The organism is Mycobacterium sp. 852014-52450_SCH5900713 (genome assembly GCF_001667075.1).
GTDB lineage: Bacteria > Actinomycetota > Actinomycetes > Mycobacteriales > Mycobacteriaceae > Mycobacterium.
On record NZ_LZIL01000078.1, the window covers coordinates 344,102 to 391,361 of the forward strand.

General features: G+C 67.8%; 48 protein-coding genes, 1 tRNA gene and 1 pseudogene (1 of these 50 only partly in view). 17 read left to right on the top strand and 33 right to left on the bottom strand.

What is annotated here, in order from left to right:
* The 3 genes in view from glpX to A5773_RS24670 are tightly spaced (at most 25 nt apart) and all read left to right on the top strand, a layout consistent with a single transcriptional unit that may run on beyond the window.
* Positions 1 to 155 carry the 3' portion of a class II fructose-bisphosphatase gene (gene glpX, locus A5773_RS24660; RefSeq protein ID WP_082948385.1) on the top strand. It extends 898 nt beyond the left edge of the window, so only the last 155 of its 1,053 coding nucleotides appear in the window; its start codon lies off the left edge, out of view; its stop codon occupies positions 153 to 155.
* Positions 156 to 180: 25 nt separating this feature from the next.
* On the top strand, positions 181 to 1,593 hold the full coding sequence (locus tag A5773_RS24665) for a class II fumarate hydratase (RefSeq protein WP_066948133.1): 1,413 nt from the start codon (positions 181 to 183) through the stop codon (positions 1,591 to 1,593).
* Positions 1,594 to 1,608: 15 nt separating this feature from the next.
* On the top strand, positions 1,609 to 2,520 hold the full coding sequence (locus A5773_RS24670; RefSeq protein ID WP_066948136.1) for a hypothetical protein: 912 nt from the start codon (positions 1,609 to 1,611) through the stop codon (positions 2,518 to 2,520).
* 10 nt (positions 2,521 to 2,530) lie between these two features.
* Here the strand turns inward: A5773_RS24670 and A5773_RS24675 are convergent, their stop codons facing one another.
* The 5 genes from A5773_RS24675 to glyA form a co-directional block, all read right to left on the bottom strand.
* On the bottom strand, positions 2,531 to 4,012 hold the full coding sequence (locus tag A5773_RS24675; protein ID WP_066948139.1) for an adenylate/guanylate cyclase domain-containing protein: 1,482 nt from the start codon (positions 4,010 to 4,012) through the stop codon (positions 2,531 to 2,533).
* Between the two features lie 58 nt (positions 4,013 to 4,070).
* Positions 4,071 to 4,946, bottom strand: a complete 876-nt coding sequence (locus A5773_RS24680) for a polysaccharide deacetylase family protein (protein ID WP_067793049.1) — start codon at positions 4,944 to 4,946, stop codon at positions 4,071 to 4,073.
* A gap of 41 nt (positions 4,947 to 4,987) precedes the next feature.
* Complete coding sequence (locus A5773_RS24685) at positions 4,988 to 6,289, bottom strand: PhoH family protein (RefSeq protein ID WP_066948145.1); 1,302 nt, start codon at positions 6,287 to 6,289, stop codon at positions 4,988 to 4,990.
* Between the two features lie 215 nt (positions 6,290 to 6,504).
* A complete protein-coding gene (locus A5773_RS24690) occupies positions 6,505 to 7,332 on the bottom strand; it encodes an acyl-ACP desaturase (protein ID WP_066948272.1) in 828 nt (275 codons plus the stop codon).
* Positions 7,333 to 7,430: 98 nt separating this feature from the next.
* Entirely contained in the window at positions 7,431 to 8,711 is a 1,281-nt protein-coding gene (gene glyA, locus A5773_RS24695) for a serine hydroxymethyltransferase (RefSeq protein WP_066948148.1), read from the bottom strand.
* Between the two features lie 113 nt (positions 8,712 to 8,824).
* On the opposite strand from glyA, the gene coaA reads away from it, so the two are divergent.
* Positions 8,825 to 9,763, top strand: a complete 939-nt coding sequence (gene coaA, locus A5773_RS24700; protein ID WP_067793053.1) for a type I pantothenate kinase — start codon at positions 8,825 to 8,827, stop codon at positions 9,761 to 9,763.
* A 26-nt stretch (positions 9,764 to 9,789) separates the two neighbouring features.
* Here coaA and A5773_RS24705 read toward each other — a convergent pair whose 3' ends face one another.
* From A5773_RS24705 to A5773_RS24715, 3 genes are all read right to left on the bottom strand, one after another.
* Positions 9,790 to 10,215 (bottom strand): hypothetical protein, encoded by a 426-nt coding sequence (locus A5773_RS24705; RefSeq protein ID WP_066948153.1) that lies wholly within the window; start codon positions 10,213 to 10,215, stop codon positions 9,790 to 9,792.
* Positions 10,216 to 10,423: 208 nt separating this feature from the next.
* On the bottom strand, positions 10,424 to 11,794 hold the full coding sequence (locus A5773_RS24710; protein ID WP_066948156.1) for a hypothetical protein: 1,371 nt from the start codon (positions 11,792 to 11,794) through the stop codon (positions 10,424 to 10,426).
* A 150-nt stretch (positions 11,795 to 11,944) separates the two neighbouring features.
* A complete protein-coding gene (locus A5773_RS24715; protein WP_066948159.1) occupies positions 11,945 to 12,733 on the bottom strand; it encodes a (2Z,6E)-farnesyl diphosphate synthase in 789 nt (262 codons plus the stop codon).
* A 153-nt stretch (positions 12,734 to 12,886) separates the two neighbouring features.
* Here A5773_RS24715 and A5773_RS24720 point away from each other — a divergent pair, with 153 nt between their 5' ends.
* On the top strand, positions 12,887 to 13,666 hold the full coding sequence (locus A5773_RS24720; protein WP_066948162.1) for a hemolysin III family protein: 780 nt from the start codon (positions 12,887 to 12,889) through the stop codon (positions 13,664 to 13,666).
* Positions 13,667 to 13,670: 4 nt separating this feature from the next.
* Here the strand turns inward: A5773_RS24720 and A5773_RS24725 are convergent, their stop codons facing one another.
* From A5773_RS24725 to mca, 4 genes are read right to left on the bottom strand one after another with little or no spacing between them, the layout of a single operon-like run.
* On the bottom strand, positions 13,671 to 14,042 hold the full coding sequence (locus A5773_RS24725) for a nuclear transport factor 2 family protein (RefSeq protein WP_067793055.1): 372 nt from the start codon (positions 14,040 to 14,042) through the stop codon (positions 13,671 to 13,673).
* Positions 14,043 to 14,053: 11 nt separating this feature from the next.
* Complete coding sequence (locus tag A5773_RS24730) at positions 14,054 to 16,066, bottom strand: thioredoxin domain-containing protein (RefSeq protein ID WP_067793058.1); 2,013 nt, start codon at positions 16,064 to 16,066, stop codon at positions 14,054 to 14,056.
* Positions 16,053 to 16,361, bottom strand: coding sequence for a hypothetical protein (locus tag A5773_RS24735; protein WP_066948171.1), 309 nt, complete (start codon positions 16,359 to 16,361; stop codon positions 16,053 to 16,055). The genes A5773_RS24730 and A5773_RS24735 overlap by 14 nt, the downstream gene beginning before the upstream one ends.
* Positions 16,358 to 17,230 (bottom strand): mycothiol conjugate amidase Mca, encoded by an 873-nt coding sequence (mca, locus tag A5773_RS24740; protein ID WP_066948174.1) that lies wholly within the window; start codon positions 17,228 to 17,230, stop codon positions 16,358 to 16,360. The genes A5773_RS24735 and mca overlap by 4 nt, the downstream gene beginning before the upstream one ends.
* Positions 17,231 to 17,345: 115 nt before the next feature.
* Between mca and A5773_RS24745 the strand changes: the two genes are divergently transcribed.
* Both A5773_RS24745 and greA read left to right on the top strand, forming a co-directional pair.
* Positions 17,346 to 17,780: a DUF4307 domain-containing protein gene (locus A5773_RS24745; RefSeq protein WP_066948275.1), complete on the top strand. Its 435-nt coding sequence runs from the start codon at positions 17,346 to 17,348 to the stop codon at positions 17,778 to 17,780.
* A 221-nt stretch (positions 17,781 to 18,001) separates the two neighbouring features.
* Positions 18,002 to 18,496 (top strand): transcription elongation factor GreA, encoded by a 495-nt coding sequence (greA, locus tag A5773_RS24750; protein WP_007168983.1) that lies wholly within the window; start codon positions 18,002 to 18,004, stop codon positions 18,494 to 18,496.
* Between the two features lie 64 nt (positions 18,497 to 18,560).
* On the opposite strand, the gene A5773_RS24755 is transcribed toward greA, so the two are convergent.
* The 4 genes from A5773_RS24755 to A5773_RS24770 form a co-directional block, all read right to left on the bottom strand.
* Positions 18,561 to 19,721, bottom strand: a complete 1,161-nt coding sequence (locus A5773_RS24755) for a cystathionine gamma-synthase (protein ID WP_066948177.1) — start codon at positions 19,719 to 19,721, stop codon at positions 18,561 to 18,563.
* Between the two features lie 48 nt (positions 19,722 to 19,769).
* Positions 19,770 to 20,480, bottom strand: a complete 711-nt coding sequence (locus A5773_RS24760) for an RDD family protein (protein WP_066948180.1) — start codon at positions 20,478 to 20,480, stop codon at positions 19,770 to 19,772.
* A gap of 102 nt (positions 20,481 to 20,582) precedes the next feature.
* Positions 20,583 to 21,989, bottom strand: coding sequence for a cystathionine beta-synthase (locus A5773_RS24765; protein ID WP_066948183.1), 1,407 nt, complete (start codon positions 21,987 to 21,989; stop codon positions 20,583 to 20,585).
* Between the two features lie 70 nt (positions 21,990 to 22,059).
* A complete protein-coding gene (locus A5773_RS24770) occupies positions 22,060 to 23,130 on the bottom strand; it encodes an alpha/beta hydrolase fold domain-containing protein (RefSeq protein ID WP_066948185.1) in 1,071 nt (356 codons plus the stop codon).
* Between the two features lie 231 nt (positions 23,131 to 23,361).
* On the opposite strand from A5773_RS24770, the gene A5773_RS24775 reads away from it, so the two are divergent.
* Both A5773_RS24775 and A5773_RS24780 read left to right on the top strand, forming a co-directional pair.
* Positions 23,362 to 24,336 (top strand): SGNH/GDSL hydrolase family protein, encoded by a 975-nt coding sequence (locus tag A5773_RS24775; RefSeq protein ID WP_066948188.1) that lies wholly within the window; start codon positions 23,362 to 23,364, stop codon positions 24,334 to 24,336.
* An 83-nt stretch (positions 24,337 to 24,419) separates the two neighbouring features.
* Positions 24,420 to 25,637 (top strand): acetyl-CoA C-acetyltransferase, encoded by a 1,218-nt coding sequence (locus A5773_RS24780; RefSeq protein WP_066948191.1) that lies wholly within the window; start codon positions 24,420 to 24,422, stop codon positions 25,635 to 25,637.
* 140 nt (positions 25,638 to 25,777) lie between these two features.
* Here the strand turns inward: A5773_RS24780 and A5773_RS24785 are convergent, their stop codons facing one another.
* Positions 25,778 to 26,629, bottom strand: coding sequence for a Bax inhibitor-1/YccA family protein (locus A5773_RS24785; RefSeq protein WP_066948279.1), 852 nt, complete (start codon positions 26,627 to 26,629; stop codon positions 25,778 to 25,780).
* Positions 26,630 to 26,853: 224 nt separating this feature from the next.
* Here A5773_RS24785 and A5773_RS24790 point away from each other — a divergent pair, with 224 nt between their 5' ends.
* From A5773_RS24790 to A5773_RS24800, 3 genes are read left to right on the top strand one after another with little or no spacing between them, the layout of a single operon-like run.
* Positions 26,854 to 27,903, top strand: coding sequence for an enoyl-CoA hydratase/isomerase family protein (locus tag A5773_RS24790; protein WP_067793084.1), 1,050 nt, complete (start codon positions 26,854 to 26,856; stop codon positions 27,901 to 27,903).
* Between the two features lie 14 nt (positions 27,904 to 27,917).
* Positions 27,918 to 28,700, top strand: coding sequence for an enoyl-CoA hydratase (locus A5773_RS24795; RefSeq protein WP_066948197.1), 783 nt, complete (start codon positions 27,918 to 27,920; stop codon positions 28,698 to 28,700).
* A gap of 7 nt (positions 28,701 to 28,707) precedes the next feature.
* A complete protein-coding gene (locus A5773_RS24800; protein ID WP_066948201.1) occupies positions 28,708 to 30,468 on the top strand; it encodes an alpha/beta-hydrolase family protein in 1,761 nt (586 codons plus the stop codon).
* On the opposite strand, the gene A5773_RS24805 is transcribed toward A5773_RS24800, so the two are convergent.
* Together A5773_RS24805 and A5773_RS24810 are read right to left on the bottom strand one after the other, a co-directional pair.
* The gene (locus tag A5773_RS24805; RefSeq protein ID WP_066948205.1) at positions 30,469 to 30,918 is read right to left on the bottom strand and encodes a rhodanese-like domain-containing protein; all 450 of its coding nucleotides are present in this window, start codon (positions 30,916 to 30,918) and stop codon (positions 30,469 to 30,471) included. It lies immediately after the preceding gene.
* A complete protein-coding gene (locus A5773_RS24810) occupies positions 30,918 to 31,514 on the bottom strand; it encodes a cysteine dioxygenase (protein WP_066948209.1) in 597 nt (198 codons plus the stop codon). The genes A5773_RS24805 and A5773_RS24810 overlap by 1 nt, the downstream gene beginning before the upstream one ends.
* A gap of 111 nt (positions 31,515 to 31,625) precedes the next feature.
* Here A5773_RS24810 and A5773_RS24815 point away from each other — a divergent pair, with 111 nt between their 5' ends.
* Together A5773_RS24815 and A5773_RS24820 are read left to right on the top strand one after the other, a co-directional pair.
* The gene (locus A5773_RS24815) at positions 31,626 to 32,069 is read left to right on the top strand and encodes a lipoprotein LpqV (RefSeq protein ID WP_066948212.1); all 444 of its coding nucleotides are present in this window, start codon (positions 31,626 to 31,628) and stop codon (positions 32,067 to 32,069) included.
* Positions 32,070 to 32,159: 90 nt separating this feature from the next.
* The gene (locus A5773_RS24820) at positions 32,160 to 33,239 is read left to right on the top strand and encodes a patatin-like phospholipase family protein (RefSeq protein ID WP_066948283.1); all 1,080 of its coding nucleotides are present in this window, start codon (positions 32,160 to 32,162) and stop codon (positions 33,237 to 33,239) included.
* A gap of 32 nt (positions 33,240 to 33,271) precedes the next feature.
* Here the strand turns inward: A5773_RS24820 and A5773_RS24825 are convergent, their stop codons facing one another.
* From A5773_RS24825 to A5773_RS24890, 14 genes are all read right to left on the bottom strand, one after another.
* Entirely contained in the window at positions 33,272 to 34,141 is an 870-nt protein-coding gene (locus A5773_RS24825) for a patatin-like phospholipase family protein (RefSeq protein ID WP_067261279.1), read from the bottom strand.
* A 30-nt stretch (positions 34,142 to 34,171) separates the two neighbouring features.
* Positions 34,172 to 35,056 (bottom strand): class II glutamine amidotransferase, encoded by an 885-nt coding sequence (locus A5773_RS24830; protein ID WP_066948215.1) that lies wholly within the window; start codon positions 35,054 to 35,056, stop codon positions 34,172 to 34,174.
* A gap of 20 nt (positions 35,057 to 35,076) precedes the next feature.
* Positions 35,077 to 35,550, bottom strand: coding sequence for an SRPBCC family protein (locus A5773_RS24835; protein ID WP_067261260.1), 474 nt, complete (start codon positions 35,548 to 35,550; stop codon positions 35,077 to 35,079).
* Positions 35,551 to 35,591: 41 nt separating this feature from the next.
* Positions 35,592 to 37,223, bottom strand: a complete 1,632-nt coding sequence (locus tag A5773_RS24840) for a long-chain fatty acid--CoA ligase (protein WP_067261262.1) — start codon at positions 37,221 to 37,223, stop codon at positions 35,592 to 35,594.
* Between the two features lie 145 nt (positions 37,224 to 37,368).
* Complete coding sequence (locus A5773_RS24845; RefSeq protein WP_067261264.1) at positions 37,369 to 38,457, bottom strand: YncE family protein; 1,089 nt, start codon at positions 38,455 to 38,457, stop codon at positions 37,369 to 37,371.
* Between the two features lie 376 nt (positions 38,458 to 38,833).
* Positions 38,834 to 39,589: a DUF427 domain-containing protein gene (locus tag A5773_RS24850; RefSeq protein ID WP_082948392.1), complete on the bottom strand. Its 756-nt coding sequence runs from the start codon at positions 39,587 to 39,589 to the stop codon at positions 38,834 to 38,836.
* Positions 39,590 to 39,612: 23 nt separating this feature from the next.
* A complete protein-coding gene (locus tag A5773_RS24855; RefSeq protein ID WP_066948231.1) occupies positions 39,613 to 39,888 on the bottom strand; it encodes a DUF6295 family protein in 276 nt (91 codons plus the stop codon).
* Positions 39,889 to 39,900: 12 nt separating this feature from the next.
* Positions 39,901 to 40,656: a dienelactone hydrolase family protein gene (locus A5773_RS24860; RefSeq protein ID WP_067261271.1), complete on the bottom strand. Its 756-nt coding sequence runs from the start codon at positions 40,654 to 40,656 to the stop codon at positions 39,901 to 39,903.
* A gap of 97 nt (positions 40,657 to 40,753) precedes the next feature.
* Positions 40,754 to 41,536: a hypothetical protein gene (locus A5773_RS24865; RefSeq protein ID WP_066948237.1), complete on the bottom strand. Its 783-nt coding sequence runs from the start codon at positions 41,534 to 41,536 to the stop codon at positions 40,754 to 40,756.
* A gap of 116 nt (positions 41,537 to 41,652) precedes the next feature.
* On the bottom strand, positions 41,653 to 42,879 hold the full coding sequence (locus tag A5773_RS24870) for a methyltransferase (RefSeq protein ID WP_066948240.1): 1,227 nt from the start codon (positions 42,877 to 42,879) through the stop codon (positions 41,653 to 41,655).
* An 85-nt stretch (positions 42,880 to 42,964) separates the two neighbouring features.
* Entirely contained in the window at positions 42,965 to 43,330 is a 366-nt protein-coding gene (locus A5773_RS24875; RefSeq protein WP_066948289.1) for a DUF732 domain-containing protein, read from the bottom strand.
* A 44-nt stretch (positions 43,331 to 43,374) separates the two neighbouring features.
* A complete protein-coding gene (locus A5773_RS24880) occupies positions 43,375 to 43,677 on the bottom strand; it encodes a hypothetical protein (RefSeq protein WP_066948243.1) in 303 nt (100 codons plus the stop codon).
* A 142-nt stretch (positions 43,678 to 43,819) separates the two neighbouring features.
* Positions 43,820 to 44,290 (bottom strand): hypothetical protein, encoded by a 471-nt coding sequence (locus A5773_RS24885; RefSeq protein WP_066948246.1) that lies wholly within the window; start codon positions 44,288 to 44,290, stop codon positions 43,820 to 43,822.
* Positions 44,291 to 44,475: 185 nt separating this feature from the next.
* Positions 44,476 to 44,552: transfer RNA gene (locus A5773_RS24890), tRNA-Leu, on the bottom strand.
* A 356-nt stretch (positions 44,553 to 44,908) separates the two neighbouring features.
* Between A5773_RS24890 and A5773_RS24895 the strand changes: the two genes are divergently transcribed.
* The 3 genes and pseudogenes from A5773_RS24895 to A5773_RS25820 all read left to right on the top strand — a co-directional run.
* Positions 44,909 to 45,802, top strand: coding sequence for a PE domain-containing protein (locus A5773_RS24895; RefSeq protein ID WP_066948249.1), 894 nt, complete (start codon positions 44,909 to 44,911; stop codon positions 45,800 to 45,802).
* A 63-nt stretch (positions 45,803 to 45,865) separates the two neighbouring features.
* On the top strand, positions 45,866 to 47,023 hold the full coding sequence (locus A5773_RS24900; RefSeq protein ID WP_066948252.1) for a PPE family protein: 1,158 nt from the start codon (positions 45,866 to 45,868) through the stop codon (positions 47,021 to 47,023).
* Between the two features lie 162 nt (positions 47,024 to 47,185).
* Positions 47,186 to 47,260, top strand: a pseudogene (locus tag A5773_RS25820) (WXG100 family type VII secretion target); the annotation flags it as partial.

Here is a 47,260-nt window from a genome sequence, read left to right on the forward strand (position 1 = left end):
ACTACCCCGGCGGCTGCACCACGCAGTCGATCGTGATGCGGTCGAAGTCGGGCACTGTCCGAATGATCGAGGCCTATCACCGGCTCTCGAAGCTCAACGAGTACTCCGCGATCGACTTCACCGGCGACAGCACCGCCGCCTATCCCCTGCCCTGACCGACACCAGCGAGGACTGCTACCTATGGCCGATAGCGCCACCGATACCGAATACCGCATCGAACACGACACCATGGGCGAGGTCCGGGTACCCGCAAAGGCGTTGTGGCGCGCACAAACCCAGCGCGCCGTGGAGAACTTTCCCATCTCGGGCCGGGGCCTGGAGCGCACCCAGATCCGCGCCCTGGGCCTGCTGAAGGGCGCGTGCGCGCAGGTCAACAAGGACCTCGGGTTGCTGGCACCGGAGAAGGCGGACGCCATCATCGCCGCGGCCGCCGAAATCGCCGACGGCCAACACGACGACCAGTTCCCCATCGACGTCTTCCAGACCGGGTCGGGCACCAGCTCCAACATGAACACCAACGAGGTGATCGCGAGCATCGCCGCGGCCAACGGTGTCACGGTGCACCCCAACGACGACGTGAACATGTCGCAGTCGTCCAACGACACCTTCCCGACCGCCACCCACATCGCGGCGACCGAGGCCGCGGTGCGTCACCTGATCCCGGCGCTCGAGGTGTTGCACGAAGCGCTGGAGAGCAAGGCCCGCGAATGGCACACCGTGGTCAAGTCGGGCCGCACCCATCTGATGGACGCCGTTCCGGTGACCCTCGGCCAGGAATTCAGCGGCTACGCCCGCCAGATCGAGGCGGGGATCGAGCGGGTGCGCGCCACGCTGCCACGGCTGGGCGAGCTGGCGATCGGCGGGACCGCGGTCGGCACCGGCCTCAACGCCCCCGACGGCTTCGGAGCCCGGGTGGTAGAGACGCTGATCGCGTCCACCGGGCTGAACGAATTGCGCACGGCCGCCAACTCTTTCGAAGCTCAGGCGGCGCGCGACGGTTTGGTCGAGGCCTCCGGCGCCCTGCGCACCATCGCGGTGTCGCTGACCAAGATCGCCAACGACATCCGCTGGATGGGGTCGGGCCCACTGACCGGCCTGGCGGAGATCCAGCTGCCGGACCTGCAGCCGGGTAGCTCGATCATGCCGGGCAAGGTGAATCCCGTTCTGCCGGAAGCAGTTACGCAGGTAGCCGCCCAGGTGATCGGCAATGACGCCGCGGTGGCCGTCGGCGGCTTGTCCGGCGCGTTCGAACTGAACGTCTACATCCCGATGATGGCCCGCAACATCCTCGAGTCGTTCAAGCTGCTGACCAACGTGTCGAGGCTGTTCGCGGACCGGTGCATCACCGGCCTGGTCGCCAACGTCGACCACCTTCGGGAGCTGGCCGAATCGTCGCCGTCGATCGTGACGCCGCTCAACTCGGCGATCGGCTACGAGGAGGCCGCCGCGGTGGCCAAGCAGGCCCTCAAGGAACGCAAGACGATTCGCCAGACCGTGATCGACCGCGGCCTGATCGGCGAGAAGCTCTCGGAAGAAGAACTGGACCGCCGCCTGGATGTCTTGGCGATGGCCAAGGTCAAGCCGGCGAAGTAGGCGGGTGGTGCAGCGATGACGACTCCTCCCGGCGGCCCCTACGGCCAGGGGCCTTACGGAAATCCGTATGGGCAGCAACCCTATTGGGGCGGCCAGCCCCAGGGCGGCCCGCAACCGTACCCGCCGACCGGCCCTTACCAGTATCCGCCCCAGGCGTATCCGCAAGCGGGACAGCCGTTCCCGCCCGGAGCGTACCCACCCGGGCCCCCACCCGGGGGCCCGGGCTCGAAGCTGCCCTGGCTGATCGTCGGGGGCCTCGTCATCCTGGCCGTCATCGCGCTGGTGGCCACCCTGGTCGTGATGCGCGGCGGCAGCCACGGCAAGTCCCCGGCCGCCGGGCCGTCGTCGACCAGCAGCACGACCAGCCAACCGAAGGGTCAGCAGACCGCCACCGACTGCACCCCGAACGTGTCCGGCGGTGAGATACCGCGGACGGACTCGATCGCCGCCGGCAAGCTCTCGTTCCCGGCCAGCGCGGTGCCGCCCAACTGGACGGTGTTCTCCGACGACCAGAACCCGAACCTGATCGGCGCCGTGGGTGTCGCCCAGGAAGTGCCCGGGGCCAGTCAGTGGATGATGACGGCGGAGGTCGGCGTCAGCAACCTCGTCTCCAGCATGGACGTCACCGCCCAGGCGTCGAAGTTGTTGCAGTGCATCGCCAACGGGCCCGGATACGCGAACGCGTCGCCCACCTTGGGACCGACCAAGACGTCGTCGATCACCGTTGACGGGACCAAGGCCGCCCGCGCCGACGGCGACGTCACGATCGCCGACCGCACCCGCAACGTCAAAGGCGACTCCGTCAGCGTCATCGCCGTCGACACCAAACCGGTCACCGTGTTCGTGGGCAGCACACCCATCGGTGATAGCGCTTCCGCGGACATCATCGGGCGGATCATCGCCGCGCTGAAGGTCGCGAAGTCCTGACGCGGCCCGACTAGGCCGGCGCGGAGACGTGGGTGGCTTCGGATCGCCCCCGCAGAACGGTGGAATAGCACTCGGCCCAATGCGTTGCCTCGGTCTGGTCCGCCCGCTCGATGGCCGCCGCCGCGCACAGGATCCGCCGGTCGGCGGTCTTGGCGAGGTCCGCCAGCCGCGCGGCCTCGTTGACCGCGTCGCCGATCACCGTGTACTCGTACCGGTTTTCGGCGCCGATGTTGCCGGCGAAGACGCGGCCCGCCGAGACGCCGATGCCGAAATCGACCGGTAGCCGACGCAGTTGGGTGCCCAGGGCGCGGGCGGTCGCGAGCGCGGCCGACGCCGGCTCGCTGGTCGCCAACGGTGCCCCGAAGACGGCAAGCGCGGCATCCCCGGCGAATTTGTTGATCAGCCCGTGGTGTTCGTCGACGGCATCGACGACGATGCAGAAGAAATCGTTGAGGACTTCGGCGACCTCTTGCGGGGGACGGCTTTCCGCCAGCTGCGTCGAGCCCACCAGGTCGATGTAGAGCACCGCCGCCTCGACCACGTCCCCCGACAGCGATGCACCCTCGTCGATGGCGCGCTGGGCGACGTCCGCCCCGACGTGGCGCCCGAATAGGTCGCGCAACCGGTCGCGCTCGGCCAACCCGGCCACCATGCGATTGAAACCCGTTTGCAGACGGCCGATTTGCGAGCGCTCATACGCCCCGACGTAGGTCCCGATGCGGCCGTGTTCGACCTCCGCCATGGCGTCGACCACCTCGCCGAGCGGGTCGGAAATGGACCGTGACGTCAAGATCATGGTCGGCAGCCCGAGCACCAATGCGGCCAGGGACACCACGAGGATCGGAACATCCAGCGACGCGGACTTCTCGATCAGCCACCCGTACGAACGAAGGACAACCAGAGTTGCGATCACCCCGATGGGGAAGGCGCTGCACAAAAACCACAGCAGGACCAGTCGCGCGTACACGCCGGGCACTGCCAGCCGCGGCTCGCAGCCGAGCGTGGCGGCGCGCATGATGGGGCGCAGGACGCGCTGCGCGAGCAGCATCGCCGTGCCGGCGGCGGCCGGCCCGCCGAGCAGCACACCGAGCGCGATGGGCAGCAGCAGCTGCGCCCCGCCGTCCAGGTTCAGCAACATGAAGATGCCGCCGCTGACAGCCCACGCCCCGAACAGGATCGCGGACTGGCGGCCGGGCAGCTTCATCGCGGCCTCGCGCTGCTCCTGGTTGGGTTCGGCCCCGGCCGCGTACCAGCGCAGCGTCGGGGCCGCGCTCAGCATCGCGGCCGCCGCGACGCCGACGATGCCCAACAACACGAGCACCAACACCGCCGCGGTGTTGGCCTTCGCGAAGTCGGCGTTGGCTCCGACCGACGTGTGGCCCCGCAGTGGAACCAAGATGGCGGCCGCTTCGATGACGGCCAGAAAGTAGGACAGGGCGAGGTCGACCCCGTATTGAATCGCCAACCGGCGGGCGGACTTTCGTTGCCCCACCGACGCTCGCGGCCGGCAATTCCGAAGCCGCGCGGCCGTGTGGGCCCACAAGCTGATGCTAGGCACCGTTGTTGGGGCCCCCCGAGTTCTGGCCCGGGATGTCGGTGATCGGGAAGTTGGGCATCGGCTTGGGCGAGGACGTGCTCGGCAGCGGCGGGATATCACCGGGCGGGATGTCGTGGAGTTCGTTCACCGGCGGCCCGTTCTCGCGGCTGCCATAGCTGCTCCCCGGCGCCCGCGGGCCCAGCAGTTCACTGACCGTCACCATCCGGTAGCCATTGGCCTTGAGCACCGGGATGAACTGGTAGACCAAGTCGACGGTGCTCGAGTAGGTGTCATGGAACAACACCACCGAACCCGGCTTGATGTACGTCATCAGCATGTACCGCGTCGCCGCCGTGTTCGAGTCGTTCGCCCAGTCGAAAGGAATGACATCCCAAAGGATTTCGGCGAGCCCGAACCGGCCCGCCGTCTGGCGCACGGCATCGTTGGACAGCCCCCCGGCGGGGCGATACAGGTTGGGGGTCCGGCCGGTGGCGGCGGCGATCGCGTCGTTGGCCTTGGAAAACTGAGGGGCGATGTCTTCGGGAGGGATCGTCACCATGTTGGGGTGTTCCCAGGTGTGGTTGCCGATCTCCATCCCAGCGTCGGCGACCTGCTTGGCCCCCGCGGGGTTCGCGGCCACCTTGTTGCCGATCTCGAAGAACGTGGCCTTCGCGTCGTTGTCCTTCAGGATCTGCAGCAGCCGGCCGTCGAATGGGCTGGGTCCGTCGTCGAACGTCAGCGCGACACACTTGACCACCGAGCAACTGAGATTGTCGGCGCGCGTCACGTGGCCGGTCAGACCCCCGATCACCAGCACCGCAACCGCCGCGACGACACCGACAACCGTGCGCCAATAGCGCCAGGCTTGGCTGTCGGGTCTTTTCGGCACCGTCGCAGTTTAACGAACGGCTGGCCAGGCGAAATGCGCCGTCACTGCGGTCCGGCGATCTCCTCGAGCATCTCGGTGACCAGCGCGGCAATCGGCGATCGCTCGCTGCGCAACAGCGTGATGTGGGCGAACAGCGGGTGGCCTTTGAGCTTCTCGATCACCGCGGCGACCCCGTCGTGCCGGCCTACCCGCAGGTTGTCCCGCTGGGCGATGTCGTGCGTCAGCACCACCCGCGACCCGGCTCCCAGCCTGGACAGCACCGTTAGCAAGACGTTGCGTTCCAGCGACTGGGCCTCGTCGACGATGACGAACGAGTCGTGCAATGACCGGCCGCGGATGTGGGTCAGCGGCAGCACCTCGAGCATGCCCCGGGAGAGCACCTCTTCGAGCACGGCCGGGCTGGCCAGTCCCTCGAGCGTGTCGAAGACGGCCTGCGCCCAGGGGCCCATCTTCTCGCTCTCGCTGCCGGGCAGGTAGCCCAGCTCCTGTCCGCCCACGGCGTAGAGCGGCCGGAAGACCACCACCTTGCGCTGGGTCCGCCGTTCCAGGACAGCCTCCAGGCCCGCGCACAACGCCAGCGCCGACTTGCCGGTGCCGGCTTTTCCGCCCAGCGATACGATGCCCACCGACTCGTCGAGCAGCAGGTCGAGGGCCACCCTCTGTTCGGCGGACCGGCCGCGCAGGCCGAATGCCTCGCGATCGCCGCGAACCAGCTGCACGCGTTTGTCCGCATTGACCCGGCCCAGCGCGTGCGAGCTGCCGCCAAGCAGTCGAATGCCGGTGTGGCAGGGCAGGTCTCGCGCTTCGGTCAGATCGATCTCACCCTCGGCGAACAGCGCGTCGATGTCCTCGGCGGCGGTCTCGACCTCGCGCATCCCCGACCATCCGGAGGCCACCACGTCTTGAGCGTGATACTCGTCGGCGGCCAGCCCGACCGCGGCGGCCTTGACGCGAAGCGGAATATCCTTGCTGACCAACGTAACTCGCTTGCCTTCGGCGGCGAGGTTGGCGGCGCAGCTCAAAATACGGCAGTCGTTGTTGTCGCTGCGGAAACCGGCGGGTAGCACAGCGGGGTCGGTGTGGTTGAGCTCGACGTGAAGCGTACCGCCTTGTGCCCCAACGGGAATGGGCTGATCAAGCCGGCCATGCAGAAGCCGGAGATCGTCGAACAGGCGCAACGCCTGACGGGCGAACCAACCCAGCTCGTGATGATGCCGTTTGGCCTCGAGTTCGCTGATCACCACCAGCGGAACCACCACCTCGTGCTCGGCGAACCGGCTGCACGCCCAGGGGTCGGACAGCAGCACGGAGGTGTCGATCACGTAGGTCCGGATTTCGGTCACGTAGCGCTCCTCGAGCGGGATGAGCCCGCGCGGACCCGCACAGGCATGTCGGCGGGAACTGCGACACCAGGACCGGGGCCGGTCCTTCCGTTGTGTTGACGGGAGGTGCCGCCCTGGCAGCTGAGCATGACGCTGACCATCGAGATCGACGCTACTCTCGTCGCCGCTTTGCAGCAGCGCAGGCGCGCCGACGACGGGCGCCGCGCGAAGATCGCCTAGGCGATGACGAACTGCTTGAGGGCGGGCTCGTCGGCCACACCCCATGCGGTGATGCGATCCGAGATCGCCTGCCGCAGCTGCTGTTGGTCGAAGATGCCCGCGTCGGCGACGTTGCGCAGCTTGTCCCGATAGGAGTCGATGTCGGCGCCGGGCACCTGCAGATCGGCCGCCCGGGCCGCGATGGCCGCGATCGTCTCGTCGCGGGCGTAGGACAGGCAGTGCTCGACCAGGTTGGAGAAGAACAGTTCGTGGCGGCGCTCGTCGCGCGCGATCCGGTCGATGAGCCCGGCCAGGATGGGCTCCTCGAGCTTGGCCGCCAGGTTCTCGCAGAACACGGCGTGCGTGCGCTCGGTGAACGCCATGTACACCAGGGTCTCCACTTGCGAGTAGGTGTCGGCGCGGTAGCCCTTCATGACGTACTGGACCCGCGCCTCCTCGTTGGCGGTCGGGTCGACCTCGCGGGTCACCACCAGATACTCGCGCAGCGCGATGGCGTGCAGGTGCTCCTCGGCGGTCCATCGGCCCAACCAGCGGCCCCACCAATCTTCGAGGATGAAGTGCTCGACGAGCTCGCGGTGATGCCCGGCGAGGTTGTCCTTGAGCAGCAGCAGGATCTCGCAGGCGTCCGTGTACTCCCGGGGCAGCGTCGCATCGGACGGGTCCCAGTCACGTCCGCCGAGGAACGCGAAGTTCTCGCCCCGGTCGAACGGCACGTAGTCGTGAGCGAACCAGAGTTCCTCGGTGTTCAGGTGCCGGTCCATGTTGGCTTCGCACACCGGCTCGAGTTCCAGGGTCAGCGCGTTAGCGACAGGTTTCTGTGCCATGCGGTTACTGTAACTCGCGTACACAGGTTCGTGAAATCACCTAACCCGTGTCGCGCCAACTGGTGACTTTGGTCCTTTCGCCGGTCCTTTCGCCGCGCCTAGCGGTCGACCAGCGTCCACTCCTCGAGACCCTCGTACAGCGGAAAGTCCCTGGCCAGGCGCGTCACCCGCTGCCGCAGAGCGGACAGGTCCGCCCCGCTGCCCGCCGCCAACGCGGTGGCGATGACGTCGGCAACCTCGGTGAACTCCGCGTCCCCGAATCCGCGGGTCGCCAGCGCGGGCGTGCCCACCCGCAGGCCGGATGTCACCATCGGCGGGCGCGGGTCGTTGGGGACCGCGTTGCGGTTGACGGTGATGCCGATCTCGTGGAGCAGGTCCTCGGCGGCCTGGCCGTCCAGCGGCGAGTTGCGCAGGTCCACCAGCACCAGGTGGACGTCGGTGCCGCCGCTGACCACCGACACACCGGCCTTGGTGACGTCGGGGGCCGTCAGCCGGTCGGCGATGATGCGGGCACCGGACAGGGTGCGCTGCTGACGGTCGGCGAACTCGGGAGTGCCCGCGATCTTGAGCGCGACGGCCTTGCCGGCGATGACGTGCATCAGCGGTCCGCCCTGCTGGCCGGGGAACACCGCGGAGTTCACGGACTTGGCGTACTCCTGCTTGCCCAGGATCAGGCCGGAACGCGGGCCGCCGAGCGTCTTGTGCACGGTCGTGGACACCACGTCCGCGTGCGGTACCGGCGACGGGTGCAGTCCCACGGCGACCAGGCCCGCGAAGTGCGCCATGTCCACCCACAGCTTGGCGTCGACCTCGTCGGCGATCGAGCGGAACGCCGCGAAGTCCAGAATCCGCGGGTAGGCCGACCAGCCGGCGATGATGACCTTGGGCCGGAACTCGAGGGCCTTGGCCCGCACCGCGTCCATGTCCACCAGGTGCGTCGTCGGATCCACACCGTAGAAGCCGGTTTCGTAGAGCTTGCCGGAGAAGTTGAGCTTCATCCCGTGCGTCAGGTGCCCGCCGTTGGCGAGGTCGAGGCCCAGCAGCCGCTCCCCCGGCGTCATCAGCGCCTGCAGCACGGCGGCGTTGGCCTGCGCTCCCGAATGCGGCTGCACATTGGCGAAGTCGGCGCCGAAGAGCGCCTTCGCCCGATCGCGGGCGATGTTCTCCACGACGTCGACGTACTCGCAGCCGCCGTAGTAGCGCCTGCCCGGCAGGCCCTCGGCGTATTTGTTCGTCAGCACGCTGCCCTGGGCCTGCAGTACCGACCGCGGCACGAAGTTCTCCGAGGCGATCATCTCCAGGGTGTCGCGCTGACGGCCCAGCTCTTTACCGAGCAGCTCGGCGATCTCGGGGTCGACCTCGCCCAGCGCGGCGGACATGACGGACGTGGAGGCGCGGGCGTCGGGTGCAGCAGTCACGGCGCCAGTCTATCCAGCGACGGTTTAGCCAGCCCAGCCGTCGGGGGCGCGTCCGCCCCTGCAACACTTGCACTATGCCGCGGCTTAGCGAGCCGAGCCCCTATGTGGAGTTCGACCGAAAGCAATGGCGCGCGCTTCGCATGTCGACGCCGCTGGCCCTCACTGAAGAGGAATTGGTTGGCCTGCGCGGTCTTGGTGAGCAGCTCGACCTACTCGAAGTGGAAGAGGTTTACCTGCCGCTGGCTCGGCTGATCCACCTTCAGGTCGCCGCGCGCCAGCGGTTGTTTGCCGCCACGGCCGAGTTCCTCGGTGAGCCGCAACAGAACCCCGACCGGCCGGTGCCGTTCGTGATCGGCGTGGCCGGCAGCGTCGCGGTCGGCAAATCGACCACCGCGCGCGTGCTGCAGGCCCTGCTGGCCCGCTGGGACCACCACCCCAGGGTGGACCTGGTGACCACCGACGGCTTCCTATACCCGAACGCCGAACTCGATCGGCGAAACCTGATGCACCGCAAGGGTTTTCCGGAGAGCTACAACCGCCGGGCGCTGATGCGGTTCGTGACGTCGGTCAAATCCGGCAGCGACTACGCGTGCGCGCCGGTTTACTCGCACCTGAAATACGACATCATCCCCGGCGCCAAGCACGTCGTGCGCCATCCCGACATCTTGATCCTGGAGGGCCTCAACGTCCTGCAGACAGGTCCGACCCTGATGGTGTCGGACCTGTTCGACTTTTCGCTGTATGTGGACGCCCGCATCGAAGACATCGAGCAGTGGTACGTGTCGCGGTTCCTGTCGCTGCGCGGCACCGCCTTCGCCGACCCGGAGTCACACTTCCACCACTACTCGGCCCTCAACGACACCAAGGCCATCGTCGCGGCGCGCGAGATCTGGCGGTCCATCAACCGGCCCAATCTGGTCGAGAACATCCTGCCGACCCGGCCCCGGGCCACCCTGGTGCTGCGCAAGGACGCCGACCACTCGATCAACCGGCTCCGGTTGCGCAAGCTTTAGCGGCGTCCAAGCAGCCGTTGTGGCGGTTACGCCGTCTCGAGACGACGCACGCCCCAGTACTGCAGTCCGGCGAACGCCGCGGTGTACACGCCACCCGCCAGGGTGGCGGCAATGCCTGTCGCGGGCAACGGCAGCGCTTCGGCGGCCACGATCGCGCCCAGTGTGAACACGACGTTGGCCACGACGACGCCCATTCCGACGCGACGCAGGTTCGGCGCCGCCGCGAGGCTGAAGACAACCAAGCCGCCGAGCACGAAGAACGCGCCGAGGCTGTACTCCTGCAGCGACGTCAGGCCCGTCAGCGACGAAAGCGGGTCGGCCAGAAAAGCGATCGCCAAACCGCACAGGCCCGTCAGCGTGGCGTCGGCGCGCATGGCGAAACGCAGCAGTGAGTCGGTCGAGTCGTAGAGGGGGCGGGTTGCCAGACCTGGCGCGCCAGATGCATACATCATGTGATTACTCCTCGCGATGGCGGATTGGGTCGAACTTCAGCGTGCCGCCGGCGCACTGCCATATCGACTCGTGGCACTGCCAACTACTGCCACGGATAAAAAGACCAGTGGGCTCGCCGGGCTATTCCCATATGCGAGCAACAATCGAAATCGTTATTCGACAACTGCCAGTCTGGCATTCAACAGCCCCAGCAGTCACAGGATCGCGCTAGTCGCTGGCCACCGGGACCCGCCCGCGCAGGTCGGCCGCGATCAGCCGGGCGGCAGCGTTCTGCCAGTTGTGCAGCGAGCGCTGGGGGACCTCGGTGACCAACCACTGCCAGGCCTGCCGGGCGATGGGATCAAGTCCCGTGGCGGTGGCGTTCTGCGCGTACGCACGCACGCCGACGACGTAGGGGAAATAGAGCGAGTTGTAGTGGCGCCACTGCTCGGTGGTCCCGAAATCGCCGGCGTCACGCGGCTTGAGCCGCCCGATCGCGTCCGCGAGAACCGCCTTGAGTTCGTTGGCCCGCTCCAGCGGATGGTCGGGCGCGCCCCGGGCGGCGAGGCGCTCGTCGATGACGGGCAGCGCGGTCAACGGGCTGGCGACCAGCTTGCTCAGGTCGCCGTAATGTCCCAGGGCGCGGCGGGTGAGCCTGGCGAACGTGACGTCGTCGACGTGGCGGAGCGGATCCACCGACCGCAGCGGCAGCGCCGCGCCGGTATTGCGCAACGCCGCCCGATCCTCCCGCAGCGCGGGCGATTTCGAAAATGCCAGCCGATCGAGAACCCCGGCCAGCGGATCCGCCAGCACCTGCACGGCGATCGCGACCGCCAAACTGGTGAACAGCAGCACGGTGAGCGCGGTCTGCGCGGCGCGGTCGTGGCGGGTCAGCGCCAGGCCGATCAACGCCTGGCCGCCGAATAACACCGCCACCGCCACCGAGCCGGCAAACGAGCGGAGCATGTCGGCGCGCAACGCCTGGCCTTCGTCGAACGCGTCCCACAGCGCGACGGCGAGCCCGAGCGAGAGGACGTCGAGACTCGTCGACGCCAGCGCCACCCAGCTGGGCACCAGGCCGAGCGGAATGATGAGGATGGCGTTGCCGAGCGCGAAGAACAGCGTCGCGACGACGGCCAGCCCGACTGCCGACCGCGGCCGGCGCGCCTGCCGCAACGCGACGGCCATCGCGGCGAAGGTGGATACCGAGATCACCGCGAACATCACCCAGTGGCCGGTCCGGAGTGGTCCCTCGACACTGCCGGCCAGCATCGCCCCGAACAGGCTCAGCACGGCGACAGCGGCCACCAGCAGAAACTCGCGCGTGCGCGGTCTCGAGCCGTCGCTAGGCCGGGCCAGCTCGACGAGCACCGCGAACCACGCCACGCCAGGGATGGTCACCAGGTAGATCTCAACGCGACTGAGCAGGTGCGCGTAGGCAGGGCTGGCGGTCCGCACGGCATCCAGCGCGACCACCAGCGCGAAACCGCACAGGCCGATCGCCGCCAACACGAGCACCGGCTTCCGCGGATCGCGAGCGAGCAGGTATAGCCCGAGCCACCCGCTCAGCGTGAAAACCACCGCCGACAGCGCAGCCATGCACCCAGTTTGGCACGGGTAATGCGTGCCGACCCGCCGCGCCCGGCTCGCGCCGGGCTTGCGATCGGAAGGAGTCTGATGCGTTCCGACCCGCCGCGCCCGGCTCGCGCCGCGCTTGCGATCGGAAGGGGTCTGATGCGTGCCGACCCGTTACTTGCCGTACCTGCGGTGCCGCTGACTGTAGTCACGCAACGCACGCAGAAAATCCACCCGGCGAAACGCCGGCCAGTGCGCCTCCGTGAACCACATCTCCGAATACGCGCTCTGCCACAGCAGGAACCCGGAGAGGCGTTGCTCCCCCGACGTGCGGATCACCAGGTCGGGATCGGGTTGCCCAGAGGTGTAGAGGTTTTCGGAAATGCCGTCGACGCTGACCGCGTCGATGAGCTCCTCGGCGGACGCACCGTTGGCGAGTTCCTTGCTCAGCAAGGCCCGCACCGCGTCGACGATCTCGCGGCGGCCGCCGTAGCCGACCGCGACGTTGACGTGGAACGTCGCCACGACGGGTGTGGATTCCACCGCGTCGCGCACCCGCCGGGCCGGTTCCTCGCCGAGCAACTCCAGATCGCCGACGGTGCGCACGCTCCACCGGTTGGCGGGCGCGCAGATCTCCTCGACGACGTCGGTGATGATCTCGATGAGCCCCGCCAGCTCGTCGGGGTCGCGTTGGAGGTTTTCCGTGGACAGCAAGTAGACGGTGGTCATCTCGATGCCGGCTTCCTGGCACCAGCGCAGCATCTCGGCGATCTTCGCCGCACCCATGCGGTAGCCGTAGCTGACGTCGGTATAGCCGGCGTCGCGGGCCCATCGCCGGTTGCCGTCGCACAGGACCGCGATGTGACGGGGCAGGTGCGGTTGGGCGGAGGCCAGGCCCTGCCGCAGCCGCAACTCGTAGACGCGATACAGCGGGTCTTTGAGACGCGGCGGGATAATTTCCACGGAGATTCAGCCTACTGTGAGCTGCGCCAAATTCCGCCCTGCTATTCGGCGATGTCACCAGCGCGGAGAGACCATGCCGTTACCGACGCCGACTATGTTGGTGATGAGCAGCCACTGGCAATCCCCGACCTGCAAGACGAGGGCACAGGAGACATGAGCAGCCAGACGAGCACGTCTGCCAATTCGGACCGCTCGGATCGCGAATCCGAGACCGTCACCCCCGGCAACACCGTCGAACAGCTTGTCGAGGGTGCGGCCCAGGCGCTGAGCAAGCCCCGCATGCGCGGCTGGATCCACTTCTTCTCCGCGTGGCTGGCGATCATCACCGGCGCGACGCTGGTCTCTGTGTCGTGGGCCGCCTCCTCGCCGCGCGCCGGTCATTCGACGCTGATCTACGCGGCGGCGACCGTGGCGATGTTCGCCGTCAGCGCCACCTATCACCGGGTGCAGTGGACGTCCGATGCGGCCCGGAACCTTATGAAGCGGCTGGACCATTCGATGATCTTCGTGTTCATCGCCGGCAGCTACACGCCATTCGCGCGCCTGGCCATGCCGCAGCAGACAGGCGTGGAGGTGCTGTGGATCGTGTGGGGCGGCGCGGTGGCGGGCATCCTGCTGAAGGTGTGCTGGCCGACGGCGCCGCGGTGGCTGGGTGTGCCGCTGTACCTACTGCTGGGCTGGGTGGCCGTGTGGTACTGCCCGACGATCCTGCACAAGGCCGGCGTGGCGGCGATGGTGCTGCTGGCCGTCGGCGGGGTCTTCTACAGCGTCGGCGGCATCTTCTACGGGCTACGGTGGCCCGACCCGTGGCCCAGTACGTTCGGGTATCACGAGTTCTTCCACGCCTTCACCGTGATCGCGGCCGTCCTGCACTACATCGCCATGTGGTTCGCGGTGTTCTACGTCGGCGACCACGCGTGGCTGATGCACTGAACGACTACAGCTGCGTGACGTCGGCGGGCGACCAGTACGCCTTCATGTGAGCGACCTTGCCGTCCTCATCGAATGCCATCACGTCGATCGGCTCGATCACCATCCGGTGCTCCCCGACGGTGATCGTGAGCCGGAAATGGAAAGCCGCCTCGTTGCCGGCGACCCGCAGCGTCACCAGCTCGCATTCGCGCTGCACATCGTTGACCGCCGAATAGAAGCCGTGGATCGCCTGGCGGCCGATGTGCACCTCACCGCCGACGGGATCCTCGACGGTGGCGTCATCGGCGTACAGCTCGACCAACTCATCGGCGCCGCCCTTGGCGACCAGTTCGATGTAGCGGTGGACCGTGTCGGTGATGTGTTGGGCGCTCGGCATGAAACTTCACGCTACCGTGGCGCGCCGAGCGCCCGTGCGAGGTCTTCCGCGGTGGTGACCGGCAAGTCGCACACCCGACCGCGGCACACGTACGCGGCGTCGGCGCCGGCCACCCGGTCGCGACCGCTCAGCAGCGCCGACGAGTCCTTTTCGCCGCCCACGACGATCGCCCCGCCCGGTGCCAGCCGCCGCGCGTCGGCCAGCAGCGCCGACCGCGACGGTTCGCAAGCGACCGCGATCTGCAGCGGTCCGCGCACCGCGGCCTCAGCCACGGCCAGCCAGTGGCCCGCGGAGCGTGGCGCGCGCTCCAGCAGCACCGAATGCGTGTTGAGCCCGTCGCCCGCCGCCCGCAGATACCGTTCCGCCCGATCGCCGTCGACCAGGTGCGCGGCGGTGAGCAGCGCCTCGGTGATCGACGATGCGCCCGACGGCGTCGCCCCGTCCAGCGGGTCGGCGGGCCGAAGCATCAACCGCTCGGCGTCGTCGGCGGTGTCGAACCACCGGCCGGGCCGCTGCGGGTCGGCGAAGTGCCGCAGCGCGGTGTCGAGCAGATCCGTTGCCGCCGTCAACCAGCCGGCGCCGGCGTCCAGCTGGTAGAGGGCGAGCAGGCCGGTGGCGAGCATCGCATGGTCCTCGAGGATGGCGGCGCTGTCGCCGACCACCCCGCCCAGGCTGGCGCGCCGCAACCGCCCGTCGACCAGATGCGAGTCCAGCAGTGCGCGTGCGCAATCGCTTGCGGCCCCGGCCAATTCAGGCGCGTCCAGGGCCACGCTGGCCTCGGCCAGCGCGGTGATCGCCAGACCGTTCCAGGACGTGACGACTTTGTCGTCGCGGCCGGGCTGGGTGCGGCTGAGCCGGGCGGCCAGCAGCGCAGCCCGGACGCGTTCGAGGCGTTGCGGGTCGTCGGGATCGGCGGGCAATTGCAGCACCGAGGTTCCGTGTTCGAACGTGCCGGACGCGGTGACCGCGAAAGCGTTTGCGGCCCAGGGGCCGTCGTCGGGGCCGAGCACGTCGGTGAGCTGCCCGGGCGTCCAGACATAGGTCGAGCCCTCGCGGCCGTCGGTGTCGGCGTCCAGCGAAGACGTGAACACCGCGCCGTCGGCCAGGTCGTCGAGCAGGAAGCGCGCGGTCTGGGCGGCGACCCGGCGCGCCAACGGATCCCCGGTCCGCCGGGCCCAGTGCGCGTAGGCGCGCAGCAGCAACGCGTTGTCGTACAGCATCTTCTCGAAATGCGGTACCACCCAAGCGTTGTCGACGCTATAACGGGCGAACCCGCCGGCGAGCTGGTCGTAGATGCCGCCGCGGGCCATCGCGCTGCCGGTGTGCGCGACGGCCTCCAGCGCCGCCGTCGAGCCGGTGCGTTCGTGGTTGCGCAGCAAGGCCTCGAGAATCGCCGACGGCGGGAACTTGGGCGCGCCGCCGAAGCCGCCATGCACAGCGTCCCGATCGTCGAGCACCGCGGCGACCGCGTGGTCACACAGCGCCGGCGCGATGTCAGGGCCGCCGGAGGGCAGCCCGGAAGCCATCGCACGCAATTCGCCCGCGATGGCCTCGGACGCCTCCTCCACCTCGCCGCGGCGCTGGTGCCAGGTGGCGGAAACCGCCGAAAGCAGCTGCAGAAAGCTGTCTTTCGGGTAGTAGGTGCCGCAGAAAAAGGGCCGGCCGTCGGGCGTCAGGAAACACGTCATGGGCCAGCCGCCGTGTCCGGTCAGCGCCACGGTGGCGTTCATATAGACGGCGTCGAGGTCCGGGCGCTCCTCCCGGTCGACCTTGATGCAGACGAATCCCGAGTTCATCGCGGCGGCCACCTCGTCGTCCTCGAACGATTCATGGGCCATCACGTGACACCAGTGGCAGGCGGCATAGCCGATGGAGAGCAGGATGGGCACGTCGCGCTCGGCCGCGGCCGCGAGCGCCTGCGGGGTCCATTGCTGCCAGTGCACCGGGTTATCGGCGTGCTGCCGCAGATACGGGCTGGTGGCCAGCCCGAGGGTGTTCGTCGCTGCAGCGTCAGCCGGGCTCATCGCCGGGTCCCGGTGCCCGCTCCGATCCGTTGGCCTGGCCCGGGGCGCGGTTGTCTGCCTGGTCGACCGCGTCGGTGCCTTCGTCGGCGGCCTGGTCGGGCTCGGGGTGCTTGGGCTCGAACGAGTCGGGCACCTTCTTGAGTTGCTTGTTCATCGAGCGCAGCAGCAACAGCGTGGCGATCAGCAGCACCACGATGATCAGCAGCCCGATCGGGCTGGCCTTGCCGAAGTCCGGCCCGGTGTGCTGCGGCGCGCCGTCGGCCAACGCACTCGCTGTCAAAATGAGGTGGTTCACAAGTGCCTCTCGATCCCGGCGAACAGGTCGTCCTCGGGCAGACGGACCGGCACCCGCGAGCGTGCGAGCTCGAACTCCTCCGTCGGCCAGAGCCGCTGCTGCCATTCGATGGGCGCGGCGAAGAAGTCGTGGTCCGGATCGATTTGCGTGGTGTGCGCCCGCAGCGCGTCGTCGCGTTGGCTGAAATACGCCGAGCACTCGACACGCGTCGTGACCCGGGACTCGAACGGGTCGTGCGCGGCGTCCCAGTGCTCAAGCCATTTCGCGAACGGCGGTTCATGCCCGTGTTTGATCGCCTCGTCGTGCAACAGCTGCATCCGGGCCCGCAGGAATCCGTGGATGTAGTAGAGCTTCGATACGACCCACGGCTCGCCCGCGTCCGGAAACCGCCGGTAATCTCCGGCCGCCTCGAAGGCGCCGACCGAAACCTGGTGGCAGCGAATGTGATCCGGATGCGGGTAGCCGCCGTTCTCGTCGTAGGTGGTGATCACGTGCGGCCGGAACTCGCGGACCACGCGAACCAGCGACTCGATCGATTCCTCCAGCGGCACCAGCGCGAAGCATCCTTCGGGCAGCGGGGGCGGTGGGTCGCCCTTGGGCAAGCCGGAGTCGACGAAGCCCAGCCAGGTGTGTTCGACACCGAGGATCTCGGCGGCCTTCGCCATCTCGTCGCGTCGGATCTCGGCGATGTGGCCGTGCACCTCGGGCAGGTCCATCGCCGGATTGAGGATGTCGCCGCGCTCACCGCCGGTCAGCGTCACCACCAACACCCGGTGGCCCTCGTCGGCGTAGCGGGCGAGGGTGGCCGCGCCCTTGCTGGACTCGTCGTCGGGGTGGGCGTGCACCGCCATCAACCGCAGTTCGCTCACGTGCCCCCTTGTCGGTCTGCTGGTCGCCGGTTGCGAAACCTATAATTCCAGTTCTTCAGATCGTTGCATGCTGCCGGCCGGTGTCCGGCAGCCGACCACCCAGGCATACCCAGGCATGACCGAAACTCCCCCTGCACTCCCGGAGGCCCGCTACGGGCGCACCGGACGCCCCCGCGTACCCCGGCGTTGGCTGGTCGTCGCGCTGGGCGTGCTGGTGGTCGCGGCCGGGCTGGTGATCGCCGTCGTCGGCTACCACCGGCTGGGCACCAGCCCCGTGACGGGCACGCTGGGCAGCTATCGGGTGATCGACGACGAGACGGCGTCGGTAACGATCAGCGTGACGCGATCCGATCCGTCGCGGCCGGTGGACTGCATCGTGCGGGTCCGGGCCAAGGACGGCAGCGAGACGGGCAGGCGGGAAGTGCTGGTCCCCCCGTCCGATGCGGCCACGGTGCAGCTGACCACCACGGTGAAGTCCAGCAAACCGCCGGTGATGGCCGACATCTACGGCTGCGGCACCGACGTGCCGGCTTATCTGCGGTCGGCGTGACCCCGTAACAACAGCCGAACTGCGAATTTCGGGTCATCAATTGTTTGCGCGGTGGTAACATGGGTGAATGCACGGTTCCTGATGGGACCGTGTATTGCTGCATTAAGGCCGTGAGCAGAACGGATCGGCAGCACACGGGGAGCAGACCCGGATACTCCCGGCGGCGGGGTTAAACAGGCTTACGCGGGTACGCGGAACGACAACATGAGGAGCACGACGAGATGACGGACACTTCTGTGACCTGGTTGACCCAGGAGTCACATGACCGGCTGAAGGCGGAGCTCGATCAGTTGATCGCCAATCGTCCGGTTATCGCCGCGGAAATCAATGACCGCCGTGAAGAAGGGGACCTGCGCGAGAACGGCGGATATCACGCCGCCCGCGAAGAGCAGGGCCAGCAAGAGGCCCGCATCCGTCAGCTGCAGGACCTGCTCAACAACGCCAAGGTCGGCGAAGCGCCCAAGCAGTCCGGCGTCGCACTGCCCGGTTCGGTGGTGAAGGTCTACTACAACGGCGACAAGTCGGACACCGAGACGTTCCTGATCGCCACCCGCCAGGAGGGCGTCAACGACGGCAAGCTCGAGGTGTATTCGCCCAACTCACCGCTGGGCGGCGCCCTGATCGACGCCAAGGTCGGCGAGACCCGCAGCTACGTGGTGCCCAACGGCAACACCGTCGAGGTCACGCTGGTCAGCGCGGAGCCCTACCACTCCTAACCGCCGCCACCTCCGCGAGCAGAAACACGCCTCGGGCGTGCGATTTTGTGTCTGCTCGCGGTGGTTAGTCCAGCGCCTGGCCGAGGTCGGCCAGCAGGTCGGCGATGTCTTCGATGCCGACCGACAACCGCACCAGGTCGTCGGGCACTTCCAGTTGCGAACCGGCCGTCGACGCGTGCGTCATGGCGCTCGGGTGCTCGATCAACGACTCAACGCCGCCGAGCGACTCGGCCAGGATGAACACTTCGGTGCGCGCGCACAGATCCCGCGCGGCTTGCCGGCCGCCCCGCATGCGCACCGACACCATGCCGCCGAAGCCGAGCATCTGCCGAGCGGCGATCTCGTGCCCGGGGTGGCCGGGCAGACCGGGGTACAACACGGTGCTCACCGCCGGATGGCCGGAGAGGAAATCCGCGACGGCCGAAGCGTTTTCGCTGTGTCGCTGCATCCGCAGCACCAGGGTCTTCAGGCCACGCATGGCCAGGTAGGCGTCGAACGGGCCGGGCACCGCGCCCGCGCCGTTTTGCAAAAAGGCGAAGGCCGCGTCCAGCTCCGCGTCGTCGGTGATCAACGCCCCGCCCACCACGTCGGAGTGTCCACCGATGTACTTGGTGGTCGAATGCAGCACCACGTCGGCGCCCAGCTTCAACGGCTGCTGAAGCGCGGGTGAGGCAAATGTGTTGTCCACCAAGACTTTTAGCGAGAACTGTTTGCCCAGTTCGGCGAGGGCCGCGATGTCGGCAATGGACAGCAGTGGGTTGGTCGGTGTCTCCACCCAGATCAGGCGGGTCTGCGGCGTGACCGCGGCGCGGACGGCGTCCAGGTCGGACAGCGCCACCGGCGTGTAGCTGACGTTCCACTGCGTGAACACCTTGTCGATCAGCCGGAAGGTGCCGCCGTAGGCGTCGTTGGGGATGATCACGTGATCGCCGGGCCGCAGCATCGCCCGCAGGGCGCAGTCGGCGGCGGCCATGCCGGAACCGAACGCCCGCCCGTAGCTGCCCTCCTCCACCGCGGCGAGCGAGGCCTCCAGCGCGGCGCGCGTCGGGTTGCCGGTGCGTGCATATTCGAACCCGCCGCGCAGCACGCCGACCCCGTCTTGGGCGAACGTGCTGCTGGCATAGATCGGGGCGTTGACCGCCCCCGTCGCCGGGTCCGGCCGGTAGCCGGCGTGAATCGCTTTGGTGGCGAGTCCGGTGAAATGTCCGGTGTGGTCGTCGCTCATCGACGACCAGCCTAGGTGACGACCGAGCCGGCTACCGCGCCCGCACGACTAGCTCAGCTGTTGCTCGGTCCCGTCGAGCGGCAGGCAGACCGTCGTCATGATCTTGTCCGCCAGCGTCTGCCGCTTCGAATCCCACAGCGGGAAAAGGAAACCGATGAAGCAGATGATGGCGTCGACGAAGTGCGCGAGGGAACGCACGATGGACATCCCGAAGCCGAGGGGCTGACCGGTGACCTCGCTGACCACCTTGAACTTCATCACCGATTTGCCGACGCTCGACCCGGTGGTGCCCTGGCGGTAGCCGTAGTTCCAAATCAGATAGATCAACCCCACCAGCGACGCCAACCACTGCGCGGCCAGGCCGATGGTCGAGTTCTGCGTCGCGCAGTACTGGTTGACGGCGTACTGCGTGACATCGGTGACGCACGACGTCTGCTGGGTGGCGACCAGGATCCCGGTCCCGATACCGTGCACGACGGCGTACGGGAGGATGTCGATGATGAACGCCACGAGCCGGGTCAGCCACGGCGTGTAGGACTCCGTCGGCAACGTGCGGATCGCCGGTCCCGGAGGTGGTGGCGCGTACCCACCGGCGGACGGCGGGGGCGGCGGGTAGGAGCCGCCGCGCGGCGGCGGAGGCGGCGGATAGGAGCCACCCGCGGGAGTCGATGGAGGGGGCGGAACCGCCTGACCACCGGACGACCCGGGCGACGGCGGAGGTGGCGGATAAGCGTCGCCAGCCGGCGGTTGATCGGTCATGGGCACCTCTTCCCCTGCGGACCAGCTGAACCAGGCCGCATTACAGTACCTGAGCGCGCAGCGGCCGGGCGAGACACGCGTCGCGGCCGAAAGGGGCCCCGGCTACCGACGGCCTAACGGTCCACGAGACCCGTCCGAGAGGAAACCGAGCAGGTCATAGCGGGTGATCACACCGACCGGTTTGCCCTCCTCGACCACCATCAACGCGTCCCAGTCGCGCAGCGCCTTGCCGGCCGCGCTGACCAACTCCCCCGCGCCGATCATCGGCAACGGCGGGCTCATGTGCAGCGAGACGGCGTCGGCCAATTTGGCCCGGCCCTCAAAGACGGCCGAGAGCAGTTCGCGCTCGGAGACGCTGCCGGCCACCTCCCCGGCCATCACCGGCGGCTCGGCGCCGACCACGGGCATCTGGGACACCCCATACTCGCGCAGGATGCCGATGGCGTCGCGGACCGTCTCGGACGGATGCGTGTGCACCAGGTCGGGCAGCTCGCCGGACTTGCGGCGCAGCACGTCACCCACCGAGGCCTGCTCGGTCGAGCCGTCTAGACGGCTGCGCAGGAACCCGTAGGAAGACATCCAGGCGTCGTTGAAGATCTTCGCCATGTAGCCGCGCCCGCCGTCGGGCAGCAACACCACGACGAGCGCATCGGGTCCGGCCTCCTCGGCGACCTTCAGCGCCGCCACTACCGCCATCCCGCACGACCCCCCGACGAGCATCGCCTCCTCGCGGGCCAGCCGCCTAGTCATGTCGAACGAGTCGGAGTCGGACACCGCGATGATCTCGTCGGGCACCGTGCGGTCGTACGCGGCCGGCCAGAAGTCCTCGCCGACGCCCTCGACCAGGTAGGGCCGGCCGGTCCCGCCCGAGTACACCGAACCCTCGGGGTCGGCGCCGATGATGCGCACCTTCCCGTCCGACACCTCTTTGAGGTAGCGGCCCGCACCGGTGATCGTGCCGCCGGTGCCGATGCCGGCGACGAAGTGGGTGACCTTGCCATCGGTGTCGGCCCAGATCTCCGGACCGGTGGTGGCGTAGTGGCTGGCCGGGCCTTCCGGGTTCGCGTACTGGTCGGGCTTCCAGGCGCCCTCGATCTCCCGGGTCAGCCTGTCGGAGACGCTGTAGTAGCTGTCCGGATGGTCGGGCGGCACCGCCGTCGGGCAGACGACCACTTCCGCGCCGTAGGCGAGCAGCACGTTGCGCTTGTCCTCGCCGACCTTGTCGGGGCACACGAACACGCACTTGTACCCGCGCTGCTGCGCCACCAGCGCCAGGCCGACGCCGGTGTTGCCGGAGGTGGGTTCGACGATGGTGCCGCCGGGCTTCAGTAGGCCGCTCGCTTCGGCGGCGTCGATCATCCGCACCGCGATCCGGTCCTTCGAGCTACCCCCGGGGTTGAGGTACTCGACCTTGGCCGCCACAGTGCCGGCGCCGTCGGGAACCACGGAATTCAGGCGAACTAGCGGCGTGCCGCCGATGAGCTCGCTGATGTGCTGGGCGATCCGCATGCGTTCATCGTCTCAGGCAGGTTCCGGGGGTGCACGACGGCTTCGGAGTTGGCGTCTGACGGAGATTGCGCTAGCCGGTGGCCTCGCGGATATAGTCGCCGATCTGGCGCAGCGAGCGAACCGCCTCCGGGACCATCGGAGCGGCCAGCTGGAAGTCGTGAATCTGGCCGGGCCACACCCGCACCTCGGCCGGCACACCGACCGCGGCCAACCGGCTCGCCGCCAGCCGCGCGTCGTGCAGCAACACCTCGGATCCCGACACGTGGATCAGCGTCCGCGGCAGGCCCGGCTTGATGTGCTCCACCGGCTCGTAGATCTCCTCGGGCCGCCCCCCGACTTTGTGCTTTTCGGCCGCGCTGGCAACCAGCTCGGCCAGCGCGTCGAACGCCCGGGCGGAGAACATCGCGTCGGTGTTGATGTTGGGATGGGCCTGCTTGTGTTCCTTTGCCAGCTGCAGCAGCGGCGAGATCATTACCAGCGCAGCCGGCTCCTCGCCCTCCTCCTGGAGGCGTTGCGCCAGCGCGAGTGCGAGGTAGCCGCCCGCGGAGTCGCCGGCCAGCACGATCTGATCCGGCTCATATCCGCGCAGCCGCAGCCACTGGTAGCCATCGTGGCAGTCATCGAGGGCCATCCCGATCGAATGCTTGGGCAGCAGCCGGTAATTGACCACCAAGATCGGCGCGTCAGCAAACTGCGACAGCGCTTCGACCAGCCGGCCGTGCGAGTTCGCCCCGCACGTCAAGAACGCACCACCGTGGAAGTAGACGACCACCCGACGGGTGCCATCCGCGGGCAGCACGCCCGGGGCGCGCACCAGCTGCGCCGACGCGTTGGGCAAGTTCACCGTCTCGCGGACGGTGGCCGTCACCGGGAGCACCACCCGGGCCGCCAGGTCGATGAGGCCCCAGGGCCAGGGGAAGTTGGGAATGTGGCTGCCGACGGACAGGACCGGCCTAACCGTCACCCGCGACGTCAGGTTGGCCACCCGCGCAGCAACGCTGGGTCCGGATTCGAGGACCTCGACCGGGGTGCCATCGCTCATCGCGAACTTGCGCGGCCTGCTGGCCCTGCGAGCCGCGAGGACGTCGTGTGGACGAAGGGCGTTCCGGGGCGAGCCGGATACCTTGCCGGGTGCGCTCATGCTCAACACTTCCTACGCCTTTGTAGTGCGATACAGCATGTGACGAGGCAGCTAAGCATCTGGTTCAGCCGTTTGCCCGAGGCACTCAGCCAACCCCGCGAACTTAGCTTGACAGCCACTTCTTAAGACAACATTTAAAGAGTCTGATTTGTTACCTCATTTGCTTCGCACCGTGATCACATTGTTGGTCAGCCGACCCCGCAAACATGCAAGCCGAACTAAACTGGTCGCGTGACCATGCGGGTGCCCCGTCGTTCGGCAATCGCCCTGGCCACGGCGGGCGCACTCGCCTCGACAGGAACTGCCTATCTGGGCGCGCGCAACCTGCTGGCCGGCCAGGCGACGCACGCGCGCACCGTCATCCCCAAGGCGTGGGACATCCCGCCCCGCGCCGACGGCGTGTACACCCGCGGCGGCGGCCCGGTGGAGCGGTGGCACCGCGGCGTGCCGTTCGATCTGAGCCTGATGATCTTCGGTGACTCGACGGCCGCCGGCTACGGGTGCATCAGCGCCGAGGAAGTGCCGGGAGTGCGGATCGCGCGCGGCCTCGCCGAACAGACGGGCAAGCGAATCCGGTTGAGCACCAAGGCAATCGTCGGCGCCACGTCGAAAGGCTTGTGCGGCCAAGTCGATGCGATGTTCGTGGCCGGGAAGCCGCCGGATGCGGCGGTGATCATGGTCGGGGCCAACGACGTGACGGCCCTCAACGGCGTCAGCCAGTCGGCGCAGCGGCTCGGGCTGACCGTGCGCAAGTTGCGCGCCCGCGGTGCGGTGGTGATCGCCGGCACCTGCCCGGACCTGGGTGTCATCACCGCGATCCCCCAACCCCTTCGGTCGATCGCACACGAGCGTTGTCTGCAACTGGCGCGCGCCCAGGCCGCGTCGGTGCGGGCCGCCGGCGGTATGCCGGTGCCCCTGGCGCAGTTGATGACACCGCAATTCCGGTCGACGCCCCACGTGATGTTCTCCCCGGACGGCTTCCACCCGTCCGCCCCGGCGTACGCGATCGCGGCCGACGCGCTGCTGCGCGCGCTGTGTGAGGCGCTGGGCGAGGAGGTCGACCTCCCACCGCTGGAGTTGGCGGCATCGACGACCGCGCCGGTGCTCGGTCAGCGCCACACCCGAACCAGCGTGATGTCGCGGCTGTGGCGGCGCCCGGCGCCGGGACTCGCCCCGTCGTCGTGCCCGCAGGTGGCCAGCGACTAGATTTGTGCTAGCCCGTCGGCGTCAAGTCAACGGTTTGTGAAGCGAACTCGCCGGAATCCGGAAGGGATTTGAAGGGAACCGTCATGCCTGAAGCCGTTATTGTCTCTGCCGCTCGCTCGCCGATCGGCCGCGCGATGAAGGGGTCGCTGGTCTCCATGCGGCCCGACGATCTGGCCACCCAGATGGTGCGCGCCGCGCTGGACAAGGTGCCCGCGCTCAACCCGCACCAGATCGACGACCTCATCCTGGGCTGCGGCCTGCCGGGCGGTGAGTCCGGCTTCAACATGGCGCGCGTGGTCGCCGTCGAGCTCGGCTTCGACTTCCTGCCCGGCACCACCGTGAACCGGTACTGCTCGTCCTCGCTGCAGACCACCCGGATGGCGTTCCACGCCATCAAGGCCGGCGAGGGTGACGCTTTCATCTCCGCCGGCGTGGAGACCGTGTCCCGGTTCGGCAAGGGCAACTCCGACTCCTGGCCCGACACCAAGAACCCGCTGTTCGACGACGCCCAGGAGCGTTCTGCGGCGGCGGCCGCGGGCGCCGACGAGTGGCACGACCCCCGCGCCGACGGCAACCTGCCCGACGTCTACATCGCAATGGGGCAGACCGCCGAGAACGTCGCCATCCTGACCGGCGTCAGCCGCGAAGACCAGGACCGCTGGGGGGTGCGCAGCCAGAACCGGGCCGAGGAGGCGATCAAGAGCGGGTTCTTCGAGCGCGAGATCACCCCGGTGACCCTGCCGGACGGCACCACCGTGAGCACCGATGACGGCCCTCGTCCCGGCACCACCTACGAGAAGGTCTCCGAGCTCAAGCCGGTGTTCCGGCCCAACGGCACGATCACCGCGGGCAACGCCTGTCCGCTCAACGACGGCGCGGCCGCGCTGGTGATCACCAGCGACACCAAGGCCAAGGAACTCGGCCTGACGCCGCTGGCCCGAATCGTGTCCACCGGCGTCAGCGGCCTCTCGCCGGAGATCATGGGTCTGGGCCCGATCGAGGCGTCCAAGAAGGCGCTGGCGCGGGCGGGGATGTCGATCAACGACATCGACCTCTACGAGATCAACGAGGCCTTCGCGGTCCAGGTGCTGGGTTCGGCGCGCGAGCTGGGCATGGACGAGGACAAGCTGAACGTCTCCGGCGGGGCGATCGCGCTGGGACACCCGTTCGGCATGACCGGCGCGCGCATCGCGACCACGTTGATCAACAACCTGCAGACGCACGACAAGACGTTCGGGCTGGAGACCATGTGTGTCGGCGGCGGGCAGGGCATGGCGATGATCATCGAGCGACTGAGCTAACCGACCGTACGAGCTCGTCGTCGAGTGTGCGGCCATGGTCGCAACACGCCGGGCAGGTCCGCCCTCAGCGCACACTCGACGTCGCACACACGAAAAGACCGGCGCGCCAATCGGCGTGCCGGTCTTTTCGTGGAAGAGAACTAGTCGTTCTGCAGATAACTGAGCAGACGTAGGATCTCGAGGTAGAGCCACACCAGGGTCACGGTCAGGCCGAGGGCGATACCCCAGGCCGCCTTCTCCGGCGCGCCCGCGCGCACCATCTGGTCGGCCGCGTCGAAGTCGATCAGGAAACTGAACGCCGCGATGCCGATGCAGACCAGCGAGAAGATGATCGCCAGCGGACCGCCGCTGCGCAGGCCCAGGCCGGTGCCTCCGCCGACGTGGAACATGGCCAGCACGAAGTTGCCGAGCATCAAGGCCAGCACGCCGAACATCGCGGCGACGAGCATCCGGGTGAACTTCGGGGTGACCCGGATTGCGCCGGTCTTGTACACCACCAGCATGCCGAAGAAGACACCGAAGGTGCCCATGACGGCCTCCCCGATCAGCACGCCGGCGTTGGCGTGCGAGACCGCGAAATTGGCGAAGACGAACGAGATGGCGCCCAGGAAGAGCCCCTCGAGGACGGCGTAGCTGAGCACGATGGCCGGGCTGTCCTGCTTGCGGCCGAAGGTCGCGACCAGCACCAGCCCCAGGCCGCCGAGCGCGCCGACCAGGGTCAGCGGCATCGCCAGTGCGAGGTTGGACGCCACCAGGAAGTAGGAGACCACAGCGGACACCGCCAACACGGCCAGCGTGATGCCGGTCTTGGTGACGACGTCGTCGATGGTCAGCGGACGCGAAGCCCTGGTCTCCTGGTAGGGAGCTTGGTAGGGCGCCGCGTAGGGGTCGCCTCCATAGCCCTGCATTGGGGCCGCGCCTGTGCCGAATTGCGCGTATCCGCCCCGCTGCTTGGGCAGCGAACGAAATACCGGGTTGCTTGTCTCCCGCACCGTCGGATCCTCTCTATTGGCTTCGAGCTGTGCGAACACAATCTCAACGATCAGCGTCCCGTCCGGGTTCCCGGCCGACCTGGGCATTTTCCGGTGCCTGGAGCCTTCTAAATGACACGGCCGCTGTCGTCGGGTTAAAGATAACCCTTACCCGGGGGTATCGCGTCGGTCGTCACGATCTAGATTTTTCGTTCGAAGGTGCACCGGCGATGGGAGGTCAGGGCGTGACCGAGGAATCCGACGAGGTTCTAACCCGCGTCGACGGCAACGTCGGTCTGATCACGCTCAACCGCCCCAAGGCGATCAACTCACTCAATCAGCGGATGGTGGACGCGCTGAGCGCCATACTCACCCGCTGGGCAGAAGACGACGCGGTATCCACCGTGGTGCTCTCCGGCGCCGGCGAGCGCGGCTTGTGCGCCGGCGGCGACGTGGTCTCCATCTATCACAGCGCGCGTAAGGACGGGGTCGAGGCGCGGCGGTTCTGGCGCGACGAGTATCTGCTCAATGCCCAGATCGCCGATTTCTCCAAGCCGTACGTGGCGCTGATGGACGGCATCGTGATGGGTGGCGGCGTCGGCGTCAGCGCGCACGCGAACATCCGCGTGGTGACCGACACCTCCAAGATCGCGATGCCCGAAGTCGGCATCGGCTTCGTTCCCGATGTCGGCGGGATGTTCCTGCTATCCCGAGCGCCCGGTGGGCTGGGTCTGCACGCCGCCCTGACCGGAGCTCCGTTTTCCGGAGCCGACGCCATCGCCATGGGATTCGCCGACCACTACGTGCCGCACGACGATCTCGAGGCGTTCACCCGCGCGATCGTGGCTGACGGCGTCCAGAGCGCGCTTGCCGCGCACGCCATTGAGTCCCCGCCGAGCGAGCTTGCCGCACAACACGGTTGGATCGACGAGTGCTACGCCGGCGACACGGTCGAGGACATCGTCGCCGCGCTTCGCGTGCATGACAGCGGCCCCGGCCCTGGACCTGCCCAAGACGCCGCCGACCTGATCGACACGCGATCGCCGATCTCGTTGTCGGTGACCCTGGAAGCCGTCCGGCGCGCCGCCAAACTCGAGACGGTGAAAGACGTTCTCATTCAGGACTATCGGGTGTCGTCGGCATCGCTGCGCTCACACGACCTGGTCGAGGGCATCCGAGCACAGCTGATCGACAAAGACCGCAACCCGAAGTGGTCGCCGGCGACGCTCGCCGCGGTGACCGGGGCCGACGTCGAGGCGTATTTCGTCCCGGTCGACGACGACTTGAGTTTCTAGAAAGGCTATTGGCGATGACAGACGCTGATTACGAAACCATCCTGGTCGAGCGTGACGAGCGCGTCGGCACCATAACCCTGAACAGGCCGAAAGCGCTCAACGCGCTCAACACCCAGGTGATGAACGAAGTGACCAGGGCGGCAACGGAATTCGACAACGATCCCGGCATCGGAGCGATCATCATCACGGGTTCGGCCAAGGCGTTCGCGGCCGGTGCCGACATCAAAGAGATGGCCGCCCTGACGTACGCCGAGGCGTTCGACGCCGACTTCTTTGGCCCCTGGGCCAAACTGGCGGCCGTGCGCACCCCGACCATCGCCGCGGTGGCGGGGCACGCGCTCGGCGGTGGCTGCGAGCTGGCCATGATGTGCGATGTGCTGATCGCCGCCGACACAGCCAAGTTCGGCCAGCCGGAGATCAAACTCGGTGTGCTGCCCGGCATGGGCGGCTCCCAGCGCCTCACCCGCGCCATCGGCAAGGCCAAGGCCATGGACCTCATTCTGACCGGGCGCACCATCGACGCCGCCGAAGCCGAACGCAGCGGCCTGGTTTCGCGAGTGGTGCCCGCCGATGATCTGCTGGCCGAGGCCAAGGCCGTCGCCACCACGATCTCCCAAATGTCACGATCGGCGGCCCGGATGGCCAAGGAGGCCGTCAACCGGGCGTTCGAATCCACGCTGTCCGAAGGGCTGCTCTACGAACGTCGCCTCTTCCACTCCACCTTCGCGACGGAGGACCAGTCCGAGGGCATGACGGCGTTCATCGAGAAGCGCGCGCCCAACTTCACCCACCGGTAGGCATGCGATGACCGAGCCGGGCACAGCGACGAACACCGAAGCCGGCGGCAACGCGACGGTCGTCACCGAGGAAGGCGCGCGTCCGGATACCCGGCCGCAGACTCGCGAGCCGCGGTCACCCAAAAAGCCTTGGTGGGTAAGGCATTACACCTTCACCGGCACCACGGTGGGCCTCATCTTCATCTGGTTCTCCATGACGCCGTCCCTGCTGCCGCGCGGTGCGTTGTTTCAGGGGCTGGTCAGCGGCATCTCCGGCGCCATCGGCTACGGGCTGGGCGTCTTCGCCGTGTGGCTGGTCCGCTACATGCGCGCCAAGGATCACAGTCCACCGCCGCCGCGCTGGGCGTGGAAGGTGCTGATTCCGATCGGTGCGCTCGGCATGGTGCTGATGGCCATCTGGTTCCACGTGTGGCAGGACAACGTGCGCGACCTCATGGGCGTACAGCACCTGAAGTGGTACGACTACCCGGTGGCCGCGGGCCTTTCGCTGGTGGTGCTGTTCACCCTCGTCGAAATCGGTCAGTTCATCCGTTGGCTGGTCAGGTTCCTGGTCGGCCAGGTCGACCGCATCGCGCCGTTTCGGTTGTCGGCGACCATCGTGGTGGCGCTGCTGTTGGTGCTCACCATCACCTTGCTCAACGGTGTCGTGCTCAAGTCCGCGATGCGGACCATGAACAACACCTTCGCCTCGGCGAACAACGAGATGAATCCTGACACTGCGCCGCCGAAGACGCCGTTGCGGTCCGGCGGTCCCGAGTCACTGGTGTCGTGGGAATCCCTTGGGCACCAAGGTCGCATCTTCGTGGAAGCCGGCCCGAGGGTTGACCAGCTGGCCGCCTTTAACGGCGCTCCGGCAACCGAGCCGATCCGGGCCTATGCCGGGCTGAACTCCGCGGACGGCATCACGGCGACCGCCGAGCTGGCGGCGCGCGAGCTGCAGCGCACCGGCGGGCTGCAACGCGCCGTCGTCGCCGTCGCGACCACCACCGGCACCGGCTGGATCAACGAGGCGGAAGCCGACGCGCTCGAGTACATGTACAACGGCAACACCGCGATCGTCAGCATGCAGTACTCGTTCCTACCGAGCTGGCTGTCGTTTTTGGTGGACAAGGAGAACGCCCGCCACGCCGGGCAGGCACTGTTCGAGGCCGTCGACCGGTTGATCCGCCAGATGCCCGAAGCGCAACGCCCCAAGCTCGTCGTGTTCGGCGAGAGTCTGGGATCGTTCGGCGGCGAGGCGCCGTTCATGAGCCTGAACAACGTCCTCGCCCGCACCGACGGCGCCTTGTTCAGCGGACCTACATTCCAGAACACCATCTGGACCGACCTGACGTCGACGCGGGACGCCGGTTCCCCGGAGTGGTTGCCCATCTACAACGACGGCAAAAACGTCCGGTTTGTCGCTCGCCCAAACGATTTGGGGCGCCCGAATTCCGCATGGGACCACCCCCGGGTGGTCTATCTGCAACACGCCTCGGATCCGATCGCCTGGTGGTCCCCCGACCTGCTGTTCAGCAAACCGGACTGGCTGCGGGAGCGGCGGGGTTACGACGTGCTGCCCGAGACCCGCTGGATCCCGGTGGTGACGTTCCTGCAGGTCACGGCGGACATGGCCGTCGCGGTCGACGTCCCCGAGGGCCATGGCCACCACTACGTCGCCGACGCGGCCGACGGCTGGGCCGCCGTGCTGTCACCGCCGGGTTGGACGCCGGAAAAGACCAACAAGCTACGGCCACTGCTTCATTCGGATGCCTCCTCCACCGGGTAGCTAGAGCCAGCGGCGACCGGGGTTGCCGGAGCTGGCGAGCACTCCCGGGCCGGCGTCGTGCGAGCCGGCGCCGGAAAGTTGTTCCAGCACACCGGCACCCGCGAGCGCGTGATAGCCGCCGATGACGTCGGTGGCGCGATGCAGGCCGATGTCCAGCAGCGCGGCGGCCGCGAGGCTGGAGGTGTAGCCCTCCGAGCACACGATCACCCATTCGACGTCGTCGCCGACGGCCTCGGGCAGCTTGGCCTCGCTGGTCGGATCGCAGCGCCACTCCAACACGTTGCGTTCGATCACCAGCGCGCCGGGGATCGCACCCTCGCGGAAGCGCTGCGCCTGCGGCCGGATGTCGACGAGCACCGCCCCGCGCCGCAGCGCATCGGGCACCTCGGCGGCGGGAAGGCGACGGTAGCGGCGCCGGGCGGATCTCAACACGACATCGATGCGGCTCATCACGGTCCTTCCGGTTGGTCGGTCAGTTCGGTGCGCTGGCGGCGCAACCGATTTCGGCCGGTGACCTCGTAGTAGGACATCGCGGTCAGCGGCGGCGAGTAAGCGTGCACGCTGAGCGAAGGCGTCACCGGCTCTCGGACGGTGCCCGACAGGCCCGAGACCGGCACCGTCACGGGTCGCGGCGCCCACACCACGTCATGCACCCAGCCCAGCGGAAACCCGGCCTGATCGCCCGCGTCGAGCCGGCGACGCCGCAGGGCCCGGCCGTCCCAACGAAATTCGTTGAGCGACCCGGACAGGACCGTCAGCGCGCCCAGGGACCCACCGTGGTCGTGCAGTTCGGTGTGATGACCGGGAACCCAGCTGATTAGCCAGACGTCCAGCTCCTCGTCACCGTGGATGCGGGTGAACCAGCGGCGCGACTCGGGTATTCCGCCCGGCGGCAGCAGGTGGTCGCAGCGTCCGCTCAGCACGTCGTCGGCGGCCTGGTCGGTGGCTTGCAGGAGGTCGGGAACCCGCAGGCGGGTCGGTCCCGACGATGGGGACGAAACGGTGCGCGGGCGCAACGCAGCCGGAGCGGCAAGAGGCAAAGACATGGTGGAGCTCCACAAAGAAGGATCGGACAGGCGGCGGCGTGTTACGGCCGACAACACTCGCAAAATCCGAAGCGCTCCATCACGGCCGCCAGTGTTGCATAGATTGAGAGGGTGCGCTGGTGCGGTCAACGGCCCCGACTGTGGGGCACGCTCCTCGTGGCGGCCGGATTATTGGCGGCTACGGGATGCTCGCCTGACGCCCCGAGCGGTAAGCCCGCGTCCTCATCTGCGCGGCCGGCGGACCTACCGGGCCGCCCCGCTGCGGCGCCGCCGGGCGCCATCGGTATGTCGCCGGCGGGCGTGACGACCAGGGTCGACGTGCCCGCGAATTCGACCGAGGAAGAGTATTACCAGGCCTGTCACGCCGCAAAACTGTGGATGGACGCCCAGCCCAAGACCGGTCAGCCGCTGCTCGAGCCCTATCTGGCGATGGTCCAGGCCGCCCCGTCGGGCACCGCGGGCAGCTGGAATGCCCGCTGGGCGGATCTGACGCCGGCCCGGCAGGCGGCCGTGATCACCGCCGCGCGCGCCGCCGCCGGCGACGAATGCGGCTAGCGCTTTCGAACTGCTGCGCGATTGAACTCACGGGTAGAGAAAGTGCCAACCCGGCCGGTGCAATACCGCTCCGCCGCGCAAAATGAAGAGATGCCGGACGGACCTGGCGGAGTCATCGCGCGCCGATCGTCACCGACGCGCGTCGCGTTGGCGCTGGGCAGCGGCGGGGCCCGCGGCTACGCCCACATCGGGGTGATCGACGCGCTGCGCGCCCGTGACTACGAGATCGTGGGGATCGCGGGCTCGTCGATGGGCGCGCTGGTCGGCGGTTTGGAGGCGGCCGGTCGTCGCGACGAGTTCGCCGACTGGGCGAAGTCCCTGACGCAGCGCACCATTCTGCGCCTGCTGGACTTCTCGATCAGCGCGGCCGGGGTGATGCGGGCCGAGAAAATCCTGGACGCGGTGCGCGACATCCTCGGCCCCCTCGACATCGAGCAGCTGCCCATCCCCTTCACCGCGGTGGCAACGGACTTGTTGACCGGCAAGTCGGTGTGGTTCCAGCGCGGTCCGATCGACGCGGCGATCCGTGCCTCCATCGCCATACCGGGCGTGATCGCGCCACACGAGGTCGACGGGCGGCTGTTGGCCGACGGGGGCATCCTGGACCCGCTGCCGATGGCCCCGCTGTCGGCAATCAACGCAGACGTGACCATCGCGGTGAGCCTGTCCGGCAGCGAGGCGATCGCCAACCGCGAGGGCGAGGCCGGGGTGACCGCCGAATGGTTGAACCGCATGGTGCGCAGCACCTCCGCGCTGCTCGACACCTCCGCGGCCCGGTCGCTGCTCGATCGCCCGACCGCGCGCGCCGTCCTGGGCAGATTCGGCGCTTCCCCCGCGGAAGCGGACAGCTGGTCGGACGGTGCGGACGTCGCGGAGCCCGCTGCCGGGGATGACGCGGCCGACGTACTGGCCGACGCCGCACCCGAGATCCCGAAGCTGGGCAGCTTCGAGGTGATGAACCGGACGATCGACATCGCCCAGGCGGCGCTGGCGCGCCATACGCTGGCGGTCTACCCGCCCGACCTGTTGATCGAGGTCCCGCGCTCGGTCTGCCGGGGACTGGAGTTCCACCGGGCGGCCGAGGTGATCGCCGTCGGCCGTGCGCTGGCGGACGAGGCCCTGGACGCCTTCGAGAACGAAAGAAACACGCCACCGCCGCCCGAAAGCTGAAACCCGTACTGCGCGTTACCGTCCCGGCCCGATCAGACGCCCAGGAAGCGCGCGACGCCTCGGGCTTCGCGGCGGCCCTGCTCGCGTCCGGCCAGTGCCGACGCGACGCGACAGGCCGGGTCCAACGGGTTGGGCCCGAAGGCCGCCAGCGAGTCGGCGTCCGCGAACACCGTGAACGTCGCGCCCGTGAAGGCGGAGATCTCCGCGGCCGGCCCGTCGCCGAACGCCGAGGGCGCGTCCACGCCCGAGGGCACCAGCACCACCGCCGTGTCGCAGTCACCGGCCGCGCCGAGGTTGACCGAGCTGGCGACCCCGCCGTCCATGTAGCGCCGGCCCGCGATCGCGACGGGGGGCCACGCCCCAGGGACCGCGCAGCTGGCCGCCACCGCGTCGACGAGGTCGACGCCGGATTCGCGATCGAAAACCACCAATTCGCCGGTGTCCACGTCGATCGCGGTGATCCGCAGCGCCCGATCGGGCCAGTGGTGCGACGGCAGGCGCTGGGCGATCACCTTGAGGCGCACCGGCGGCGGAACGGTTTTCGTCGACAACGCCACAGCCCCGATCCGCTGCATCTGCTGCCGGGTCTTGTTCGACGGGTCCGCACAGGGCTCCGCCAACGCAGCCAGGAACATCTCGGTGATCTCCTCCACGTCGACCCCGGAATCGATCTCGGCCGATGATTCGGCGATCTGCCGGTCGAACAGCACGTCAAGCGTGCTGCCGCTGCCGATCTGCGCGGCCACCACGGAGCCCGCCGAGGTCCCCACCAGCACGTCCGAACCCAGCAACAGCCCGGCCGCTGCCGGCGACACGTCGGCGATGCCGCGCAAAACTCCTGTCTCCCACGCTATTCCCGCTATTCCTCCACCCGCCAGCACAAGCGCTCGTCTGGTTGTCACGCCCACCCACTCTGCCAGGACGACATTGGGCTAGCGGCGGCCACTCGGTAACGCGTGTTGCGATTCCTGCACCCGCGCGCTCAGCTCCTCCCGGCGCAGCAGGTGGGCGGGCGGGTCGGGCAGTATCAGACCGCGGTCGACTTGCAGCGCGGCGTCGACGTGGACCAGCTCACCCGGCTCGAGCAGCCGCCAGCGGGGGTCGTCGTCCATGCGTTCGGTGGCGAACACCACCGACGGGCGCGTGCACAGATGTTCCGACCGGGCGTGAATTCGCTTGGTGCGCAAGTCGAATTCCGGGCCCCGGGCGGGGGCATCGTCGGACCGATCCAAGACGTACAGTTCATGGGTTTCGGGATACCGCAGCGCCCACATGTCGGTCGCCGTGCTCAGTAGCACGTTGACCGCATAGATCGGCACGTTGGCGGCGAGCCATGTCATGGCATCGGTCAGGCCCGCGGTCACGTCACCGTTCAGCGCCCGGATCGAGGCGGTGATCAACGCGAACACCCGCTCGGAATCGGTGTCGCCCAGGACCAGGTCGCCGGTGCCGACTTCGCGCAGCCGTTCGCCGAGAACGTCCAGCCCCTCCAGCACGCCGTTGTGCGCAAAGATCCTGCCGTCCTGCAGGAACGGGTGGGTGTTGCGAACGTCGAGCGCACCGGTCGTGGCGTAACGCACGTGCGCGATGAAGGTGGTGCCGGTCAACTCGTGGGCTTCGGTGGCGAAGGCGGCATCCTCCCAGGCCGCCATGGGTTGCTTGTCCAGCTGCGGCCGGCCACGCTCGTCGAACACCCCCAGACCCGTGCCGTCCGGGTTCCTTCTGCTCTGATCGGCGAGGCTGTCGGGAGCGTCCAACAACCAAAACGTCGCGGTGCAAACGTCAGTCCCGGCGTGCAGCCCGAATAGTCGACACATGGCCTCGACGGTACCCAGTTTCAGTGAGTCAACGCGCCGGCGAGGTCGCCCAGCACTTGGCTCGCGTAGCGCTTCCACAGCATCCCGAAGAGCGGCAGGCCCGGTGCGGACAGGACGGATTTCGGGTAAATGGCCCAGCGCCAGGTGATCTCGGTGCCGCCATCGGCCGGGGTAAAGATCCACTCACCGGTGACCGAGCCGACCAGCAGCGCCATTGGACCGTGGATCTGGGTGAGCCGGTAGCCGAACGATCGTGGCGGGTCGACACTGGTCAGGTCTTCGCGCGCCCTGCCGCCGCCGGCGAGGATGATGGTGCGGCTCTGACCCGCTGCGTCCCAGGCGCCGGTCTGGTCCCGCACCTCCTTGATCGGCGGTATCGGCCCGTACCGGCGGCCGAAGATCTCGGGCAGCGGGATGGGCAGCGTGCCGTGAAACGCCGCGTCGGGCGCGACGGGCACCACGTGCGATTGTTCGACGACAAGCGGCTGGGACATGGGGTTCCTTCCTGCCCTGGGTTATTCGCGGAGACGCGCGCTCAGTCGCGGGCCTCGACCACCCAGTAGCCATGCTCGGCGTAGCGTGCCCGGATGGCCTTCTTGTCGTACTTGCCGACGCTGGTGCGCGGGATCTCCTCGACGAACGCCCACCGCTCGGGCAGCCACCAGCGAACCACCTTCTCCGCGAGGAACTTTCGTAGGTCCTCGGCGCTGACTGTGGTGCCTTCCTTGGCCACCACGACGGCCAGCGGCCGCTCCTGCCACCGCTCGTCGGGCACGCCGACCACCGCGGCCTCTACCACATGCGGATGCCCGATCAAGCTGTTCTCCAACTCGACCGACGAGATCCACTCGCCGCCGGACTTGATGACGTCCTTGGCCCGGTCGGTCAGGGTGACGAAACCCCGCTCGTCGAGCCGTCCGACGTCGCCGGTGCGCAGCCAGCCGGAGTCGAATTTCGAGTCGTCGGCCGTCAGGTAGTACGAGCCGGCGATCCATGGGCCGCGGACTTCCACCTCGCCCACGGCCTCACCGTCGTTGGGCAGCACCTGACCTTCGTCGTCGACGATCCGCATCTCCACGCCGCAGACCGGTTGGCCCTGGGTGGCGCGGAACGCCCAGTGCTGGTCCTCCGGGGTTCCCGGCGGGGGCCACGCCATGGTGGCCATCGGGGAGGTTTCCGTCATGCCCCACAGTTGCCGGATCTCAACGCCGTGGTTTTCCTCGAAGGTGCGCATCAGCGACACCGGAACGGCCGAGCCCCCGCAGACCACCAGCCGCAGCGACGACATGTCGTGGCCCGGTTCTTCCTCCAGGCGGTGCAGGACGTCGTTCCAGATGGTGGGCACCGCTCCCGCCACGGTCGGTCGCCGGTCCTCCACCAGGCGGATCAGCGAGCGCGCGTCGAGATGGCGGTCGGGCAAGACGAGGTCGGCACCGGCCATCAGGGCGGCGTAGGGCAGGCCCCACGCGTTGGCGTGGAACATCGGCACGATCGGCAGCACGCTGTCGACGGAACCCACGCCGATGCCGTTGGTGGTGCAGGCGGCCATGGTGTGCAGGTAGCTCGAACGGTGGCTGTAGACAACACCTTTCGGGTTGCCGGTGGTGCCGCTGGTGTAGCACATCGCGGCCGCGGACTTCTCGTCGATCCGCGGCCAGTCGAACTCGGTCGACTCGCCGGCGAGCACGTCGGCATATCGCAGCACGGTCTTGCCCGACCCCTCGAACGCGGCGGTGTCACCCTCCCCCACCGCGATCACGGTGTGCACGGTCTTGAGGTCGCCCAACACCGGACCGAGCAGCTTGGCCAGCGACATATCGACCAGCACCACTTGGTCTTCGGCCTCGTTGGCGACATAGGCGATCTGCTCGGCGAACAGCCGGATGTTGAGGGTGTGCAGCACGGCGCCCATCGACGGCACCGCCAGATAGGTGGTCAGGTGTTCGGCGTTGTTCCACATGAACGTCGCCACCCGCTGGTCCCCGTTGATGCCGAGGCGGCGCAATCCGTTGGCCAGCCGGGCGACGTCGTGACCCAGTTCGCGGTAGCTGATTTGCCGGTAGCCGTCATCGGTGGCGGTGGTGACCGTGCGCTCCCCGTGCACACCGCAGCCGTGCCGCATGATCGCGGTGATCGTCAACGGAAAGTCCTGCATCGTGCTGTCCATTGAGGTACCGCCTTTGGATCCCGGCGCAGCGTCGCCTGATGTCAATCCTCGAGAAACGGCGTGACCGCATCCCGGGCCGGTGGCGATGAGCCGCCAGCAGCCTCCACCCTAAGCCCGAGTTCGGCGCCGGCGTCAGGCAATCACCCTAGGCGAGTACGGGTTCCCGCTGAGCCAATGCGGGCAGCCGGGTGGTCGACGCCTCAGCCGGTCCCCCGCCCGCGGCGATCGGCACGACGGTGACCACACCGGAATGGCCGGCGATGTAGAGGTACCTGCCGTCGGGGCTCTCGACCACGCAGGATGAGTGGTTCACCGCCCCGATGTCGGCGATGACGTCGTGGGTTCGCGTGCAGACCACGGCAACGCGGTCGTCGCTGACCAAGTAGGCGCGGCGGCCGTCGCGGCTGAGCGCCAAACGGGTGAGCGGGCCGGCGAGCTCGCTGAGCTTGCGGGTTCCGGTGATCTTGCGGGCCCGGGTGTCGATCACGTCGAGCACCGCACCGACGACGGGGCCGCAACTGGCCACAAAGGCCGTGGCGCCGTCGTTGCTCAGCGCGACGTCGCGAATCGGCAAACCCAGCTCGTAGGCGCCGACGACGCGGGATTCGGCGCCGGCCCGGCCGTCGGACTGCGCCCCGGTCTCGATGACGACGAGTTCGCCGCCGGACGGCCCGTTGGTGGCGGCGTAGAGGTGGCGCCCGTCGGTGCTGATGCGCACGCAATCCGCGGTGGTGCCGGGTGTCGCGTCGAGTCCGATCACTTCGAAGTCATCCGTGGTGGTGTCCATGACCGCGACGTCGGCGCCGCGGGCGCCGTTGCGGCTGGCGTAGACGAACCTCCCGTCGGCGCTGACGGTCAGATCGCTCACGCGGTCGGCCAGCGGATGGGTCGCGATCCGCGCGTTCGTGGCGAGGTCGACGACGTCGATGGAGTCATATGAGGACGACGCGGTGCTGATGTAGGCGCGCGGGGAGGCCCCGCCGCTCACGGCGATCGCGAACGGTTCGTCGATGCCCGTGATTGTCTGCACCACCCGACGCGCATCGGCGTCGAGGATCGAGACCGTGTCGCGGCCGTGATTCGCCACCACCAGCCGAGTGCCGTCGGGACTGACGCCGATGTCGCTGATGGGACCGTTTCGCACCGGGATCTGAACCACCGGGGCGTCGTCGAATCCGAACAACCGCTCGTCTCGATCGTCCTGGAAGGCCTTGCGGTCGTTTATACCGCTCACGCTGCACCGCCTTTGCTATGTTGTCGGCGCGGAGGCGGCGTCGCCGGGACTTGCGCGACAATTCGCCTACAGATCCAGAAAGATCTCAGCACCAAAAGGCGCCGACGCGACTGGTTTGGCGAGTCTACCGGCCAAAAATCGCGTCAAATCCCTTTAAATCCCCCGACGTTAGCTACGTCACCCCGCGCACTCAGGTTCTGCTCAGGCTTTCAATTACGCTGTATCGCAGTCGCTTACCCGTAGCGAAACCGATGCAAACGCGCTTCCGGCGGATTTCGCATTCGCCGCTAACGTCACCGGTCAGCGCGGTGGAGTTGTCCAGGTTAAGAAACTCTCAGGGTGCAGGCGCGAAGAGGGAAAGATCACACCGCGTCGGCTAACTGAACTGGGTGCGCGGCCGGGGCAGCGCGTCGCCGTCGACGAAGATGTCCAGCTTTTCGTTGTAAAACGCCACCAGACCGGCGATCTGGGCGACCGCGGGCAGTGGGTAGTGGTACGTCCAGGCCAGGTCCGGATGCAGGACATCACCATCAGGGCGGCCCAACCGCACCGACCAGTAACCCGACGTCACCCCCTTGTACGGACACAGCGTCTGGGTGGAGCTGGGTTCCAGATGCTTGAAGTCGACATCCGTTGGGTCGATGTAATACCTTGTGGGCAAACCTGTTTCGAATAGCAGGACCGGAGAACTGGTGTTGGCCAGCATTATTCCGTCCAGCTCCACCCGAACATGCCGGTGTGAGCGCAGCGCGTCAACCCGCGAATACGGATTGCGTGGGTGGCCGTAGATCGGTTCGTCTTCCTCGAACCAGCGCAACGGATTCCATTCGAATCGCACCGTCCCAGCCACCGGTCCGCCACCGTCGGCGTCGAACACGCGCGCGGCGGACGGGTGGATCTCGCCGGCACCCACTAGGGAGTGCAGCCGCGACGGCCCGAATTGAACCTTCTGCGAATGGTTTTCGTCGCGCAGGAACTCCGCACGGACATCGGCCAGCGGGATGTAGTACTGCGGGTAGTACGGGACCTCCCACACATACAGGGCCGCCGTGGTGTCGAAGACCAGCGCGTCCCCGAGGTAGCCACGCACGCGGCGCGGCGCGGGCTCGACCCGGCCGCGCTCAGCGGCCATCTGCGGATAGTCCCGGTCGGCGGTCACATCTGGTCCTTAGACGCGAGCCCGGCCGGCGCGTGGGCGATCGCCTTGCGGATAGCGTCGGCCAGCGCCAGCGCGCTCTCCTCGGTGAGTTCCAGCGCCACCCGCGCCGACGGCCCGAGTTCGGGGTTGATCACGTCGATGTTGACGGTGTGGCCGTAGGGCGCGTGGACCGGGTGATCGACGTAGACCGTCGCGCGGCTGGCGCCAAACCATCCGGTGGCGCCCTTGCCGCTGCCGTCGATTCCGATGTGTTCGGTGAGATAAGTACACATGGCAGGCGAGACCTAACCTTTCAGCTGGGTGGCGAAAAACTCGTCGATGCGCCGCCAGCCGTCCACGGCCGCCTCCGGTCGGTAGGCGGGCCGATCGACCGAGAAGAACGAGTGTCCCGCGCCCTCGTAGGAGTGGAACTCGTGCGGTTTGTTCAGCCTGGTCAGCTCCTCGTCCAGTGCGGCAACCGCGGGTGGAGCCGGGAAGCGGTCGTCGAGCCCGAACAGGCCGAGTAGCGGGCAGCTCAGGTTCGGCGCCAGCTGCAGGATCGGCTTCATAACCATGGGCATGCCCTCCGGCGGATCCTCGACGATGAACGCGCCGTAGCAGTCCACCACGGCGTCGAAGGGCAGTGAACACGCCGCCAGGTACGCGTGCCGCCCGCCCGAGCAATGCCCGATGACGCCGAACTTCCCGTTAGCCCCAGGCAAGGAACGCAGGTGCTCCACCGCACCCGCCACATCGCCGACCAGTCGCTCGTCGGGCACGCCGCCCGCCGCCCGCGCCGCCGCCGCCGCGTCGTCGGGTGACGCACCGGGGGCCTCGCGTGAATAGAGGTTCGGGGCCACGGTGTGATAACCGCTGACGGCCAGCCTCCGGACGAACTCCTTGGTTTCGCGGTCGTAGCCGGGCATGTGATGGATCCACACGACTCCACCGCGGGACCCCTCGGCGAGCGGCGTGGCCCGGTACGCCTCGATCTCGTCACCGCCGTGGCCGGTGATGGTGATCGTTTCCGCCCGGATGGCGTCTGGACTGAGCGCGTTCATCGCAACTCCTTTGGGGCTCCGTGGTGGCCGCACAACCGGACCCGGCGGCCCACGCGGCCGGTACGGAAACCAACGTATCGGAACACCGGTCGCGCGTTCAGCGCCGTTTGTCGCGCACCTTGTAGGTCGAGGGCCACGACTTGCGGGACTCATCCCCGGTCAACGGGACGCCCATGCCGCCGACCTTCACGTTGTAGGCCTCCTTGCCGGGGCCGACCTCCCGGTTCGCGTGTTCCTGGGCGAGGAAGTACAGCTCGTCGATGGTGGCCTCGTCGTACGCGACGAACGAGGTTTCTCGGGGGACGTCGCCGATGCCGGCCAGCATCCGGTCGGGCAGGAACCGCGACGCGAGCGCCGCCAGGCCCAACAGCGTGAACGGAATGAGCCAGTAACACACGTACGACAACGGGGTCTTGGTGTCCAGGATCGTGGCGTCATCCCGCACCATCGGCGGGATCGCCGACGACACCGTCATGGCCGCCGCCGTCCCCACCCAGACCCAGCTCAGGACGCTGACGAGCCGGCCGAACAGCTCGGTCTTGGCGACGTCGGCGGGTTGTTCCGCGGCTGCGAACGCACGCACGAACGGCTTGCCGGTCAGCGTTCCGACCAGGGCCACCACGAGGAACCCGGCGGCGCTGAGTGGCAGCATCCACCGTTGGGCGAACCACTCGTCCCGCGCGAAACTCAGCCCGGTGAGCACCACAAACACGGCGGCAGAACCGAATTCGAGCGTACGCTCCGGCTTGCCGGCGACGCTCCCGACCACCACCGCGACGGCCGTGATCGCTAGCGCTGCCAACGCCGCGGCAGGGAACGGGACGTTACCGACGAGCACCCAATAAGCGATCCACGGCACAAGACCAGACAGCATGCCCACGATTGGTCAGTGTATGAGTGGCGGTTCGCCGCACCGTCGGCGGCAGGCCCAAAATTTGGTCCGGGGTCATGACGTGAGCCGTGACGCCAGGGTCTTCTGACGGCAAACGCCGACGACTAACCGGATGCGTTTGTGTTCAGCGCCATCGCCAGAAAGTCGAGACGCCACAGCGACTGGAACAGCGTGCGTCCGAATTCCCTTACCAGGCCGGCGTTTTCCGGGCCGACGTCACCGCGCTGTGCCACAGAATCGATAATCTCCCTGATCGTGCGACGGCCGTCGACCTGCTGAACGAACGGCACTTGAGCCGGGTTCAGCTTCAGCTTCGTGCCGGGCACGTGGATCTCGTCGCCGGACAGCAGGCAGGCCGTCCGCAGTAGCGGAACGTAATCGAGCGCCCCGTCCGTCGAGAAATCGATTGCGTAATGCTCTTTCGGACGTTCCGGGCGGCAGGCGATGAAGAAGTGGGTGGCATTCGCCGGCTGCAGGCGTTCCATCACGGACCAGAGTTTGATGTCGGGCAGTCGGTTCAGCATGGCCTGGAACTGACTCGCCGGCGCGACGAAGTCGTGCGGGTAGTACGGCGTTTTGTGAAACCAGCCCTGGAACGCCAGTCCGGCGGAGCCGACCAAGTCCAGGCATTCCGCAACGGTGTAGGCGCGCTGGCGGCTGTGCAAAAAGGTGTCGACCAACGCGCCGTCGGACAGCAGATCGCGGGCGCCGTTCAGATAGGGGCGAACCGGGTGGTCGGCGGGTAGCACCGCGATCGCCTCTTTGACCAACTGGACCGATGCGTCGTCCTGCTTCAGCCCGAGGTCCTGGAACGCCGATTCGAGCATGTCGACCCCGATCCGGCCGTACTTCGCGTAAAGCATGACTCCGAGTGCCCCGTCAGAGCGCAGGCAGCCGCCAAGCGCTTTGAGCCCGGCCAGTGGGTCCGCCATGTGGTGCAAGACGCCGGTGGACACGATGAGGTCGAAGTCGCGGGACAGCGTCGACACCTCTTCGATGGGAAGCAGATGCAATTCCAGGTTGTCCAGGCCGTGCTTGTCCTTCAGATACTGCTGGTGCTTGAGCGCTGACCGGCTGACGTCGATCGCGACCACCCTGGCGGCGCGGTTCATGAAGGCGAAAACGGCCGCCTGGAAGGTGCCGCAACCCGCGATGAGAATGTCGAGGTCCGGCTTGTACTCCCGGTTGGGCCACAGGACGCGGTGCGCCCAAAAGGGATCGAACCAATCCCAGTGATTTTTGGTCCACGCCGCGAGATCGGTTACCGGGGGCGGATACTCCCACCGATCGTATTGACGGGAGACACCGTCACCCCGCGGATCGTCGGTCACTTCGGCGCGGCTCCTTCGCGGTGGCGGTCGCGACCAACTTACTGTGCCTCGCGTCGTTCGGCTTGCTGACGGCGTGCCTCGGCGTTCACATCAGCGGGGGGCCCGGAACCAGCCAGATCAGCGAACTGTCGATCTGCCCCCGGTACTGCGGACAGTAGGCCGACACGGACAGGCCGACGAAGTAGCTGGATTCCTTCATCGTGAGATCGGTGTCGTGCTTGACCTTCAGCGCCAGAACGCTCGCATTCGCGTTGTTGTCGAATCCCGTGCACACCCGGTGGGCCATCGCGATCGCGGTGTCGCTGTCTCGAACTTCGATCCCGTAATTCACCAGGGACGCGATGAACGCATCATCGACTGGATCTGCTGATGCTGACGCCGAGGAGAACGGCACGGCGGCGAACAGCAGGACAGCACAACTGGCCGACCACTTCCCGAGACGAACGTTCATACCGGCTGCGGTCTCCTTCTGTGGCGGCATCCCGTCGAGAACGATCAATTCGACGTCGACAGGGGTACCTTCGCCTCGCCCACACCCTGCCCGGTCTGCCCGCTTGTCTCCGGGGCGCTTACCTCACGCAAGTTGACGGGTTGCGTACGCCAGCCGGCGTAACCAAGGGCGGCGCTGATCGCGGTATAGACAACGGCCTCCGTCCACATGTATCCGACGCCCCACTTCCTGCCGAGGAAGATGGGCTCGTCGATGATGCCGGTGGATGCGGCGACGGCGTAACCCGCGTGCGCATAGGCGATTCCGGCGAACGCTCCGCAGAAGAATTTGCTCACTTCGCGATTCATGTCCTTGTCCTCTCTCGGTTGCGACGACGCGTGTGATCTCACTGTCGGCCCCTCCCCTGCAATGGAGTAGGGGCCAAGGTCCTCCGGCATCGGACCATTCGTCGCTTTCCGGCGTTCTCGAGGAACCGCGCTGAAAATGGACCTATCCGGGTCCGTTGACGATGCGATCGCGGATGGCGGTGGCGGTCGTGAGGTGCGCCTCGGCAGAGTTCATGAACTCGCCCGCGTGGCGGGCCTCGTTCGGATCGTTGTCCTCGACCGCGGCGACGCAGAAGTGGGAGGCGGCGTCGAAGTCGTCGAGGCTGGCTTGCAGCGCGTCGGTGAGTTCTTTGTCCGGGGAGGGCAGATGGGCCTGCAGGAAGCTCGCCGCGTCATGGCCCTCGTGGCAGGCCGCCCCCAGAGCGGCGTTGTCCTTACTACCGATGGCGAAGGTGGCCTTGCCCATGGCGATACCCAGGTCTTGCATGTGGTCCTGAGTCAATTGGACCCATCCGCGCACGGCCTGGGTGTGAGACGTTGTCGTGGTGGCGCCGCCACCGCTGGCGTGTTTTTGGGGTGAGCAGCCGGCGACGATGAGCACCACCGCGGCGCCCACGATGGCTTGCTTGATCACCGTCGACCTCCTAAGTCCTGTGAACGGTGATCCTTCGCCCCGAGCCCGCCCGCCAGACAGGGCATAAAGGCTCTACCTCGAATAGAGGATGACCCCGATTCGATCGCCGGATCAGCGGCCGGGCAAACAGGCTGAGGGTGGCGCGCGCGCGTTATCGCGCTGCATGCACTGACCTGCGCGGACGCTGGTGCCCCCAGTCGGACTCGAACCGACACTGGGCGGATTTTAAGTCCGCTGCCTCTGCCAATTGGGCTATGGGGGCTCGGCGGCGAATGTAGCGCGCCGGCGCCGAATCCGGGACATCGCGTCTCGCTCGAAATAACCGAAATTTGCAAGATGCGCTGCGAGAGTGTGTCAGCTAAGATCCGCTCCCCCGAGCCTTAACCACGGCTTTCCTTCGGGTAACAGATGACACCGCTATGTCGTCCGGCAGGACGATGTTAAAACTACCGGCCTGATCGTTAAGAAGCCGTAAACGGCTGTAACCCTGCCCCTTTCGGCCGGGAACGTGGAGTCGGGGGTCGTTAGTGTTACGCCAGCGCACAGGGGCCGTTACGTAAACACTCAGGTCGATCCACCGCATGGGGGTCGACTCGTTCCGAACACTAGGAGCAATAAATGGCATTTCTGACAACACAGACAGAAGAGATGCTAGCTGCCGAGCAGCTGCTGTCGGGGATAAACACCAACCTGGCGGCGCAGAACGCGGGCGCCGCGGCGGCGACCACGGTGATCGCTCCGGCCGCCGCCGACCCGGTGTCGGCCCAGCAGGCGGCGATCTTCTCGGCGTACGGCACCCAGTACCAGGCGATCGCCACCGAGGCGCAGACGCTGCTGGAGAATTACGCGCAGACCCTGGGCATCAGCTCGGGCAGCTACGGCGACACCGAGGCCGTCAACGCGAGCCAGGCCGCGCTGTCGAGCGCCGCTTCTCCGCTCGCGTCCGCCGCGGCGACGCCGTCGAACACCCCGCTCGACTGGCTCGCATATCTCCTCGGTAGCACCGGCAACGGCACCAACCCGAACATGCTCGGCGGGATCTTCGGCCTCTCCGGCAACGGAGCCAACATCGGCAACATCGGCTTCGGCAACTGGGCCTCTGCCGGTTCCGACCTGCTGGGTCTGGCCGGTGGCGGACTGCTGGACACCTCCGCGGCCGACGCCGCCGGATCGGCCGCCGACGCGGCGGGGCTTGCCGATGTCACGACGCCCATGGCCGGTGGTGGCATGGCCGGCATGGGCGCCATGCCGGTGGCCTCCGTGGGGTCCGCGACCATGGTCAACAACCTGTCGGTGCCGCCGAGTTGGGCCGGCGCGGCCACCCCGGTGGCCGGCACCAGCGCCGCACCGCTGCAGACGGTGGGCTGGACCGCCGCCGCGCCGCAGGCCGGCACCGGGACCATCATCCCGGGCATGCCGGGGATGGGCGCGGCTGCGCGAAACAGCGCGGGCTTCGGTGCGCCGCGCTACGGCGTCAAGCCGATCGTCATGCCCAAACCGGCGACCGTCTAGCCCTCCGCCAATCCCTCAAAGTCCTCGAATTGCAAAAGACAACATAAGGAGCGGGAAACACAAATGGTTCTTGACTTTGCAGCAATTCCCCCGGAGATCACCTCCTCTCTCATGTACGCCGGCGCCGGTGCCGGACCGCTGATGGCCGCCGCGGCCTCATACGCCAATTTGGCCGCCGAGGTGAGCGCCACGGCAACCCAGTGGGAGTCGATCGTCTCGTTGCTCACCACCGAAAACTGGACCGGCGGCGGATCCGCCGCGGCGGCCGCCGCGGCCCAGCCGATCATCGCCTACCTGACCGAGACGGCAACGACGCTCGAGCAGGCCAGCGCGCAGGCCACGGCTTCCGCGGCCGCTTACGAGGCCGCGTTTGCGGCGACGGTCCCCCCGCCGGTGATCGCAGCCAACCGGACGTTGCTGGCGACACTCGTCGCGACCAACTTCCTTGGGGTCAATTCGGCCGCGATCGCCGCGACCGAAGCGCAGTACGCCGCGATGTGGGCACAGGACGCCGCCATGATGGCCGCCTACCAGGCTGCCTCCGCGGCGGCGGGGGTGCTGACTCCAGTGACTCCGCTGGCTTCGACCACCAACCCTGCGGCCGCCGCGGCCGCGGACAGCACCGCCCTCGCCGCTGACTCGACCGGCGGCACGGTGCAGGCGCTCGCTCCCGCCGCCAACGCGGCGGCCTTGGCCGCCCCCACCTTGCCTTTCACGACCGACGGCTTGCTGTCCTCGATCGACAACTTCATCGGTACGCCGTCGGTCTTCAACGGCATCAACGGCGCCGTCAACACCGCAGCATGGTGGGTCTGCAACACCATCCCGACGGCGGTCTCCCTGGGGCACACCCTCGGCTCCGTGCCGTCGATCCCATTCGCCCTCACCGATTCCGTCACGCCGCTCGCCGGCGGGATGGTGCAGGGCACCATGGTGGGCTCGGTGTCGGGCGCGGGAGCGTCGGCCGCCCTGGGCGAGGCCTCCGCGGTCGGCGGACTGTCGGTGCCGGCCGGCTGGAACGCGGCCGCCCCGGCGTCGTTGGCTTCCTCCACCGCCCCCCTCGAGGGCTCGGGGTGGACGGCGGCGGCCGAGGCCGAGCCGGTCACCGCGATGCCCGGCATGCCGGGGATGGCCGCCGCGGCCAAGGGCGCCGGCGCCTACGGCTCCGGACCGCGGTACGGCTTCAAGCCGATCGTTATGCCCAAGCAAGTTGTCGTCTGATGTCGGGATTACCGGTACGGGAAATTAGGGGGTACATGTCACCCGTTTGAGGCGATCAGTTAACCGGTAGGCCGTAATCTGTCCATAACGCGGCCACCACCGCATCAATTAGAACTGTTAAGACTTCGACATTGAAGGCTTGAAGGAAAAGGAGAAAGCAACATGGCAACACGTTTTATGACTGACCCGCACGAAATGCGGGCGATGGCGGGCCGCTTCGAGGTGCACGCCCAGACG

Coding starts and splice junctions, on each gene's coding strand:
- A5773_RS24830 (WP_066948215.1), bottom strand. CDS start 35,056: ATGTGTCGACTATTCGGGCTGCACGCCGGGACTGACGTTTGCACCGCG.
- A5773_RS24895 (WP_066948249.1), top strand. CDS start 44,909: ATGGCATTTCTGACAACACAGACAGAAGAGATGCTAGCTGCCGAGCAG.
- A5773_RS24765 (WP_066948183.1), bottom strand. CDS start 21,989: ATGCGGATCGCCCAGCACATCAGCGAGCTCATCGGCGGCACGCCGCTA.
- A5773_RS24900 (WP_066948252.1), top strand. CDS start 45,866: ATGGTTCTTGACTTTGCAGCAATTCCCCCGGAGATCACCTCCTCTCTC.
- A5773_RS24880 (WP_066948243.1), bottom strand. CDS start 43,677: ATGAATCGCGAAGTGAGCAAATTCTTCTGCGGAGCGTTCGCCGGAATC.
- A5773_RS24710 (WP_066948156.1), bottom strand. CDS start 11,794: ATGGCTGCGCTGTCGGCGGTGGTTTTCACGCTGAGCGGGTGGCTCGGG.
- A5773_RS24835 (WP_067261260.1), bottom strand. CDS start 35,550: ATGTCCCAGCCGCTTGTCGTCGAACAATCGCACGTGGTGCCCGTCGCG.
- A5773_RS24875 (WP_066948289.1), bottom strand. CDS start 43,330: ATGAACGTTCGTCTCGGGAAGTGGTCGGCCAGTTGTGCTGTCCTGCTG.
- A5773_RS24805 (WP_066948205.1), bottom strand. CDS start 30,918: ATGAGCCGCATCGATGTCGTGTTGAGATCCGCCCGGCGCCGCTACCGT.
- A5773_RS24670 (WP_066948136.1), top strand. CDS start 1,609: ATGACGACTCCTCCCGGCGGCCCCTACGGCCAGGGGCCTTACGGAAAT.
- A5773_RS24720 (WP_066948162.1), top strand. CDS start 12,887: ATGAGCAGCCAGACGAGCACGTCTGCCAATTCGGACCGCTCGGATCGC.
- A5773_RS24745 (WP_066948275.1), top strand. CDS start 17,346: ATGACCGAAACTCCCCCTGCACTCCCGGAGGCCCGCTACGGGCGCACC.
- A5773_RS24820 (WP_066948283.1), top strand. CDS start 32,160: ATGCCGGACGGACCTGGCGGAGTCATCGCGCGCCGATCGTCACCGACG.
- A5773_RS24850 (WP_082948392.1), bottom strand. CDS start 39,589: ATGGCCGCTGAGCGCGGCCGGGTCGAGCCCGCGCCGCGCCGCGTGCGT.
- A5773_RS24860 (WP_067261271.1), bottom strand. CDS start 40,656: ATGAACGCGCTCAGTCCAGACGCCATCCGGGCGGAAACGATCACCATC.
- A5773_RS24780 (WP_066948191.1), top strand. CDS start 24,420: ATGCCTGAAGCCGTTATTGTCTCTGCCGCTCGCTCGCCGATCGGCCGC.
- A5773_RS24690 (WP_066948272.1), bottom strand. CDS start 7,332: ATGGCACAGAAACCTGTCGCTAACGCGCTGACCCTGGAACTCGAGCCG.
- coaA (WP_067793053.1), top strand. CDS start 8,825: ATGCCGCGGCTTAGCGAGCCGAGCCCCTATGTGGAGTTCGACCGAAAG.
- greA (WP_007168983.1), top strand. CDS start 18,002: ATGACGGACACTTCTGTGACCTGGTTGACCCAGGAGTCACATGACCGG.
- A5773_RS24755 (WP_066948177.1), bottom strand. CDS start 19,721: ATGAGCGACGACCACACCGGACATTTCACCGGACTCGCCACCAAAGCG.
- A5773_RS24730 (WP_067793058.1), bottom strand. CDS start 16,066: ATGAGCCCGGCTGACGCTGCAGCGACGAACACCCTCGGGCTGGCCACC.
- A5773_RS24840 (WP_067261262.1), bottom strand. CDS start 37,223: ATGGACAGCACGATGCAGGACTTTCCGTTGACGATCACCGCGATCATG.
- A5773_RS24795 (WP_066948197.1), top strand. CDS start 27,918: ATGACAGACGCTGATTACGAAACCATCCTGGTCGAGCGTGACGAGCGC.
- glyA (WP_066948148.1), bottom strand. CDS start 8,711: ATGTCCGCCGCGCTGGGCGAGGTCGACCCCGAGATCGCCGAGCTGCTC.
- A5773_RS24770 (WP_066948185.1), bottom strand. CDS start 23,130: ATGAGCGCACCCGGCAAGGTATCCGGCTCGCCCCGGAACGCCCTTCGT.
- A5773_RS24725 (WP_067793055.1), bottom strand. CDS start 14,042: ATGCCGAGCGCCCAACACATCACCGACACGGTCCACCGCTACATCGAA.
- A5773_RS24760 (WP_066948180.1), bottom strand. CDS start 20,480: ATGACCGATCAACCGCCGGCTGGCGACGCTTATCCGCCACCTCCGCCG.
- A5773_RS24800 (WP_066948201.1), top strand. CDS start 28,708: ATGACCGAGCCGGGCACAGCGACGAACACCGAAGCCGGCGGCAACGCG.
- A5773_RS24705 (WP_066948153.1), bottom strand. CDS start 10,215: ATGATGTATGCATCTGGCGCGCCAGGTCTGGCAACCCGCCCCCTCTAC.
- A5773_RS24810 (WP_066948209.1), bottom strand. CDS start 31,514: ATGTCTTTGCCTCTTGCCGCTCCGGCTGCGTTGCGCCCGCGCACCGTT.
- A5773_RS24665 (WP_066948133.1), top strand. CDS start 181: ATGGCCGATAGCGCCACCGATACCGAATACCGCATCGAACACGACACC.
- A5773_RS24855 (WP_066948231.1), bottom strand. CDS start 39,888: ATGTGTACTTATCTCACCGAACACATCGGAATCGACGGCAGCGGCAAG.